Below are 56,929 nucleotides of genomic sequence, written 5' to 3' on the forward strand. Positions count from 1 at the left end.
CCTGCATGCAGGCGGCATCGCAGACATTGCAACGGCTCGCCACGCGGTTACAGGCGGCCATGTCGATCTGGTCGGCATGACGCGCGCCCAAATGGCTGATCCTTATTTGGTGGCAAAACTGGCACGCGGGGAAGAGGATCGTATCCGTACCTGTGTCGGCCTCGGGTATTGCGTGGACCGGGTCAATCAGGGCAAGCCCGCCGTGTGCGGACACAATGCCGCCACCGGGCGGGAGCAAACTTTACCCCATGTCATTCCTGCCAGCCGCACCCGAAGGAAGGTGGTTGTCGTCGGCGGCGGACCTGGCGGGCTGGAGGCAGCGCGGGTCAGTGCCTTGCGCGGTCACGATGTGGTTTTGTTCGAGGCGTCAGATCGGCTGGGGGGGCAGCTTGTTTTGGCAGCCAAGGGCGGGACACGCAGGCAGATATGGGGTGTTGCCGATTGGTTGATTTCCGAGGTTGCCACCCTTGGTGTTGATCTTCGCATGAATACCTATGTCGAGGCCGGTGACGTGCTTAGAGAAGCCCCGGAATTAGTCATTGTTGCTACCGGAGGATGGCCCGAGCCAGTATCGATTCCGGGCGGCGATCTGGCGCTCTCCAGTTGGGAGGTTCTGTCCGGAGAAGCGCGTGTCTCGGGCGAAGTTCTATTGTTCGACGAGATTGGAGACCATCCCGCGGCAGTCACTGCCGACATGTTGGCAGGCGCTGGCCACAGCGTCGAACTTGTGACCCCCGACCGGGCGATTCTGCATGACCTTGGCCCAACGACCTCTGCCGTTGCTTTGCGCGATCTGGCAGCCAACGGGGTGACCTTTACCTGCCTCCACGAACTCCGTGCTCTAAGCCAAGAGGGAAACCGGGTGTGCGCCAGCCTGCGCAATGTCTTGACCGGTGATATCACCAAGCGTCTTGTCGACCACGTGGTTGTCGAGCAAGGTCTAATCCCGACGGACGCGCTCTATCACGATCTAAAGCCAAGTTCGCGAAACCTTGGGCAGGTTGATCACAAGGCGCTGATCAATGGTTCATTCCCGTTCAGGGAAGACGAGCCAGATGGCCAGTTCTATCTGGCCCGAATTGGTGACGCGATCGCAGGCCGCAATATGCACGCCGCGATTCTCGACGCTATGCGTATTTGCTGTTCAGCCTGAGCTGCGCTTCGAGCATTTTTCATCAGTTGCGGCGAAGGCAAAGCTGTACCTCGGCCCGCATCGAAAAACTTTCAGGAAAGCAGAAGTTCGCAGCACTCGCACAGAGACCTAGTTTGCAGACGAAAAGCAGATCTTAAGTTCGAAATACGATGCTTGCTCTACGCTGGAGGAAGCGGCCGCCTCAGCAATGGGCTGCCTAAACAATGCGGCATCAAAATACGCTCCCGATACTCAAACTTGGTGCTGTAAACAGGCTTGGCGATTCAAAACCCACCGGTGCAAAAAACCAATGCTCGTTGAATTTTCTTGCAGAACCAACAGTACAGTGTTGAGATTGCTTCTGTCATTGGGAGGCTGGTCGGATGTTGATCTGGCCAACGCAATTAGATCAACTAGCGACTTAGAGCGACCGCCACTAACGACGAATTGACGAGTATCGCGCTGGGAATTTCGGCACGACACATAGGGGAGGAAAGAAATTGAAAAATCTGACGACGACGCTGGCGGGATCGCTGATAGCATTTGCGGCTTCGCTAACTGCGGCCCAAGCTGAAAAGCTGACGTTTTACTGCTCGGCACAGGAAGATTGGTGTCAACTCATGGCGCGCAGTTTCGAGGATGCCACCGGTATCGACGTCAATATGACCCGCAAGTCCTCGGGCGAGACGTTTGCACAAATTCGCGCGGAAAGTTCTAACCCTAAAGGCGATGTATGGTGGGGCGGTACCGGTGATCCCCATTTGCAAGCCGCCGAAGAAGGCTTGACGATGGAGTACGTGTCGCCGATGCGTGACCAGCTTCACGACTGGGCGATCTCGCAGGCTGAAAGTGCAGGTAACAAAACCATCGGAATTTATTCAGGCGCACTCGGCTACGGCTACAACTCCGACCTCTTGGCCGCGAACAGCTTGCCCGAGCCCGCATGTTGGAAAGACTTGCTGAAGCCCGAATATAAAGGGCACGTGCAAATGGCGAACCCGAATTCCTCGGGCACCGCTTATACGACGCTTGCCTCGATGGTTCAGATATTTGGCGAAGACGACGGCTTTGAGTTCATGAAGGGCCTGCACTCGAACATCAACCAATACACCAAGTCGGGTTCGGCCCCAATCAAGGCCGCCGGCCGGGGTGAGAACACCATCGGCATCGTCTTTATGCATGATGCGGTCAAGCAGGCCGTATCAGGTTTTCCGGTCAAGGTCGTGGCCCCATGCGAGGGCACAGGCTATGAAATCGGCTCGATGTCGATCATTGATGGCGCTCGAAATGAAGAAGAAGCCAAAAAGTTCTATGACTGGGCCCTCAGCCCCGAGGCCCAGAACCTTGCGCTTGAGGTTAACGCCTTCCAGGTTCCGTCCAACAAAAATTCGGAGACCTCTGAAAGCGCACCTGACATGAGCCAGATCAAGCTTATTGACTATGACTTCAAAAAGTACGGCTCGTCTGACGAACGCAAGCGTCTCTTGCAGAAATGGGACGAAGAGGTCTCAGTACTGCCACAGTAAGTGACTGACACCACACCAAAAACGAACCACCCGGTTCTGATCTTCTGGATTGTTGCCGGGTGGGTAGGTTTCTGCCTACTGCCATGGTTCATGGTGGAGGATGGCATTTGGTCATTCGTATGGCTGGTCGATGGATATCCGTTCGATGAAGATTATGCGCCCGCCGTTTTCCTGATCGGACAGGGCGAAAAGCTGTGGCTTACGCCGCTTTTGGTCCCGCTTACCTTGCCTTTGTTGATACTCGGCAAACCGAAGTCCGATCCACAATACGCACGTATCCTGATTTTGGCTGGTGCCTTGGGTTTTGGCTGGCTGATTGCGCAAGGGTTCTCAATTGGCATTCGCGGATTCAATTTCGACTGGATGAAGGCGCTGTTCGTAGAACCGAAGATCCGCCAGTTCGGCATGGGATACGGCGCGATGATCTGCGCCACAGCTTTCCTGTTCCTTTTAACTCAGGGTATTGCGGCGCGCGGTGCCATCAACGGCGACGTTTTCGTCGTCAGTGCAATTGGCGGCGTAATCACCATTGTTACAGTTTTCGTCTTCTTTCCAATTGCGAAAATGTTGTTTGCCGCCTTCGTTACCGAAGATGGTGCCTATTCAGTTTCCGTTTTTGCCTCGAAGTTCTTTGATGACCGACTTTGGGGCTTGGGTTGTTTTGCCGGTGCCAAATGCGGCGCCGCGTGGAACTCTCTGTTTCTTGCAGTTCTTGTGGGCTTCATCACGACGGCACTTGGACTATGTTTTGCACTTGTCGTCACACGGTCAGGTTTTCGTTTTAAACGCGGGATGCGCGCGTTGACAGTTTTGCCGATTATCACACCGCCCTTCGTGATTGGTCTTGCACTGATCCTGCTGTTTGGGCTTTCCGGTTCGGTCACCAAATTTGTTGCTGAGATATTTGGTGTGCAGCCTACGCGCTGGCTTTATGGCATGCCCGGGGTGCTGATCGCTCAGACTCTGGCATTTACGCCGATCGCCTTTCTGGTTTTGATCGGGGTGGTCGAAGGGGTGTCACCTTCGATGGAAGAGGCCGCCCAAACCCTTCGAGCCAATCGTTGGCAAACATTCAAAACCGTGTCCCTGCCTCTGATGCGTCCCGGCCTGGCCAATGCCTTCCTGCTTGGGTTCATCGAATCCATGGCCGATTTTGGCAACCCGCTTGTTTTGGGCGGGAATTTCGATGTGCTGTCGACCGAGATTTTCTTCGCCATCGTCGGAGCGCAATACGATCAGGGCCGTGCTGCTGTTCTGGCCATGGTGCTCTTGTTCTTCACACTTTCCGCCTTCTATGCGCAGCGCGCGTGGCTGGGGAAAAAGAGTTATACCACCGTTTCCGGCAAGGGCGACGCGGGTGTGCATCCCTTGATGCCGCGCGGCCTTGCCATACCGGTTCTGGGCATTGCAATTGCCTGGGCAGTTTTCACTGCCGTGGTTTACGGGATGATCATCTATGGAAGTATCGTCGAACTGTGGGGCGTCGATAACTCGCTGACGTTCAAGCACTACGTCACAGCCTTTTCGGTTCGCTTCGAAGAAGAAGGTATTCGCTGGACCGGAGCCGCCTGGGACAGTTTCTGGACCACAATCACCATTGCTGCCATTGCCGCACCGTTGACGGCCGCCGTGGGGTTGGTCACTGCCTATCTGCTGACACGGCAAAGTTTTTCGGGAAAGAATGCGTTTGAGTTTGGCACGATGCTCTCTTTCGCTATTCCCGGCACGGTTATTGGCGTCAGCTATATCCTGGCATTCAACGTGCCGCCGATCGAGATCACTGGCACGGGCGTTATCCTTGTGGTCAGCTTTATCTTCCGCAATATGCCGGTTGGGGTTCGTGCGGGTATTGCGTCTATGTCACAATTAGACAAGTCGCTTGACGAGTCTTCGCTGACGCTCGGTGCAAATTCCTGGCAGACTTTCAGGCGTGTGATCCTCCCGCTTTTGCGGCCGGCCATTCTGGCTGCGCTGGTCTACAGCTTTGTCCGGGCAATGACGGCAATTTCGGCGGTAATATTCCTCGTTTCTGCCGAGTATGACATGGCCACCAGCTACATTATCGGTCGGGTCGAGAACAACGATTACGGTCTTGCAATCGCATACTCCACAACGCTGATCTTCGTGATGTTGGCGGCAGTCGGGATGTTACAAATCCTCGTAGGCCGTGTTCAGATTGGGCGACGTACACAACTTGGAGCAGAGAAAACGACATGACCGAAACGACTATAGCAAGTAAGGCCGCGCCTGTTCGTTTCGACGGTGTTTCGAAAGTGTTCGGCAAGGATGTGGTGGCCGTCGACAGCATCGATCTGCACGTCCAAGCGGGCAAACTGGTGACGCTTTTAGGCCCCTCAGGCTGCGGTAAAACGACGACATTGCGCATGATCGCAGGTCTGGAAATGGCAACCTCGGGCCGAATTCTGATAGGCGACCGAGACGTGACCAAATTACCCGCTACCGACCGCGACGTGTCGATGGTATTCCAATCCTACGCGCTTTTTCCTCATATGAGCGTGCTAGAAAACGTCATGTATGGGTTGACCTTTTCCGGCTTCGACAAGCGCGAGTCCCGATCGCGGGCGCTGCATGGGTTAGACTTGGTTGGCCTGAAGGGCTTCGACAATCGTTTGCCAAGCGAACTTTCCGGCGGGCAGCAACAGCGTGTTGCTGTCGCTCGTGCATTGGTTTTGGAGCCACAGGTTTTGCTCTTTGACGAACCTCTCTCAAACCTCGATGCAAAACTGCGCCGCCAGGTGCGCGAAGATATCCGCGCCATTCAGCAAGATCTCGGTTTGACCGTCGTCTATGTGACTCACGATCAGGAAGAAGCCCTTGCCGTTTCAGATGAGATTGTCGTCATGCGCAACGCTGCCATCGCACAGATCGGCACGCCGCGTAAACTATATGATGCGCCGGTTGACCGGTTCGTGGCCGATTTCATTGGTGAGGCTAACCTGATCAGTTGCACTATTCTTTCCGTTAAAGGCGATTTAGCCACGATCGAAATCGAGGGCTATCAACACACGCTCCCTTCTCGTGGCCTAACGCCTGGTCCCGCAACGCTGGCCGTGCGCCCGTCACGGATATTGATTGGATCTGATACCGGCATCCCGGCCAAGGTTGCCAAGGCGACCTATGTTGGCGTGCGGATGGAGTACACTCTGGCCGGTGCCTTCGGGCAGGTATTTGCTGTGCAGGACGACGTGGACGAGCCACTGGAAATCGGCTCGGAAGTCAAAATGTCTTTTGCCGAACGTGGCCCCGTTCTGTTGCCGGAAGGGTGACGTGGGTAAACTTTTAGTCGTCTCTCAACCGGAGGTCGTCCTTGAGCCAGAGACACCGGTCACCGAATGGGGTTTGAGTGAAATTGGCCGCGCCCGAGCCGACACATTTTCACAAAGTAAGACCATGTCTAGCGTGACAGATATCTGGTCCAGTACCGAGCGAAAAGCGTCCGATACAGACGCTATCCTTGCAAAGCCTTTGGGGCTGGTCGCGAATTCCGAGCCTGGATTGAGGGAGAACGACCGAAACACTACCGGGTTCCTTCCTCCCTCGATATTCAAGGTCCGCCGCTGACACCTTTTTCAAGGCACCTATGTCCAGCTTCTGCAATTGGGAAACAGCCCATGCCGCGCAACTGCGTATCGTTCGAACAGTCTTGTCAATCGTCATAAACCAAGACGGAAAAGACTTGGCCATTGTAACCCAAGGCGCGGTCGGAACACTGCTTTGGTGCCATCTTGCAGGGCAGAAAATCGATCGTCGGATTGTTCAACCTGGTCTGGGCCACTTCTGGCGTGCGGATATTAAAACTCTTCAACCTGAATTCGGGTCGAGCCCGATTGCCTGAACGACGTCATTCGTTCCAAGCGTCGTCGCAGATCATTTTCAAGGTCTCGAACACGGCCGGTGTACCAGCGATCACGCGACCACCGTCCCGGATCATCCCGTCGGCGTCTTGATCCTCGATCTCGCCACCTGCTTCGGCAATCATCAACTGACCGGCGAGGCAATCCCAGGCGTTCATGTGCTCTTCAATGTACCCCAATAGACGTCCCGCCGCGACATAGGCCAGCGAAAGCGCACCGCTTGCATTGCGATGATAGAGAGCGCCACGTTCGATAAGGGCCGCAATCACCGGAATGACCTTTGATGCTTCGACCCGGTTCGAATAGCCAATTGAGACGGTCCCACTTGCAAGTTCCACGCTTGAGGCAACCTGCATGGCGTGTCCATTCAAAGTGGCACCTTCGCCTCGGACCGCCACGTAAGTTTCACCAACGTTTGGCTCGAAAATTACGCCGACCTGCGTCTGACTGTCTGAGACGCCCGCTAAGACAATCGTCCAGGCCGGAATGCCATTGACGAAGTTCGTTGTCCCATCAATCGGATCGATCACCCAGTCAAAACCGCTGGAGCCAGCTTTTTCCGCGTGTTCTTCGCCATAAATCCCATCATCAGGAAAGGAGTTCATAATCTTTTGACGAATGAAGGTTTCGACGTTGCGATCCGCCTCGCTGACCCAGTCTTGTGCGCCTTTTTGATCAATGACCAAGGTGTCTCTGGAAGCAAAATACTCTAGTGCAAGCGCGCCCGCCTCTTCGGCTACCGCAACGGCGAAGTTTCTTCGTGCAATGATGTTATGCATAGGTCGGCTCGCTTCCTGCTAAATGCAACACCATCCCTAGTGGATAGGGTGTCAGAACACAAAACAGTGTTTGCCAGACAGAAATCCACTTTCTTCGAGTCACCCGAGTTTCTGTCGAAAGAATATGCCAATAAAAGCACTCATTCACTTCCGTGCAGTGAAGTCGCATATTGCTCGTGACCATCGCCGGATTTTGAGAACACTGCATCGCAGCACTTGAAGTTGCGATGACGGTCCGCATCGGGCTGCCTGCGAGAGCGGCCCAGAGATATTGTATTTCAATGGCTTCAGCAATAGCCAGGACATCTTCAAGTTCAACACCAAGATACCTGACCGTGCTGTCCATCTTTGTGTGCCCCAACAGAAGCTGGAAGGCGCGAAGCCCAAAGCTCCATATGCTGCGCCCTGCATCATAGTCCGCTTTCGTTCAGTCGATCCAATGAGTCAAATCACATGATCACTATTGTTCCCTTCATATGTGGATGAAACGCACAGAAATATTTTGTTTCCATACCTTTAGTAACCTCAACTTTGGCGCTGACACCGTTTGGGATCTCCCCAGTGTCCCATCCGAACTCATCTGCCGTGGCCGTATGTGGCGCCAGATCTTCATTGGTCCATTGAATGGTATCACCAACAGACACGTTCAGAAGCTTTGGCGTGAATGCGAATGCTTTGATGCTGACTTCGTGGACTACTGGTTCTGCCGCCAGGGCCCGCGTTCGGGTTAAAGCGAGAACGGCCGCCGATGCGACCGCTCCAACCATTACGCGACGGCGTGAATGGGCTTTTCCCATCACTGCAGTGCCTCGACCATCATTTCGGCGTGGCCTTCATGGGCTTTAAAGATCTCAAGTCCCTGCTCGAACAGAGCCTTCACCTCGGCATTGTCGATATTGGGGATCATTGTGTTCTCCACCAGATCATTCACCGCCTGGTGATAGGCCAATTCATTGGCTGCATAAGCGGCATCAAACTCTGCTCCACGCAGCTTGACGAAGCCATCGATGATCTCTTCGGCATTGGCATTCAGCGTTTGGCTGAACGCATTGTCCTGCGCTGACACGCCCAGTTTTTCGAGCAGGCCCAAGGCCGCTTCGTTCACGGCAGTATGGTCGCGGATCATCGTGTTTGCGAATTCATGGATGTCGGGGTTCGACGACAAAGCCAGCGCCAGATAGGCATACCGAATGTCGATGTTATCGGCCGTATAGGCAATGTGAGCGTATTCGAGATCGCTCATCTCGGCGACGTCCTGCGCAGAGGCTTGAGCGCCAGTCATGGAAAGTGCCACAGCAAATGCGGAAATCAGTTTCTTCATTTTGGAGACTCCACTGAGTGTTACGATGGCAATAGGAGTAATCCGAACCGGGAAGTGAGATATATGCGGGAACGTTCGATTTTCTGTGCAGATCGTTCAAGCTGCTGTACAAAATCGCCAAATACTGCCATGAAAATGCATGCTTGATTTGCTTAGCGATATTCTTACGAAACTGTCTGTTCAAGGCGCGCTCTATTTTCGAACTTCGTTGACCACCCCTTGGGGGATTGAAGTTCCCAAGTTCAAAAACGTCGCCCGATTTCATTTTGCTCATAGGGGCAATTGCCTGATCGAAGTTGAAGGATATGAAAAAGTGGTGGCGCTGGAGCAGGGCGATCTGTTGATTGTTCCGCATGGCGCGTCACACAAGTTGTACTGCGCGGCTGAAACAAGAAATGCAGTTTTGCCGCTGGACACGGTCATCGAACGGTCGGGATACACTGGGACTGGGGTTCTGGTTTACGGCGGCGACGGCGATGAACGTGACACGCAACTTATCTGCGGCCATTTTTCATTCGACCCTCATGCAAAACATATACTGTTGGAACGCCTTCCACCGATCATTCACCTCAGGAATTACGGGGAATCCGCTGGAAAATGGATGGAGGCGACACTGCGCATGATCGGAGATGAGGCCGGGGGTCTTCGCCTCGGTGGCGATCTCATTGCTTTGAAGATGTCAGAAGCCATACTTGCGCAGGCCATACGTTCGTTTGTGGAAAGTGACGAATCCTCGAGGTGGGGCTTGAACGGATTCTCTGATCACCATCTGGCTCGGGCTCTTGACGCGTTTCACAAGGATCCAAGCGCATCCTGGACGATAGAAACAATGGCGCGCATTGCAGGCATGTCACGAACAAACTTTGCCGTTCAGTTTCAGAAAAAGATGGCGATGTCGCCAATGCAATACGTAACAGCTTGGCGGCTGGAGATCGCCAAACGCTGTCTTACTGACCCATCAAGTTCTGTTTCGGATGCGGCAGAACGCGCTGGATACGCATCGGATTCTGCTTTTGCACGCGTTTTCAAGAGGGAAATCGGCCTCTCACCTGCCGGCTTCCGTCGGCAAATCAGGTTATCATCGGCGCAATAAACCGGACGGGATCTGTTGCGAAGTTTTAACTTGCCACAGTGATATCTTTGCACCGGCGGACTAAGCCGACAGCTCCTTAAATTGCCGAAACGGACAGACACCGGGCGTGATTTGTCCTTTGCGGATTATGTGAACCACTTCTATTCCGTCGAGCGTTTTGCCGTGGTTGTCGACGGCTGGGTAAAGATAGACCCACGCGCCTTTCCCCTTGATGTAGGTCGTACCATTCACACTATAATAGGTATTGACAATACCTATTACCGTGCGCAGATAGTGAGGCGTATCGTTAAGGTAGATCCGATGACTCGTACCATGCCAATTCGGCCACATATGTTTGACATCACAGCGGATGAAATCGCGACTTTGGTCAACCGGTTCTATGCGCACATCAGAGTGCATCCTGATCTGGGGCCGGTATTTGACAGGGCAATCGAAGATTGGCCGGAACACGAAGAAAAGATCGCAGCCTTTTGGCGCGGCGCCATTCTACGAGAGACAGGCTATTCGGGTAACCCGATGCAGGTTCACCTGGCGAACTCTGAAATCCTGCCAGAACATTTTCGCCTGTGGCTCGACCTGTTCGAAGACACCGCAAAAAAAGCCCTTAAACCTGCAACCGCCGAAGCGTTCTCACATTTGGCCAGGAGGATCGGTAAGGGCTTGTCATTCGGAATTGAGAACTTTCGTCGAGAGGCTGACGCTCCGCCGGTGTTGTCATGACGGTCTCTGTCTATACCAAAGCTCAGGTCATCTCTGATCCTCCGGCACGCGTTGTCAAACGTTGGCTGCAGGCGGGCTGGGGCGACGTGAAACGCAACCCGGGATATTCCTTGCTTTACGGTGGTTCACTCGTAGTTCTGGGGTGGATTTGCGTTGCGGCCCTGATGCTCAACGATCTTGGTTGGGTTTTGTTGCCTTTGCTAGCTGGCGGCGTTTTGGTCGGACCACTTGCAACGATTGGTCTTTATTCCGTAGCAAGCGGTAAAACAGGGCTCAGAGCGGCCACGGGTCAGATTACGTTGGTGGGCGTCATACTGATGGTTTTTGCTCTCATCTGGATTCGCGCGGCCACAGTTATGTTCGCCATAGTCTACGGGCTGCGCCCATTCTCAAGCTTCGCAGATACGCTGCTTTTGCTGATTACTACGTCATCAGGATGGGCGCTGTTGATCGCAGGATCAATCGTTGGCGGGCTGTTTGCGGCATTAGGGTTTGCGGTGTCAGCGTTTTCATTGCCAATGCTGATCGACCGCCAGATCGATGGCTTCTCGGCTATGGGGCTCAGCTTTAACGCCACCACTCACAACTTCAAGCTTTGCTTGTGCTGGGGAGCCATCATCACTCTTTTGACTTTGGTTGGAATACTGTCCGGGCTACTGGGTTTGGTCGTGGTGTTCCCATTGCTCGGGTACGCGACCTGGCATGCTTATGTCGAGCTTTTTCATGGAGATGCATAAATGACCGAAGCGCTTCCAAAAGGCGTGGTGCACTATGCGACCTCGCGGTTTACGCATGAGACATTGCCAGAAAAGCTGCGCAAAGATCACAGCACCAAAGCGGATGTCTGGGGTCAATTGGCTGTGCAACATGGGCAGCTTCTACTGTGCCGGGATGACAAGGATGACCTAGTTCTGGGCGCAGGGGATACTGCTGTGTTCGCACCACAGGAAACTCATTCGGTGAATCCGATTGGCGAAGTCGAGTTTGAAGTACGCTTCCACCGGCAGGAGGCACCCGATGCAGCGTGAGAGTTTTCTTGAGGATGCTGCCGTCCTGTGTGCCCTTGCTTTGATCTTTGTCGGTGGCGTAGCCATACTTGGCTGGGGGGTTCCTACCGCCTACGTGCTGCATGGTTGGTTGATCGCAATAGCCGCTGGTTGGGGGTTGATGTGGATGATCAACCGTTTGAGCGAGGCCCCAAAGGACATCCCTTTAGAATACAATGACAAGGTCATTCGGTTTGGTGTCATCGCCGCGCTGATTTGGGCAATCATAGGGTTCACGGTTGGCGATATCCTCGCCTGGCAGTTGGCGTTTCCAGCACTGAACGGCGATATGTTCTGGTCGAACTTCGGCCGTTTGCGCCCGGTTCATACATCTGCCGTGATTTTTGGTTTTGGCGGCAACGCGTTAATCGCGACGTCGTTTTATGTGGTCCAACGTACCTCGCGCGCCAGATTGGCCAGTGAATCGCTGCCCTGGATGGTGTTCTGGGGGTACAATCTGTTCATGGTCCTTGCGGCGACCGGCTACCCCTTGGGGATCACCCAATCCAAGGAATATGCCGAACCGGAATGGTATATGGATCTGGTTTTGCTGATCGTCTGGGTTGGTTATCTAGGTCTGTACCTAAAGACGCTCTCTCGCCGGGCCGAACCGCATATCTATGTGGCTAACTGGTACTACCTGGCCTTTATCGTCGTCATCGCGATGCTGCATACGGTGAACAACCTCTCGGTTCCGGTTTCCATCGCTTATCCCAAAAGTTACTCGCTGTTTTCCGGCACACAGGATGCAATGACGCAATGGTGGTATGGGCACAATGCTGTTGGCTTCCTGCTGACCGCCGGGTTCCTAGGGATGCTGTATTACTTCTTGCCCAAAGCTGTGAACCGGCCAATCTACTCTTACCGAATGTCAATTGTTGGCTTCTGGGGGATCACCTTCCTGTATCTCTGGGCTGGCTCACATCACCTTCACTACACGGCACTACCGGACTGGGTTCAGTACCTTGGTATGACCATGTCGATCATCCTGCTGGTCCCCAGCTGGGCCTCTGTGTTCAACGGAATCCTTACGATCAACGGGGCTTGGGATAAGGTCCGGACGGATCCGGCGGTCCGGTTTATGATGGTCGCGATTCTGTTCTACGGACTGTCGACATTCGAAGGGTCGTTCATGGCGATCCGTCCGGTCAATTCGCTGAGCCACTACACGGATTGGACCGTCGGCCACGTACATGCCGGCGCGTTGGGCTGGGTCGCCTTCATCACCTTTGGTGCCATGTATAAAATGGTGCCCTGGATTTGGAAACGAGATGGCGTGTATTCATTGCGGCTGGAGGCATGGCACTTCTGGCTCGCCCTGAGCGGGACGCTGATTTACGTCGGCGCAATGTGGAACAGTGGCATCACACAATCGCTGATGTGGCAGACCTATGATGCGGATGGTGCGTTTCTTTATTCCTTCCTCGACAGTGTGATCGCAATGCATCCTTACTATGTCGCCCGTGCGATCGGGGGGCTGCTGTATCTGATCGGAGCGTGCATCGGTGCATACAACATCTACATGACGGTCAGTGGGCCGCGGCAAGCCGAGACCAGGCAATCCGGACCTTTGGTCCAGCCGGCGGAGTAGCAGCCCATGAGTACACAACACCAAAAGCTTGAACGCCATTCACTTGGCTTTGCGATGGCCATCCTGCTGGTTGCATCAATCGGTGGCATTGTTGAAATCGCCCCTTTGTTCACCATCGAAAACACGGTGGAAGAAGTCGACGGCATGCGGCCCTACACTCCGCTGGAACTAGCCGGGCGCGATATTTATGTGCGCGAGGGCTGCTATGCCTGCCACAGTCAAATGATCCGCACCCTACGGTCGGACATCGAACGATATGGGCACTACAGCCTGGCCGCCGAAAGCATGTATGACCACCCTTTCCAATGGGGCTCGAAACGTACAGGGCCGGACTTGGCGCGAGTTGGCGGTAAATACTCTGACGCATGGCATGTGGCGCATCTGGAAGCGCCGCGAGAGCTGGTGGAAGGCTCGATCATGCCTGGTTATGCGTTTTTGTCTGACGCGCGGCTGGAAACAGGCCACCTGCCTGCCTCTTTAAGAGCCCTTAGCCGCGCCGGGGTGCCTTACACAGATGCTCAGATCGAAAATGCGGAAAAGGATGCTGCATGGCAAGCAGATGCCGAGCAATATTATGAAGGTGAACTGCAAGAAAGTTACGGTGAAAACGTTCAGGTCAGGGATTACGACGGGCACCCGAGTGAGTTGACGGAAATGGATGCCCTTGTGGCCTATCTGCAGGTTCTTGGCACATTGGCCGATCTGGATTCGTTAAACCTTGAGGAGGTTCAACGATGACACATGATACGGTTCTCGTTTTCTCCAAGACCTGGGGTGCAATCTACCTGCTGGTCGTCTTTCTTGCCGCAGTTGTCTGGACCTACTGGCCCTCACGGCGAAAAGTCTACGATGACGCTGCGCAATCTCCGCTGGACCATCAGGAGGATCAGCCGTGGCGCTAAAGGAAAAGGATCCGATTTCCGGTACTGATCTGACCGGCCACGAGTGGGACGGTATCAAAGAGTTGGACACACCTGTTCCCTGGGCGGCCCGATGGGCTTTGTGGATCAGTATCATCATCGCAGCACTGTTTTGGGTGTTCTACCCATCCTTCCCAGGTGCGCGCGACTATGCAAAAGGGCTGTTGGGGTATTCATCCCGATCAGAGGTTGTTGCAGAACTTCAGCAAGCGAATGCTGATCGTGAAATGACATTTGCGCCTTTTGCGTCACAGGATCTCGAAGAACTGGCCGCAGACCCAACACTGGAGGCAAGGTATAGCGCGTCGATTTCCAAGCTTTACGCTGACAATTGTGCCGCTTGTCACCGGAATGATCTGAAAGGGCAGCCTGGTTTTCCCGATCTGGTAGACGGACATTGGCTGTGGTCAGGCGCACCGGAAGAGGTTGAGGCGACCATACGCTATGGGATCAATGCGCAGCATGACGATACACGGATTGCACAGATGCTGGCGTTTGGCGCAGACGGCATGATCGAAAAGCAGCAGGTTGAAGAGGTTACAGAGTTTGTCTTGGCCCTCTCTGGAAAGCAGCATGATGCGACGGCGGCTGGCGCCGGTAGATTGATCTTCGAAGAAAACTGCGCGGCCTGTCATGGCGGTGACGGGCGCGGGGGCTATGAAATCGGCGCGCCCGATCTGGGTGATGAACGCTGGATCTATGGAGGCGACCGGGATGAGATTTACCATAGCATTTATCACGGTCGGCAAGGTGTAATGCCTGCGTGGGAAGGACGTCTGAGCGACGCCCAGATTCGAATGCTCACGTTGTATCTACTGTGGAATGCAGAAGATGCACCAAGTTGAAGAAAATCCACGGTTCCGAAGGGCAATGTATCTGATGATACTGGTCCTTCTGGTCGGCTACATCGGGTTCAAGGCATGGCACCTTTCCATGGCTTTCGAGGCATGGGAAGGGCAGGCGATTGAAAAGGCTGTGCCTGGCGCGGCCAAGTAACAATCAAATTATTATAGGACTACAGTTTGCGTATTAATCGCTTGATGCCAGCGCATGACTGACTTCCAACGCTCGGATCAGGTTTTTCATGCCACGGTTTCCTTCCAATACGTCCTGTAAAGTCTTGGTGTCCAAGGCAGCAAAAAACGCCTCCTGAGCTTCGTTCAGAATTGGCAACAATCCACAAGCGGGCGTCATTACACAACAGCCGCCGTCTTCCTTCATGCATTCCACCAAAGGTGTGCCGCGTTCGGATTTTCGTAGTAGGCCGCCAATCGATATCGCATTGGGAGGTAGGGCCATACGCATGCCACCGTTGCGCCCACGCATGGATTCTACATAGCCCTCGTGTGTAAGCCACTGCGAGATCTTGGCCAGGTGATTAAAGGGCAAGTTTTGCATAGCCGCGATCTCACGCGTCGACATCAACCCTTCTTCGTGGGTGGCAAGATGGATCAGGATGCGCAGGGCATAGTCGGAGAACTTGGTAATTTGCATAGTTATTCTTCCCATAAAAAATAGGCTTTGAAAATACCTATTTTATTGACATCTTTTTCTTGCCTTTATAATGGGTATTTATAATACCTAATATGGGAGATGGCTCATGCAGCCCGTTGTGTTATTGATCTCGCTGATCCTGATGGCAGTGCTGTCACTTGTCTTCTGGTTGGCCGTGCGGGCTTCTGATGGGCCGGAACCCGGACCCAAGGCCAACTCGAAACGTTCGGGCTTGATCTGGGCAATGACGATTGTCGGCGTAATTGTTGCGGTTGGCACATTGCGACCGTGGCCGCATGCCGTAGCCAGCACAGACGACGCCTTGACCGTCTCTATCACCAGCGGGCAGTGGTGGTGGGATATCGACACCGTCGAGATCCCCGCTGGATTACCCATAAAATTTAGCGCCACGACCGAAGACGTTACCCACGGATTGGGCATTTACACCTCAGATCTTCGCCTTCTGACGCAGGTCCAGGTGATCCCGGGCTACACAACCGAAGTCACGTATACGTTCGATGATCCGGGCTCCTACCAGATCCTGTGCATGGAGTTCTGCGGAGTGGCACATCAGGACATGGTCAACGAATTCGAAGTCGTCGCGGTGGAGGAATAATTGAGCACTGCATCTGAACCTTTTGCGGGGAAATCAATCGCCGCTGAACCTCAAACCGGAGCAGTCAAGCTCACGATGATCCTTTCAGGCGTGGTTTTTGCCTTGATGATGGTCTTTGGCCTGATCATGCGCGCCGCGCAAGGTCAATGGATCGAAGTGGATCCGGCATTGTTCTATCAGCTCCTGACGGCCCATGGTGCCGGAATGGTCGGTACAGCGGCGCTGTCTGGCGCCGCGATCATGTGGTATTTTTGCAGACGTCACATTGTCCTGACAGCTGCAATTTTCTGGGCTTTCCTTGCCCTGTTCCTGTTGGGTCTAGTTCTGATCCTAGGCTCGATCTTTATTGGCGGATATGGAGGCGCATGGACATTCCTGTTTCCGTTACCGGCAATGTCCGGCGGAGCGTGGGAAGCGGGTGCAGCTGCAACGTTTATGCTGGGTTATGTTTCAATTGGCGTTGGTTTTCTGCTATATTACCTCGGGCTTGGCCGCCAGATCCATGCCCGCTATGGCAATCTTGTCCGGGCGCTAGGTTGGAATCTGATCCTCGGGCGAGAGGACGACAATCCTCCACCACCAACCATCGTTGCAGCGGCGGCGGTGACCATATTCAATTCGATCGGGATCATCCTGGGCGCAGCGGTTTTGGTGGCAAGCCTTGTCCATCTGCTGGTACCGGGATTTGAAGTTAATGCGCTGCTGGCCAAGAACCTGATCTATTTCTTTGGCCACGTTTTCATCAATGCCTCGATCTATATGGCGGTGACTGCGGTTTATGAAATCCTGCCGGAATACACCGGCAAGCCTTGGAAATCGAACCGTCTGTTTGCGATAGCCTGGAATGCGGTACTGATCTTCGTGATGGCTGTATACTGGCACCATCTGCTTCAGGATGTGGTCATGCCACCCTGGATGCTGGTGGTCGGGCAATTGGTCTCGTACTTCAGCGGCATTCCCCTCATTGCGGTCACGGCGTTTTCCACATTCCTCTACGTGCGCGGCTCAAAAATGACCTGGGATCTGACGTCCTCGCTGCTGGTTCTGTCCGTTGCAGGCTGGGCGGTTGGCTCAATCCCCGCGTCGATCGACGGAATGATCAGCGTGAACAAGGTGATGCACAACACTATGTGGGTCCCGGGGCATTTTCACACCTACCTGCTGCTGGGCGAGGTGGCGATGGCTTTTGGTTTCATGGCCTGGCTGGTCCGTGGCAAAACGATCGCCCAGATGAGCGGGTTGGACCGTGTCGCCTTTGTGACCTACCTCGTGGGTGCTGCTGGGTTTGTGACAGTGTTTCTGTTCTCTGGCGCGGCTTCGATTCCCCGCCGTTGGGCAGTGCACTATGAAGAATGGCTGATGCACGACCGTATAGGCACTTTGTTCAGCGTGCTGATCGTGTTGGCAACATTGGCTTTTGTTTTGCGCTTTGTGTTGCGTCTTGGGCGGAGTAACGGCTGATGATGGCGCGCGCTCTTCCATCGGTTCTGGTCGCAATCATGGGCCTGGGAATGCTCAGGCATGCCACAGACGGAGGGCAGGCATTCACTAGCGAAGCCGCGCGGAGACTGGATGTGGAACGCGCTCCACGTCCAGTTCCAGCCCTGCAACTGGAAGATATGTCAGGTCAGTTGCTGCCTCTGTCACCGCAAGGGAAAGAGGTGGTTCTGGTCGAGTTCATCTACACTGTCTGTGGCGACATCTGTCAGATTGCTGCAGCGGATTTTGCCGAGATCCGGGATCAACTGGAGCTGCGTGAAGTGCCCGTCCGGATGATCTCGGTCAGCTTCGATCCTGAGCGGGATACACCAGAGCAAATGGCGACTTACGGAGAGGTTCATGAAGCGGACGGCAAAATGTGGACCGTCGCGCGGCCGAAGTCAGAAGATTTACCGGCATTGTTGAAGCTGTTTGACGTGACCGTCATCCCGGATGAGTGGGGCGGGTTTCAGCACAATGCCGCGATCCATGTGATTGACAGCGACGGCAGATTTTCGGCGGTGTTTGATACCGATGCGATCGACGCTGTTCTAAACCATTTGGAGGAGCGCAACTCATGAAGTTGCTTGGTCTTGCCTTCCTCGCGGCGGCCGAAGCTGTCGCACTTCGTTATGCGGTCATTGAAAGCCCGATCCAGCATGTCTTGGTGCAGATGCCATTGCTGGTTTTGGCCGGGGTTTTGTTGGCCTGGAACAGGCAGGTTCGGCAAGAATGGGCGGTTCCATTGCTGCTTGTGGCTTTGACTGTCTTTCTGTTCTGGATGTTGCCAAGAAACGTTGATTGGGCGCTGACTCCAACAGGTGAAACGGTCAAATACCTAAGCTTGCCACTGATGTTGGGCGTTCCTCTAAGGGTGTCCTGGCCACGGCTGGGTCCGGTCCTGAAGGGGTTTTTGAAGGCGAACGCGCTGTCGATGCTGGGCGTGTTGGGATTTCTGTACACGCATGCACCTGTCAGGATCTGCAACTCCTACCTGGTCTCGGCTCAGAAGGATCTGGGCATGGCCTTTCTCTACCTCGCTGCTGGCTTGGCCTGTCTCTGGGCTATCCCGATCCTGTTTGGAATTCCAAACGGCCAAAGGTCGAACGCGACCAGCTGCGCAAGCTGTGGAGTGTAATACGAAATGACCTATGCTGACACAGTCATTGGGTTTGCAGAACTGGCGCAAAAGAAAAGCGTCAACCTGCGAGTAGATCCAATCGCCTTTCTGATCCTCGCAGTAAAGGCAGGTGCGTTTGTTGGGGCGGGCATCTTGCTGATCTTTTCTGTCGGACAGGGCGCGGATCCATCCATCCGTCCCATCGTCATGGGGGCTAGCTTCGGTATCGCCTTGACCCTTGTGGTCTTTGCAGGGGCCGAGCTGTTCACCGGTCACACCATGTACATGACGCACGGATTGCTGGCCAAAAGCACTGCGTGGTCGGATGTGCTGCGGTGCTGGTTTGTCAGTTGGGTAGGAAATCTGTTAGGGGCCATATTGTTGGCATTGCTGTTCGTCGTAGGCGGTGGCGGGCTTATCCTGGGAGCAGGAGAAGACGCTTTGCTTTACAAGGTAGCCGCCAAGAAGATGCACGGCACCGAGTTGGAGCTGTTCGCCAAAGCGATCCTGTGCAATTGGCTGGTTTGTCTCGCCTTGTGGTGTTCGGCGCGCGCAAAAGACGATGTTACCAAATGCATCGTCATCTTCTGGTGCCTGTATGCATTTATCGCCGCCGGGTTTGAACACAGTGTTGCGAACATGACTGTGTTTTCACTGGCGCTGCTCTCAGATCATCCCGACAGCATCACTCTGGCTGGAGCCGCCCACAATTTGACGTATGTCACCTTGGGCAACGCATTCGCCGGTGCCGGGATCATGGGCTACGGCTATTGGCGAGCGGCGTCGAAGCCCACGGTCAAGGGTATCGCGACGCCCGCGTCAACCAGACATCCTGTCTAGTGAGGGCGTGATCATGAGCGTGACACAACCTGTCAATATCCCCGTCTCCAAAGACCGATAAGCAAATGCCGGGCCTGTGTCTGGGGCCGAGCAACTCAAAAAGGTAGGATCACTCACAATCTCCAACTGGATGTATTCGCTGGAAATCGCATACTTTCTTGTTAGGGTGCAGCCGGTGCAGAATTCAATCTGCAGCCGTTTGCACAGCGTATATTGGAGCTGCCATTTGATCATTCCATTTCATGTGCGAGAGATGCTGCGGCGCATCAAAATGCGATATGATGTTGAACGCACGCCACAGCAGATGGCCCCAAGCGACGAAGTGTTTTCGCCTTTACGCTCCTCTCGCAAGGCTGACCGTAAGACTGTTGCGCGGTTCTGGGATCATCTAAAGCCCAAGGCAAGCGGCGCAGATCAGGCATTGATTGCGGATCCTGCAACAGTCGAGGCATCTGAAACCTACAGCGCCAATATTGAAAACTTCATTGGAACTGTGAAAGTGCCAGTTGGCATCGTTGGGCCTTTGCGCTTGAACGGTATGAACGCCAACGGGGATTTTTATGTGCCGCTGGCGACGACTGAGGCCGCGCTTGTTGCCTCTTATGCGCGGGGGGCCTTTGCAGCTGGTCGGTCTGGTGGGGTCAGCACGGCTGTTTTGTATGAAGGTGTTTTGCGCACGCCGGCCTTTGTGTTCGAAAGCCTTTTGCAGGCCGGTCAGTTCGTGGATTGGGTGGTCAGCAATGTCGATGAACTCCAGGCGGCGGCTGATGCCACAACCGGGCATGGTAAACTTGTCTCGCTGGAGCCTTTCATAGACACAAATATCGTCTTTCTGATTTGCCGCTACACCACAGGTGATGCGGCCGGTCAGAACATGGTAACCATTGCAACGGATGCGCTGTGCTGCACCATCACCAAAGACTGTCCAGTTCCAATTGAGAACTGGTATATTGAGGGAAATTTTTCAGGCGACAAAAAAGCCTCGGCGCTTGGATTGGTAACGGGTCGTGGCCGAAAGGTTAGCGCGTCGGTAACCTTGCCTGCGGACGTCGTGGAAAAGACGCTTGGCACCACCGTGGATGCCATGCTGGCTTATGGTCGGGTCGCCAATCTTGGGTCACATCTGTCGGGTCAGCTTGGAGCTCAGGCCCATTATGCCAATGGGCTTGCGGCCTTTTACATAGCAACTGGGCAGGACGCGGCCTGTGTCGCTGAAAGCGCGATGGGGGTGACGCGGATGGAGCCCAGAGGGGATGATCTTTTCTGCTCGGTGACGCTCCCGAACATCCTTGTCGGCTCCGTGGGCGGTGGTACCGGTTTGCCCAGCCAGACTGCGGCACTGAACATTCTGGGATTGAAAGGCGCCGGCCACGGCACGGCGCTGGCCGAAGTGGCTGCCGCCATATGCCTGTGCGGAGAAATATCGATTGTCGCTGCAATCGCTGCGGGGCATTTCACGCGAGCCCATGAAAGTTTGGCCCGCCAAAGATGACTTTGCTGGCTCGACTGTGGATATATCAATCCGAACGCTTCCCACTGAAGAAAACTGTTCCGCTTTTGCTGGTGTTTTCAGCAGCAAGTATCTGTGTATCGGCCCGGCTTGCTGATCGACCATTGCCCGAGTGGTCTGCCTTTGTGGTGGGGTTCGTACTGGCGATGGCGCTGTTTTTCCAGATGCGCGTTTGCGACGAATTCAAGGATGCCGAGGACGACCGCCGCTACCGGCCCGAGCGACCGATACCCCGAGGGCTGGTGTCCCCGGCTGAGGTGCTTGTCCTTGGCTTGCTGACTCTACCCATGGCCGCCGCCGCTGCATGGTTTTGGTACCTCCCGGTTCTGTGGTGCCTTTTTTTGGTTTGGGTATGGCTGGCGGCAATGACGGCCGAGTTCGGGGTGCCAACCTGGTTAAAGGCGCGCCCAGTTCTTTATCTCGTCAGTCATATGGCGATCATGCCGCTGATTGACTTGCTGCTGACCAGCATCGAATGGCTTCCGGCCGGAGGGGCCGCATCAAAGCTGTGGTTATTTCTGGCGTTGTCTTTCGTGAATGGCTGCGTTCTTGAGATCGGTCGCAAGCTATGGTCGCCCGAAAACGAAATTGACGGGGTGGACACCTATTCCGGTCTTTGGGGGTATCGCCGCGCCGCTATCATTTGGCTGTGCTGCGTTGTGCTGTCATTCGTGTTTCTGGTTGGCACGGGGTTTGCGTCTGGAGCTGGGTGGTTAACCGTATTGGTCGGGGCCGCTGCGTTCGTGCCTTGTGGTCTTGCGGCACGCAGCTATGTGAAGGCTCCAACACCCAAGGCGCAGGACAAGATGGACGCAATCGCGGGACTATGGGTGTTTTTCTGCTATGCCACTGCGGGCTTTTTGCCGTTCCTGATTGGAGGCTTTAGATGACCCTTATCATCAATCAATCCGAAGCGACTGACCCTACAGTGGTCGGAGGAAAAGCCGCTGCGCTATCAAACCTCGCTCGTCGCGGATTCAATCCACCTGCGTTTTTTGTTATAACCGATGCCGCATTCCGTGCAGGTAAGACAGGGCCTGTCGCAGCACGTGGGTTGAGTAAGGCGCTTGGCGCTGCACTGGATGCGTTGGGTCCGGGGTATTATGCAGTGCGTAGTTCCGGTCGGGCCGAAGATGGTGTAGAACACAGCCATGCAGGTCAGTTTGATACGGTTTTGAATGTCACCGGTAGCAAGGTCATACAGGCGGCAAAACAGGTTTGGCAATCGGGGTTTGCGGATACAATCGCCACTTATCGCTCGGTCAAATCCGGGGGCGAGGCAGAAGCGCCCGCGATAATCGTACAGCGCATGATTGAGGCGACGACCGCGGGTGTTGCTTTTTCGGCCGATCCAGTGACAGGGCAGCGAAACACCGTTGTCGTGTCTGCCATCAAAGGTTTAGGCGATGCGCTGGTAGCAGGTGAAGTCGATGGTGAGGATTGGATTATTGATCAAGCCAAACAGCCCGAGTGCGCACAAACCACGCCTCAGGTTTTGACACCGGATCAGGTACTGCAGGTTGCGATGCTGGCGCGCAAAGCGGAAGAGGCTTTTGGCGTCCCGCAAGACATCGAATGGGCGTTCGATGCGGATGGGCTGCACATTCTTCAGGCTCGGCCGATTACGACCGAGCTGCGACCAGTGGCGGTGCCGGATGATGTACTTACCATTTTTGACAATTCGAACATCGTCGAAAGCTATCCGGGCATGGTCAGTCCACTGACCTATTCTTTTGCACTGCACGTCTACTCACGGGTTTATCGCGCTTTTGTGCGGCTTCTGGGCGTTTCGAATAAAACCGTCGCGCAGAACTCAGCCATATTCGACAATTTTCTTGGGCGTATTGATGGGCGTGTCTACTACAATCTGGTCAACTGGTATCGGGCGCTGGCGTTGCTGCCGGGGTTCTCGCTGAATCGCGATTACATGGAAACGATGATGGGTGTGTCCGAACCCATGCCCCGCGAGATTACAGATGGCATTGGACCTGCTCCTGCCAGAGGTGTGCGCAAGATACTGGAATACGCCAAACTAGCGACGGTAGCGGGCAGTCTGATCTGGCAGGCCGTGCGTTTGCCGCGCACGCGGCGTAAATTCTATGTCAGGCTGAACGATGTTCTGGACCGTGGTCTGGACATAGAAGCTGCGAATGCGACCGAACTGGCCGCCGAGTATCGTCAGATCGAAAGCACTCTTCTAGATCGCTGGGATGCGCCGCTTATCAATGATTTCCTTTGCATGATCGCGTTTGGGGCATCGCGCAACTTGCTGCTCAAGTGGTTGGGTGAAGACGGGCTGTTGCTGCATAACGACGTCATGATTGGTCAGGGTGATATCGTCTCAGCCGAACCGGCGCAGCGTATTGCCCGCATGGCCGGCTTGGTCCGCGAGGTCGGGATTGCTGATCAGCTAGGCGCGGAATGCCGGTTGGAAACCCTTGCTCCTTACCCTGAGATCGAAGCCGAGGTTAGATCTTATCTCGATAAATTCGGGGATCGATGCACTGAGGAGTTGAAGCTGGAGAGCATTCCGCTGCGCGATGATCCCACCAGCCTGTTGATGGCCGTCGCAGCCAGTGCCGCCCGTCCCGAGGGTAAGCGACACATCGGCACCGAGCCGGATTGGAAAACCCTGTTTCCCGGCAATCCGCTGAAACGCTACCTATCCAAATGGTTCGTAGGCTGGGCCAAGGGCCGCGTACGTGACCGTGAAAACCTGCGCTTTGAACGCACCCGTATTTTTGGCCATGCCAGACGTGTTTTTCTGGGAATTGGTCGAGAGTTTTCGGCAAGGGGGCTGCTTGCGGAACCCCGCGACGTATTTCATCTGACGACGTATGAAGTCTTGGGAGCCGTCGAAGGGTTCAGCCTATCGCCTGATCTGAAAACCATAGTCGCGCAGCGTCAGCGCGAAGAATCCGCTGCGTCCCAGCGTCCGGATCCGCCAGAACGTATAGAAATTCGAGGTCCCGCCATTGCTCCGATTTGGGCGGAAATAGAAGAGGTAGACAGTGATCCGGAGCGGATAAAATCCGGTACCGGCTGTTCAGCTGGACAAGTTATCGCAAAGGCCCGTGTGATCCGTGACCCGCGGACTGAGGCGCTGCAACCTGGTGACATCCTCGTGGCGCGTCACACCGATCCGGGCTGGATCGCAGTATTTTCGAACGCCTCGGCCATTGTTGTGGAACGGGGGTCACTTTTGTCGCATTCCGCAATAGTGGCGCGAGAGTTGGGAATCCCATGTGTGGTCGGTCTGAAAGGGGCCACTCATTGGATCAAGGATGGCGAAACCCTGTCGGTCGACGGGGCAAGTGGCAAGGTGGAACGGTGCGATGGGGCATAGTGAAATCGAAGGCAAGGCTGATTTTGATCACATCCGCTATGCACAGCTGTGGGAAGATGCAGACGTTTTGACCGGCGCGCTGGGCGATTGTGCGGGGGGGACGCTGGTATCCATCTGCTCGGCCGGGGATAATGCGCTGGCTATGTTGATACTCGATCCAGCGAAAGTTGTGGTTGTCGATTTGTCGCCAGCACAAATCGCCTGCCTAAAGCTACGAATTGGCGCTTTCCAGACCCTGACACATCCCGAGTTTCTGGAGCTGACGGGATCGCAGCCCAGCAAGAGGAGAGCAGCCCTGCTGGAGCGAGCTTTGCAGGATACCGACCCTGAAACCCGAACCTTCTGGAGTGGTTTTGTCCCTGACGTGGAACGTTACGGGGCAGGCGGGGTTGGCAAGTTCGAGCGGTATTTTCGCATCTTCCGCACCCGGCTTTTGCCGTTTGTGCATTCACGACGTACGATTGATGACGTTTTTACGCCCCGGTCACCTGAGGCGCGCGAGGTTTTTTTCGATACGCGCTTTGACACCTTCAGATGGCGGCTGTTGTTGAATGTGTTCTTTTCCCGCTTTGTGATGGGGCGCATGGGCCGCGATAAGGCGTTTTTCGATCACGTAGAGGGCAGCCCCGCCCAGCATGTGGCTCGTCGCATTCGCCACGCGGGCGTTGATACCGACCCGTCACAGAATCCCTATTTGCACTGGATTCTGAAAGGCACGCATGGAGACGCGTTGCCGATGGCATGGCGGCCCGAGCATTTTGATACGATCCGCACCCGCCTGGATCGTCTCGATATCCGTCCGGGATCATTAGAGGCTTTTGTCTCGACCGGTGAAAAAGCCGACGGGTTCAACCTGTCTGACATTTTCGAATACATGTCGCCCGATGTATTTGAGCAAGTCTATGGCTCGATCCTGTCAGCTGCCGCGCCCAAGGCACGTCTCGTGTATTGGAACATGATGGCACCGCGCCGCGTGCCTGCGCGATACAGGAGCGAAGTTGAAACACATCGCACGACTGAGGATCGACTGAAGTCACGCGACATGGCGTTTTTCTACTCGGATTTCGTCGTGGAAGAGGTGCTTTCGTGAGCATCCAGGCCCAGATTTTACTGGCCTTGGCGTCTGTTGCGGTCCTGTTGGGATTGATGGCCGTTGTCCGATGGCTGGCGCAAAAGGTCGGCTTGAGCGCAGAAGTGCAACGTAAACTGATGCATGTTGGAACCGGACTCTTTACACTGGTTCTGCCGTGGATTTTTCCGGAACGCTGGCCAATATACATGCTAATCGGGGTAACGCTGATCGTCATGCTGATCTTGCGCCTGCCCCGGTTCTCACAAGGTCTGGGCGCAACCCTACACAGCGTCGAGCGCACGTCATACGGCGATTTCCTGTTGGCGCTATCCGTTGGGCTTTGCTTGTTGCTGGCCGGGGAAAACACCCTGTATTACGTGCTTCCGATCGCCGTTTTAACACTGGCTGATGCCGCAGCCGCGCTTGCCGGGACCACGTACGGGACCAAACGCTATGTGGTCGAAGATGGCGAAAAAAGCCTAGAAGGGTCAGTGGTGTTTTTTGTCGTAACTCTATTGGTTGCGATCATCTGCTTCTTGTTTTCGTCGAAACTCCCACCGTCCAACATCATGATGCTGTGCCTTATGGTTGCGGCCTTTGGCACATTGGTCGAGGCACAAAGCTGGCGGGGGTTTGACAATTTGTTCCTGCCGCTTGGCTTGCTGATTTTTTTGAAAGTTCACTACTTCAGCTCCTTGGCAGAGCTGGCGTTGCTGGCCATTTTGTTCTTTGCCGCACTTGCCAGTTTTGGGGTGGTGGGAACCAAGCTGGGCCTGACCAAACATACGACCCGTGTGTATGTTGTTGCGGTTTTTCTGCTGCTAGCGACCGCGAAACTGCAGAACACAGTACTGCCGATCATGGTTCTCGCGGCACACGGCTGGGCGCGTACTGCTTCTCCTTGCGACAGTAAGTTCCCCGATTTGGATATCGTAGCCGCCTTGGGGCTAATAGGGTTCGGCTGGCTTGCAGCGGGAAATGCAACGGGATGGGATGCAATATCCTTTTTTGGACTGAGTGCAATGGGGTTGGCCATGGGGCTCACAGCTGTGGCGCTGCGTGCCATTCCTATTGCGATACCGCTTGCTGCCGCTGTCCTGTTTCTAATCCGTACCTGGGCGGTTTCCCTGAATTCTGACCAGTCAAACTGGGCCGAGCCATTGACCGCGCTCTCACTTGTATCACTCGCATTTATGGCGATTGTGCCCTTGGTGCTTCCGCATTTGCTCCAAAAGAACCGCGTTTCGAGGCTCACGCTTTTGGCGCTGTTACCTCCGCTTGCCTATTACTTCTGGTCCATAGCAGGGTCTATTGACGGCGGGATTGTTGCTGGAGTTGTATCATGACGAAAGAAAACATTCAGACCAAAGGCGCCAAACTATCTGTTTATCTGCAGGGCCCTGATTGGGATGGTGCCCCAGCTGCAACAATAGGCGACTTCTCGTGCGAGACCCCAGAGGCCGGTCTGGAGGTACTGCAAACGGCTATTGGACGGGTCCGGTACGCCGGGGTTGATCGGATAATTGGACCTATGTCCGGTGATACATGGCACAGTTATCGGTTTGTATCGGACAGTGATGGATCAGCACCCTTTTTAATGGAGCCGACGCACAAATCACATGAGCCCGATGTGTTTAGGGCGGCAGGATTTGCCGCCATCAGTAAGTATTTCTCGGCGCGAGTATCATTGGCGCAAACGGCCAATTCGTCTCTAGCTGCAGTTGATGGGTTCGACGTAGAACCCTGGGACGGAACCAACCCTGAGGAGTTGTTCCGGCAGGTGTATCAACTATCTGTCGAGGCTTTTTCCCGAAACGCTTTTTATAAACCTATTTCTGAGCGCGATTTTCTTGCAATGTATATGCCTGTCGTTCCGATGTTGAAGCGCGAGCTTATCTTTTTTGCCCGCCGTCCCGACAGCTCATTAGCGGGCTTTCTGTTTGGTATTCCGAACTATGCTGAAGGCCCAAACCCAACAGCCGCGATCCTGAAAACTTATGCAAGCCTTGAGCGTGGTGCGGGTCGCCATTTGGCCAGTCATTTCCACAAGTCTGCTCTGAAGCTAGGCTTTGATTCCGCTATCCACGCGCTGATCCATGATGACAACCAATCCGCGGATCGCAGTGTTGTTGAAGGGGCCACGGTATTTCGACGGTACAACCTGTTGGGACTGCGCCTGGATGACTAACTTGTTGGATCAATTTGCCGTAGCGGTTGATAGACACCCGGACCGGACGGCCATTGTTGAAGGCAGCGGTCGCGAGGTCACCTTTCGTGATGTGCAGATACGCGCGCAGCAAATGGCTAGGAAGTGGAGACGTAAGGGGATTGGGCGCGGCGACCGCGTTCTTCTGGCGATGCCGGTCAACGCTAATCTCTACGCTAGTCTTGCGGCCTTGTGGTCGTTGGGCGCAACGGTGGTTTTGCCTGAACCCACGATGGGACTCGCGGGGCTGCGTCATGCAGCGAGAACGACCCGACCCAAGGCTTTTTGCGCGTCGGGTTATTTTGCGTTGCTCAGGTTTGTTGTGCCGGAACTCTTCAGGCTGCGCCTTTTGCTACCAGGTACCGCCCGGGGTGATCTGAGCGTCGCGCCCGTTCAAGACGGTGACACGGCGCTCATTTCCTTTACATCCGGCACTACAGGTCAGGCCAAGGCCATCCCCCGCAGCCACGCGTTTCTGATGGCACAACATGATGCCATTGCGCCGCTTCTGGACAGTGATGCAGTTGAACGGGATCTGGTAGCGTTTCCGGTGTTTACCCTGATCAACCTGGCGGCTGGGCGCACGACAGTTCTGCCGAATTGGAGAATGAGCAATCTGGATCGACTATCCTCCGAACAGTTTGCGGGCTGGATATCGAAGCAGAAAGTGACCCGTCTTTTGATCCCTCCGTCGTTGTGCGAAAAACTTGCACAGCGTAAAGATACGGGCCGGCTGCACACAGTCTTCACCGGCGGCGGTCCGGTATTCCCTGACCTGATTGAAAGGCTTCTCGCCAATTCCGGTCTGGACGTGGTCTGTGTCTATGGGTCAACCGAAGCTGAACCGATTGCGCATCTTGATGCGCGGGAAATCACCGAAGTTGATCAACTTGAAATGGCGGCGGGCAAGGGGCTTCTTGTTGGGCATCCGGTTTCGAAAATCAAACTCCGAATTCAGGACGATGAAGTTCAGGTGGCGGGCGATCATGTAAATGATGGCTATCTTGATCTCGCACACTCCAAGGAAAACAAAATCAAAGACGGTATTACGATTTGGCATCGAACCGGTGACGCGGGTCGGTTAGATGATCAGGGGCGATTGTGGCTGTGGGGCAGACTGGGGAGCGATGTGACAACCCCGGCTGGTCAAACCTTTCCTTTTGCGATCGAAGTAGCTGCCCGGCAATGGCCGAGCGTGACGAACAGCGCGCTCATGAGCTTCGATGGGCGTCCGATTTTATGCATTGAAGGCGACGCGGATCAGCTTTCAAACTGGAATAGCCTGGCGCAGGAATTCGGTGTTGCCAATGTGACCCATGTGAAAAAAATGCCTATGGACAAACGGCACAGGTCCAAAGTTGATCGGAAAAAACTCACCCAATTATTGGGTTATTAGATCACAGAATTTTCACCTTAAGAGCTCCAACGGAAAACCGTGGTCGAGCACACTTTTTGCCTTCCAACCGAAAGGCAGGAAAGTCCGGGTGCTTATGAAAAACCAGTGCCAGTATAGCTGCTCGCCGCATGAATGACTATTTCTCCCACTGCAAGTTGGCTGTGAGAAAGCGCAAGGGACAGGATGGGCTCATTTGAGACATTTATCGCAGCGTCGATGAGGTGTCGTTGTTCGTTCTGGGTTAGAAATGCTTGATGTTTGGGTCAGAATTGAATGAACCAGACCCAACCGTCACAGTTGGACTAGAAATGTGATGAACGTTCGACGTCAGAAGGCGGCTCAATGTAGGGCATCAGCCGAATTTGATCTTTGGGTGGCTTTGTTGATGGCTTAAACAAACATCACATTAGCACATTGCGATGTCGTCAGGAGGAGGCACCCACGTCATCAGCAAAGCCTATCCCAACCTTGGCTGGTCTCGCTCTAGGCATTTCCGTTCAAATATCGCGTCATATCCGGAGCGGCCATAAGCGTCTGAATGAAAGTCCCGAAGTGTTCAAACGACCCTGCGCGCGGGTCGCTGTCGCGCCATGCCAGTCTGATAGAACGGCCAAAGATCCCATCAGCAATGGGATGTGTCGTTGCCAAGCCGCCGAAACGATCAGGGCCACTCACAGACAATGCCGGAAACAGCGCACAACCCTCTCCGAGTGCGACCATTTGCCGGAGCATTTCAAGGCTGCTCGCCACCCTCTGTCTAGGTCGGTCAATCCGGTCGCAAAATGCTACGGTCTGATCCCTTAGGCAGTGCTCTTGAGAAAGCAGAACGAGCTGAGAGGACAGAACCTTGGACCAGCGAACTTTCTCATTGGGTCTGAAGTTCAGATCCTTGGGGCAGGCAAAAACAAATGGTTCGTGAAACAACGGAAGCGCTCTCAGTACAAGCTGTTTCAGGGCTGTCGCAATCAGTGCAGCGTCCAGCGTCCTCCTGACGAGCATCTCTTCAAGAACGTGAGTGGGTTCTTCGAACAATGACAACTGGAGATTGGGGTACGCATTTTTGAGAGACTTGAGGATAAGCGGCAGCAAGTAAGGCCCAAGTGTTGGAAGTACCCCAAATTTCAACTCTCCCTCCAGATTGTCACTTAGGCTCAGCGACAATTCCAGCAGTTCACGGGCCTCTGTCAGAAGGATTTCTGCTTTTTGCAGAACTATCTGGCCATTTTGCGTCAACGAAATATGCCGTCCGTGGCGTTCGAATATCGAAAAGCCAAGACGCGCCTCCAGCTTGGATACCTGTTGGCTGATTGCAGGTTGTGAAACCCCACAGATATCAGCCGCCCGGCCAAAATGACCTTCTTCGGCAATGCTTTGAATGTACTCAAGATCTCTGAGTGAAAGGCCGGCGACTGAGGTTCTTCTAACCATGCATCACCTCTGATTATCGATCGGATAATTTATATAAGTTGGAGTAACTTGGCGGATTTCGGTTTTGTCCTTTTCATACCAACACAGGAGATTGACATGACGAGCAAATCGAAGCTGACCACCGCATTTGGCGCGCCAGTGCCTGACAACCAACACACACTGACGGCGGGGCCGCGTGGACCAGCGCTGCTTCAAGATGTTTGGTTTCTCGAGAAGATGGCCCACTTTGATCGCGAGGTGATCCCCGAACGTCGGATGCATGCCAAAGGATCCGGCGCTTACGGCACATTCAAAGTGACCCATGACATCACCCAGTATACGCGTGCCAAAATGTTCTCTGATGTTGGCAAGAAGACGGATCTCTTCCTGCGGTTCTCGACCGTTGCAGGGGAACGCGGCGCAGCGGATGCAGAACGGGATATCCGCGGCTTCGCTATCAAGTTTTATACGGAAGAGGGCAACTGGGATCTTGTGGGCAACAACACCCCTGTGTTCTTCCTTCGCGATCCGCTGAAGTTTCCCGATCTCAACCATGCCGTCAAACGCGATCCGCGGACGAACATGCGCAGTGCGGATAACAATTGGGATTTCTGGACCAGCCTTCCCGAAGCCTTGCTTCAGGTGACGATTGTTATGTCTGATCGGGGGATTCCGGCCACCTACAGACACATGCACGGCTTTGGCAGCCACACGTTCAATTTTATCAACTCGGACAACGAGCGGTTCTGGGTCAAATTCCATTTCAAAACGCAACAGGGGATAAAAAACCTCACCGACGAGGAAGCAGCACAGATCATCTCCGGTGACCGTGAAAGCCACCAGCGTGATCTTTTTGACGCAATTGAAAACGGCGATTTTCCTAAATGGATGCTTTATGTCCAAGTCATGCCAGAGAAGGATGCGGGTACATATCACCTCAACCCGTTTGATCTGACCAAGGTTTGGCCACATGGGGATTATCCGTTGATTGAGGTTGGCGAGCTGGAATTGAACCGGAATCCCGAGAACTACTTTGCCGAGGTTGAACAAGCAGCCTTCGCCCCCTCTACAATCGTGCCTGGTATCAGCTTTTCGCCGGACAAGATGTTGCAAGGACGTCTGTTTTCTTATGGTGACACTCAGCGGTATCGGTTGGGTGTCAACCATTCCCAGATCCCTGTGAATGCGCCTCGTTGCCCGTATCATTCCTACCATCGTGATGGCGCGATGAGGGTCGACGGCAATGCCGGATCTCGGATTGGTTATGAGCCCAACATGCATGGCGAATGGTCCGAGCAACCGGATTTCTCTGAACCACCTTTGTCCATCGAAGGTGCTGCGGATCATTGGAACCACCGCGAGGATGATGACTACTTCTCGCAGCCCGGTGAGTTGTTCCTCCTGATGACGCCAGAGCAGCAAGAAGTACTGTTCGAAAACACTGCCCGCGCAATCTGGGCTGCACAAAGAGAAATTCAGATCCGCCACATATCGAACTGTTTCAAGGCAGATCCTGCATATGGTGCCGGTGTAGCAAGGGCTCTTGGTTTGACCGATGAAAGTGGGTTCCCCGCGTAAAGACAATTGGCAAGCCCCCGATCTTCGGGGGCTTCCCTGATACTGCGGGGTAGTCGACGGCGGGCACCGTTTGGTGTGATCGGGTATTCCGTCGCTGCGTGTGGCTAAACTGCCTTTTGGCGATGACCTTGGGGAAAAACGGTTTCCATACGCGGGCGCATTGGCCGGCTCACACATTGCAGCTACCTGATGCGCCTTCGTTTTGATTGACGGTGGCGGGATTGCTTGTGACCGATGCGGCCCGTCGTGTCAGAAGACTGCCAATCTCAGACCCCAACTGCAGTTCTGAGACCTGTCCAAGGTGATGCACAACGATCCGTCCCGACTGATCCAACAAGACAAGGCTTGGTGTACCGCGCATGCCAAAGCGGGACATCGTGTTTGGCAATTGCCCCACCCCCTGCCTGTCCACGCCGACAGGGAAGGTGATGCGATATTCATGCAGGAAGGCTTTCAGAGACACCGGTGTCATGGCGTCGTGATGCTCGAACACAGTGTGCAAGCCAATCACGGCTACCTTTTCTTCAGGAAACGTCTTCTGAATCGATTGCGCCAAGGGAATACCATGCAGGACGCATCCCGGGCACAACATTTGAAATGCCTCAATAACAACAACCCGTCCCCTTAGACCGCCTAAGGTTAGGGGTGTGTCTGTGTTAAACCATTCCGAAACGTCTAGTTCTGGTGTTTGCATTTTCATTGCCCTCAATAACACGCAGCCGCCTTGGGTTCGGCGGCTGCGTGGTCGAATGTCAGTGAAGCTTCCCCGGCAGGCTCAGGTCGCCGGATGCGACGTCGAAGACATCTGTGACGCACAGCAAGGGCGCATGGATGTTAGCGTTCACTCGCAATGCAGAAGTGACACCATCGTAAGCGACACCATCCAGTTCTACGTCGCTGGCAAAGCCTGCGTTCACCACAATTTCGGGCCCATCAAACAGCGGTGTAAACCCTGGGCTGTCCAGAAAGATCGGGAACCCAGGCCATGTTGCAGGTAGCTTCGGCGTGGAACCTTCGGGGATGTCCCGTACGGCAAGCGCGTCGGGCCCGCACGCTTCGGTCGGGGTCAACACAACCCAGTGGCTGTGCCATTCGATACCGTCATTCGCCGGATCTCCGTCGCCGTTCTCGTCAAAAAGCGGTGTGTCATCAAAATCTGGATGACTGGTTGCGGCCATTGCAAGGATGCCTGTGCCGCCTTCGAACCCAACGGCCGAAGGGTCCAAAGAAGTAGGCCAGACATATGACCAGACGTCTGATCCACCGACCTCTCCGGTTGCCACCGGAACCGAGGCGCCAGCCGTCCCATTCGTTGTCATGTGAAAAGTGACCGTGTTTCCATTGCGATGCGCATGCGCTGCCAGAATGTCAAAGTCCGCGACTTTACTGGCGTCCGGCGAAGATATGATGGCGCCATCTTGAAGGATGGCATGGTTCCCATCAGCAAGAACCGTGCTTCCGATGACCAGCGCCAAAGTAGAAGTGAGCGTTGAGAGTTTCATGAGTGTCTCCAATCAAATAATATCGAGTCGCTACTATAGTGAGAAATGCATTGCAACTATAATTTCGACTCGCTACTAAAAGTGTTATGAACACAAACCACTGCATACGCACGCTAATCAACCGTTTGGCCCGTATTGATGCTTCCGAAGGATGGGCGGGAGATTTGAACCCGACTCAGAGGATGGCGCTGGAATACCTCGCAGAGGCGAACATGTTTTCGCGCTCGCCGTCGCAAGTTGCAGAGTATATCGGAACAACCCGTGGAACGATGTCACAAACGCTCAAGGCTTTGGCGCGCAAGGGCTATGTAGAAGAGCAACGCAAAGAGCTTGATCAACGGTCGATCTCTTATGACCTGACCAAGGAGGGGGTCAAAATTGTACGTCAGCCGAACCCTGTTGCACAGGCAATTGGAGATATGCCCGTAGAAAACCAAGCCATGCTTGAGCAGGGGTTGATGCAAAGCCTCAGTCTGGCTTTGGCCGCAAATGGAGGTCGGTCATTCGGCCAATGCAAATCCTGCACATACCATGATGCCACGACGGAAAACGGTTTCTGCAAACTGTTGGGTGTATCATTGGACGTCGGTGAAAAAGACAAGATCTGTATCGAGCACGAGGAAGCCAGATGAACCATTTTGATTTATCGGCGAACATCGACGGCATATTTGTCGGAGCGGTCAAAGATTGTTGGGAAGGCAAACCGCCATCGGCCATTCAAAAAGACAGGGTGGACGGGCGGCAGTTGATTACCTCGCTCGGATTTTCCGAGGATGCACAGGCAGATTTGACCGTGCATGGAAGCGAAGACAAAGCCATCCATCATTATGCTTTTGATCACTATTCGGCTTGGCAAGCAGAGGGCCTAATGGCACCCGGCACACTGCCAGCGGCGTTCGGTGAGAACATTTCAACAACGGGGCTGACCGAGGAAAACCTCTGCATTGGCGACATCCTGTCTCTGGGTACGGCGGTTGTTCAAATCAGTCAGGGGCGGCAACCGTGCTGGAAACTCGGGCTACATACGGGGCGCAAGGAAATGCCTTACCAGTTTCAGAAGACGGGCCGAACCGGATGGTACTATCGTGTGCTCGAACCTGGCGAAGTTGGCGCCGGTGATCGGATCACCTTGGTTGAAAGGTTAAATCCAAATTGGTCTGTATTGGCCGTCACACGTGCAAGGTTGACTCGTCGCATTCTGCCAGTAGATGCCGAGGTGTTGTCTCAGATGAAAGAACTGGCTCAAGGTTGGCGACAAGCTTTCTGCCGAATGGCGGAAGGCAACACCATAGAGGATACATCGGTGAGGCTAGGTGCCTGAGGCATTGTATGAAACATTTAAGCCGTGGTTGGCGATAACGCACCTTCCTCGAACCGAAAACATCGAGATCACGAAAGCAGCCAACCGCCAAGTATCAATCCTTTGGCAAACCGAACTCATTTGAGACATAAGCCTCAGCCTAGATGAAAGTTAGTAGCCTTGGGGCAGAAATACTTGACGTTAGGGTCAGAATTGAATGACGCAAACTGCTTATTGCTTGAGGACACCCTCTGATGGGCATGTTTTCATATCACGTCGCCGCGAAGTCACCCGCCGCTTGCGCAAGAATCCAGTCAACCCCACGCAGAAAATCGTTTATTGTCAGGGGATTGTCTTCTCCGCTCGAGGCTGAGAGCACAAACCCATGTGCATAGTCGATCAGCACGTGAACAAGAACATCACCGCCATCGCTGTTTTCGAGTTGGTCCGTGCTGACCTTTAATTCCTCGGCCACGTTCATGAGGTCCGCGCTCATGAGCGTTACATCGTCTAGGATTGCACGGAGTAGATTGGCGTTCTTCAAAGCGCAACCATAGTAAGTCGCCATAATGCACCGTGCGCGTTTGACTGGGTTGCCACCATTCACTCCATCCAAGACGCCTGCAAAGGCAAGTTCCACCAGATCGGACAATAGTTGCTTCTTGCTACCTGCGTGATAGGTCACGGCCATCGGAGTGACGTCAAGCTGATCGGCAAGTATGCGAAACGAAAGCGCATCAACACCTTTGCTTTGGGCGATCGGCAATGCGGCCTGCAGGATCACTTGCTTCGAAAGGCGCTGTGCAGCCTTTGACGGTCGCCCTGGTGGAGAAGCTTTCGTCACCTGGTTTTCAGTCTGTAATCGAGATCTACCAGACCGGAGGAAAAGCTGCTAACCGAAACCAATTCCAGATCAACGTCACCTTCTGTTTCACCAAAGATCCGAATGCCTTCACCGATCAGAATGGGAACCAAGGTAATCCGCATGTCCTCAATCAGCCCGGCTTTGAGGAAGGATTGGATGATTGCACCGCCATCCACATAAACTCGATTGTAACCACGCGCGCCAAAATCCTCCATCAAATCAGTGGGTGTTTTGTCTGAAACTTCAACTCTATCGCGCAGTTCATCTGGAATGCCTGAGGGTTTCATTGAGCGACTGAGAACCACCACTGGTTTCTTGTAAGGCCACTCCCCGAATCCCAGAACTGTCCGGTACGATCCGGACCCCATCACGATCACGTCGACGCTACTCTGAAACGCGGCAAACCCGTGATCTTCGTCTGCAGTGGGTTGCTTTTCCAACCAGTCCAGCCTGTGATCTGGCCTTGCGACAAAACCGTCTAGGCTCATTGCCATCATGATATGTCCTGTGGGCATCCTCTGGGTCCCTGTAATTAATTTATATGCCGTATAATAACGGCTCTGAGGATACTCAAGGGGAATGACTGCTACGATTGACCCAGAATCCATTCCGAGAAGGACTGTACTGCGCCGGTTGGAGCGGAGCTATGCGGTTGAACCAAAAAATACCCATAGTCGGGCAGATCGGTTTCCGACAACCGAAACAGTCTTTCAGCATTTAGATCGTCCCGAACCAGATCATCCATCAAAGCTATTCCCTGTCCGTCGATGACTGCTTGCGCCCGGACATTTGGGTCAGGAACGATTAGCGCATCTCTCCTTGATTGTCGGGGAAGCTTTGCGACGTTCAGCCAATCAGACCAGGCGTTGCTGTCATCACGATCTCTCAGCAGCGTAAGATGCGATATTGCCTCTTTCATTCCTAATTCTATCACTAGGTCAGCTGCCGCCCGGTCACCCACAGGATAGGGCGGCATGGGCATGAACGGAGTAACCGTGCCGCCGATCCAATTCCCGCTACCCCACCTGATTGCAAGATCCACATCCTGCATCTCAGCTTCTGAAAACTCGATCATCGGTTGAATGCGAATCTGCACGTCCGGGTGGCTTTGCATGAATGACATCAGGCGTGGCGACAGCCAGCGCGCAGCGAAATAGGTCGAGACGCCAACGGTTAGAGAACGTGTTGAAATCCCCTTTAATGCATGAATTTCAGCTTCGATTTCTTCGTATCGGGTCTGGCAGATCGCGAGCAGTTTTAATCCTTCACCAGTGAGTGTGACACCACGCGATGTGCGCTGGAACAGGATCATCCCAAGATCGGCTTCAAGCGTTTTGATCTGATAGCTGATGGCGCCCTTTGTCATGTTGAGCGCCGATGCTGCCGTCGAGAAGCTGGAATTACGAGCAATCTCGGCAAATAGCCTGAGTAAGTCATGGTGATGAAATCGGGTACTCATATCTTTAGTGTACAAAATTTCTAAACGCTAAGAGTAGTTTTTTTCGATTTTCAAATATGTTTTTAAGGTCGAAAACCGCATTCAAGCTCGTGGAGCGATGAAATGAAGTTGGACTTGTTGAACGCAAAAGCAAAAACACCGACACCGGCGGGGCACCGCGGCCGCGCGCGCAGGCGCCGCTTGGCCCGTAGTATTGCCCCTTCTGAGAGCACACCGTTCACGGGTCGCAGGATACCTGCATACAATCTACTAAGTGAAACGGTATTGGCCCGGATCGAAGATCAAGCCGACTGGATTCTAAGCAATATTGGCGTCGAGTTTCGGGGGGATCGAACGGCACTGGATCACTTCGCCCAAACGGGTGCCCGCATCGATGGCGAACGTGTGCGGTTTGAACCGGGTCATGTCCGTGCGCTTTGTGCTACGGCCCCAGGTGAATTTCAGTTGCATGGCCGAGACCCGGTCAGAACGGTGACACTTGGCGGTGAAAACGTTGTGCTGATGCCGGGATACGGCTCTCCCTTTGTCAGCGATCTGGTGAAGGGCCGACGATATTCGACGCTGAAGGATTTCCGCAATTTCGTCAAACTGGCCTACAGTGCGGCTGCCTTGCATCATTCCGGCGGCACGGTTGTCGAGCCGACAGATGTGCCGGTGAATAAACGGCATTTGGACATGATGCTGGCGCATCTGACACTCTCAACCAAGCCCTTTATGGGCTCTGTTACGGCACCCGAGCGCGTGCGTGACAGTATCGAGATGGCACGCCTCGTCTTTGGACGCGACTTCATGGAGCACCACGCGGTGATGCAGGCAAATATCAACGTCAATTCGCCGCTGGTTTATGATGATACCATGTCGTCGGCTCTGCGTATCTATGCGGAGGCAGGCCAATGTGTCTGCGTCTCCCCTGCGATTTTCGCGGGTGCCATGGGGCCGCTTTCGCCGGCGGCGGTGGCGGCGCAAACTCTGGCAGAAGCGATGGTTGGCATTGCGCTTGCGCAACTGGTGCGCCCCGGTTGTCCGGTGGTGTTCGGCTCGTTCCACTCCACAATGAACTTGCGCACGGGCGCTCTGACCTTTGGATCGCCCGAGGCGAACATGACCACGATGGCGCTGACACAATTGGGACGAAGGCTTGGCGTACCTGTGCGCTCTGGCGGTGGGCAGATCACCGCCTCCAATGCGCCAGACGGGCACGCTATGCAGGACAGCACAGGTGCCATGTGGTCCACGCTTTTGTCCGGAGCCCATCAGGTCTGGCATGCGGCAGGCTGGCTCGAAGGTGGGCTTGTGATGTCCTACGAGAAATTCATCATGGATCTAGACCACTGTGGCGCGATGCTGAAACTGTTGCAGGGCTTCGAAACGGATGAAGAGGCCTTTGGCAGTGATGCCTATTTTGAAACGGGCCCGGGCGAAAATTTCCTGTCGACCAAACACACGCTGCGCCACTATGCGGCAGCAAATTATGAACCACAAATTTCTGATGCAGGGCCATTCGAGACCTGGTCTGAAAATGGTGCTCTCACGTCAGATCAACGCGCCACCGCGCGGTGGCATCAGATGTTGAACGATTACCAGCGTCCTGAAATGAAACCCGGCATACAAGCCGTGCTTGAAGACTTCGTGTCAGAACGCAAAGCGCGAATGCCGGATGAATGGTACTAGAACGGAATACCCAATACCTAAGAACTCTGCCGGGATTGCCAACTTGCTTGAGCAAGATTGAAGAACGTCGGCGCCTATGTCGTCAGGAGGACATTTCGCGGGCATAGCTGATCCAAAACTGGAAGGCATCTGATCGGGCATGGTGGTATAAAGCTGAAGTAAGTTGATAGCGGGGAGACGGGAGCTGATGGTGATCTGGTCATGGGCAACCAGAAATCTCTGAGCCTGCCAGAGTGACTTGTTCGGACCGATGATCTTTTCGCGTTTTCGGGTTGATTGGTGGGATCCTTCAATCCGGTTACTTCGACCCTTGTGCATTGCGCAGTGCTGGGCTCAGGTTTTAGAAGACACTGAACAATTTCAAAATTTGATTTCGAGAACGAACTCACTTCGGTGTTGTCAGTCGCCTTTGTTCTCGCTCTTTTCTTGTCTTCGCATTGAGACCGGCTCGGGCCTATTCAGCAATTTCGTTGATCAATCGTGTCTCGAGAAGTTGACCGTTCTGGTAAAGGACCGGGTAAGCAATCGATGCAATATGACTGTTGAACTCCCGGAAAGCCCGCAATGTCTCTAGATGAATATCACTGGTTTCGAAGCTTTCCGTTGTTCCATGCTGCAACCGGCGCAGGTGACGCTTGCGGCTTTCACGTTCCACGCGTTTGATTTCGGTTTTTTCAAGGCTGAGAAGCCGGGCGCTTTCCAGATCGTCTGAAACAAGTACATTTGATGCCAGTTTCATGTTTGCAAGAATACCTTCATGCATCTGAACAAGTTCAGACCAGCCATCTTGCGAAAAGCTAGAGCCTTTGGCCCGCATTTCACCGGCCAATACAGTCAGGCGTTTGGCGACAACGTCACCCGCCGTTTCAAGCCTGATCGCAAACTCCATAAGGTCGCGCGCGGTTTTAGCATCGTGTTTTTCATATAGCTCAGGGGGTATCGCGGCGACGAAGGCTCGAATACCCGAGAGGCACCGGTTTACGTCCTCGTCAATGGCCTGAACTGACCGGATCTGCTCTTTGTCTCCGCTGCGGTAAAGTTCAAGAGCAGGACGGAACATGGTTTCGAGAAGATCGCTCATCCGTAGCAGCTCACGCTTGAGGCTCGGCAAGGCCTGATTGGGATTTGCCACGTCTTTCATGTCCAATGCGCTGACCGGTTGTGCGGGTTGCGACTTCTGTACTTTCTGCTGGTCTGGCAAGAGCCTTTCGAGCAAGTTCTGCCAGTGTCCACAAAACGGAAGGGCTAAAACCAAAAGCGACAGGTTGAAAGCAAGATGCACGTTGACTAGCATTTGCCCCCCTTGCGGGTCGCCCAAAAGCCCGGTTCGTAGGGCAAAATTTGCTGCAAACAAACTGGCCAACGCCCAACTGCCTCGCAGCGCCAAATTTGCATAGGGTATTCGTCGGGCAGTCACTGGCATTCCTCGGGTTAGCCATACCGGAATGAAGGCCGAGCCAAAGTTCGCGCCAAAAACCAAAGACATTCCGGCGGCAAATGGGATCGCTCCAATTTGCACAAGTGTCACACACATAAGGATGGCCGCTACCGAGGAATGCATGACGAAGGCTAAGGCACTCCCGACAAGAAATGCAGTGATATAGTCGCGCGACAAGTAATCCGCCACTGCGGGTAAAAATGCACTGTCCCGAATTGGGTCCATCGCCTCACGAAGGAACCGAAGTGAGATCAGGATAAAGGCAACGCCCATCAGAATGCGCCCTAGTTGTCGGGCTTTTTTGGCTTCGGTCTTGACGAATAGATAGCCTCCAATCGCCAGCAGCATTGGAATAAGCCAGTCCAACCGGAACGTAAGAATCTGGATGATCAGTGCTGAACCTAGATCGCCTCCGAGCACAATCGCCAGACCGGCAGGAAAACTCAACATTCCACTGGCAGCAAACCCAGAGGTCAACAGCGCCACTGCCGCCGAACTTTGCAGTACAACCGCCATCATCAGACCCACAAGTGAGGCCTGCAGGTAACTGTGCTGTCGCGTCAAAATGCGCTGGAACGACGCTCCATAGCTGCGCTCAATTCCAGTGCGTACCATTCGAACTGCAAAAAGCAGCAACATCGTCGCGCCAGCAAGGCTGACTAAAAAGCTGACTATCGCCATGCTCTACCTCACTCCCACGGTTTGCTTGGAATAACAGGGTGCGCTGCAATCCTGCCAACCAACGACCGGAGACCGACCCGGTGATTTTGCGGCCGAGTAATTTCGATAAAACGCTCAGCGCCCGAGTTTGCTGAAATAAATCGGACGCGCCTGTTCCACCCGGAAAACGCATTCACTTTCTTGGCGGTAGGCAATGGCCCTTGGCGCCATAATTGAGAATTGATCTCCACGTCCATTGACCACTGTTTTCCTGGAAGCAGAGAGAGCAACGGCGTGTTTTGCTCTAAAGGTATGGCCATAAAGATCAACATTCGTCCTTAATCGCGTTGACAACAATGTCGATTGCACAGTCGAGATCCTTGCGCGTGATCGTTAGCGGCGGTGATAATGTAAGCACACATCCCTGACTGATTTTGTAGCTTAGGCCAGCTTCCAAACAAGCATAATAGATCCGCTCGGCTCGTGCATTTCCAGGTGTCTTGTCGGCACGGTCATCGACAATTTCGACACCAAACATCAGACCACGGCCGCGAATGTCACCGACGATCGGGATATTCTGAAGCTCGCCCATCAGACGATCCATAGCGTGCTCGCCCAACTCAGCCGCCCGGTCAACCAACCCCTCATCTTCGATGATTTGTATTGTGGTAAGCGCGGCGCGTGCAGTCACCGGGTTTTTTTCGTGTGTATAATGTCCAATGGCAAAGTCTCCGCAGACGTCTAGTTTGGATCGCGCGATACAAGCTGCAATCGGCAGGATGCCTCCGCCAAGTGCCTTACCCAAGGTGACGATGTCAGGGATAATCTCGTCATGCTCAAAGGCAAACATCTTGCCGGTCTTTCCAAGCCCCGTGGGAATCTCGTCCATGATCAAGAGAGCCCCGTGACGATTACATGCCTCCCGCACAGCTTTCCAGAAGCCCGGTGGCGGCACATAAGGCACCGCGCGCATAGGCTCAGCGATGACCGCAGCTACGTCTCCCTCGCGTTCTAGAACGAACTCGACCATTTTTGCACAAGCCAACCCACAGGTATCTGGGCCGGCGTGATTGTACGGGCATCGGTAACAGGCAAAAGGTGCCACGTGCTCTGCACCCGGCAGAAGCGGGCCGGCTATATGGCTGCGAAATGTCGCCTCGCCGCCGACGCTTGCGGCGCCAAAACCGGCACCGTGGAAGGCATCCCAGAAGCTAATTGTTTTGAACCGACCGGTGGCAGCGCGCGCTATCTTGAGAGCGACCTCGTTTGCATCAGAGCCGCCGGTCGTAAACAGCATCTTCCCAAGGTCGTCTGGCGCGATTTCGGCGAGCTTTTCGGCCAATTCAACCGCGGGATCATTGGTGAAGCGACGGGGTGCGAAAGACAGGTCATCCAGTTGCGCCTTGATCGCGGTGATCAAACGGGGATGTCCGTAACCGATATGATGCACCGAATTGCCATGGAAATCCATGTAACGGCGGCCGTCCAGGTCTTCGACCCAAATCCCCTCAGCTTTGGCAATGGTGCTAACGCATGGCGAGGACAGTGACTGGTGGAGAAACGCGTTAGCGTCGCGTTTCAGCAAGGGTGAAGATTTAGGCCCTATAGATTCCTTCATCCATGCTTTTCGCGCGCTGGAAGTATTGGATTCGCCTTCCGTGTGGACGATTTGTGACATGCTTTTTCCTCAACGCCGCTTGTGAAAAAATGCGGACCTCGCAAAGTCCGCCAGTACCAGGGAGGAACTTGTGGTGCCCCGACCCGGGTCGGGACGGGGCACAAAAACTAGCGTGGCCAGGGCAGCGAGTAAGTTTTTACGTTAGTAAAAAACTTCATTGCCTCGATGACACCTTCTTTAACCCCATTACCGCTGTCCTTGATGCCTCCGAAGGGGGACATTTCGATACGGTATCCGGGTTGTTCCCAAATGTTGCAGGTGCCCACGTTCAGACCGTTGATAAAGGCAATCGCACGGTTCAAGTCGTTCGTACAGACGCCTGAGCTGAGGCCGAATTCGGTACCGTTCGAAATACGCATCACCTCGTCGTCATTGTCCGGAACCCGAACGATGGGCACAATGGGGCCAAAGGTTTCTTCCATCACCAGCTCGCTGTCATGGGGGACCTTATCGACCACGATGGGCGGCAGTAGTGCACCCTGACGGCCCGGATGATAGAGGATTTCTGCGCCGTCGGCCTCGGCCATGTAAACGCGTTTTTCGAACAGTTCAGCTGCCTTGTCATGGATGACACAGCCCAGTTCGGTCTCGGGGTCTTGTGGGTCGCCGAACTTGATCTTCTTCGCCTTTTCCAGAACCAATGGCACAAACTTGTCGGCCACGCTTTCTTGCACCAGAATACGTTTGATCGCAGTGCAGCGCTGACCCGAATTGCCGGTGGCGCCTGCCACAGCAATGGTCGCGGCCTTCTCAAGGTCCGCGTCAGAAAGATCGTTCAAAACGATCAGAGGGTCATTGCCCCCCAGTTCCAGAGCTTGCCGCTTGTAAACGCCTTTTTCGGCGATCATCTTACCCACCGGCACGCCGCCGGTGAATGTGATGATGTCGATGTTTTCATTGGTGATCATCTCGTCGCCAATGTCACCTGGCCAGCCGGTAACCACTTGGAACATCTCGGGTGGTAGACCCGCGTCGTAGAGGATGTCAGCTAATGTCAGCGCCGTCAGCGGCGTCAGTTCCGTCGGCTTACACACCATGCAGTTGTTGGTCGCGATTGATGGCGCGATCTTGTGGCTGACCATGTTAAGTGGATGATTGAATGGTGTGATTGCCGAAATCGCATTCACCGGCTCGCGCATGGTGAATATTTTTCGATCTTTGCCATTATGGGTCAGGTCGCATGAAAAGATCTCGCCATCATCCTTCATCGCCTCAGCGGCGGCGAACTGATAGACATCTTGTGCACGCTTGGTCTCATAAATCGCATGCTGGTGACAGATACCCAGTTCCAACGTCAGCCATTTGGCAAGGTATTCACGACGTTCACCAATCAACTCGCCCGCACGCTGCAGGATCTGGCTGCGCTCATACCGTGTGAGCTTTGGAGTGTAATTTGCCGCGATTTCGAACGCTTTGCGCGCATGTTCCGCCTTGCCGGCGGGTACATGCCCGACAATCTCGTTTGTGTATGGGTACAGAACCGGCACCGTTTCGTCGGTAAAGACGATCTCGCCCCCGATGCGCATTCCTTCATTGCGGATTTCGATTTTCGACATGGTTTGATCTTTCATGGATTACTGCGCCGCCGCTGTGGTTGCATAGAAAAACGCATCAAAATTGCGCAACTCGGGCGCAGTCCCCAAGTCGATAACCCGGTTTACGATGAAAGGAACTTCCTGCTCGGTCAGTCCACCGTGGCTGCGCAGCGGCTCGTTGAGAGCGGCCAGATCGTGGCGGTCTTCAGAGGTACCGATACAGATGTTCTCACCCGAGACCATCACAATATCGCCAATGCGGTCACCGGGCAGTTCAAAGCGCTTGATCGCCTCTTCTTTGGTCAAAACATGAGTGATGCCGGGTGTAGCTTTCAGTTTGCCGATGATGTCGTTGCGATCCGCGTCTTCGGGTAGATAGCAGGTGGCAAACGACCCGAGTGCGCCGTGGTGCACCACATAGGGGTCCGTGATCGGCAAGATGACACGGGCCGCGTCCTTGCCCAGCCATTCATCCACCAGATCCTGCACATATACCACGCTGGGCGAGCCATCGGCGTGGTGCTTGGGCTTCATGCCGTGGTCGGCGGTGACCACGATGGCAGCGCCCATGGCGTCCAGTTCGGTCAGATATTTGTCAAACATCTCATAGAATGCCTTGGCCTCGGCCTGATCGGGTGCGTATTTGTGCTGCACGTAGTCGGTGGTGGTCAGATACATCACATCTGGTTTCCACTCTTTCAGCAATTTGACACCCGCAGCAAAGACAAACTCGGACAACTCTGCCGAATAGACCTCGGGTTGGGCCATGCCCAACCATGCGCTTGCTTTCTCCTGACCATGCTCAGCCTGTGTCGACGTGTCGGACTTTTCCGCAGAGAAGCATTTGGCCCGGTCGTCGTCGAACTTCAGACCCGCCCCCAACAACGCGCGCAGCTTGTCCTTCGCGGTGACTATGGCCACCTTGGCGCCAGCGTCATAGAACTGCTTGAACACGGTCGGTGCACGCAAAAAGCGCACATCGTTCATCATCACTTCTTCACCACTGTCCGGATCAATCAGATAGTTTCCACAGATGCCGTGCACGATAGGCGGACGGCCAGTCGCAATGCTGAGGTTGTTAGGGTTAGTAAACGACGGGATCACCGAATGGGCCAGCCGGTCAGTGCCGGTTTCGCGCATTCGCTTGAGAGTCGGCATCAGACCGTCAGCAATAGCTTTGTCCAGGTATTCTGGCTCACAGCCGTCAAGGCAGATGGCAATGGCGGGAACTTTGGGCATCGGGTAGACACGCTCGTTGGCTTCAACAGGGGTGTGGATGGTCATTTGGTTTGTTCCTTGATCCTTAAGCGGCCAGTTTGGCGCGTTCTTCTAAAGCTTGGAGAGGAGGTGTGGCACTCGACACACCCATTTTTTCCAAAGTTTCCTTGGCGGCAATTACAACTTTCCGCATAACCTTGTCGTCCATCTGACCGATGCACCCAACGCGGAAGCTGTCGACGACGGTCAACTTGCCGGGGTAAATGATGAACCCTTTTTCTTTCATCAGATTGTAGAACTGATCAAAGACAAAGTTATCATCGGCCGGGCAGAAGAATGTTACGATGATTGGGCTCAGCCAGCGATTGTCGAGCAGAGTTTCGAAACCCAGCTCACGCATGCCGGCGACCACAACATCCCTGTTGCTGGTGTATCGGGCTCCGCGACCGGAAACGCCGCCCTCAGCCGCATGTGCCCTGAGGGCTTCGATGAAAGCGGCAACCACATGGGTGGGCGGCGTAAATCGCCATTGACCGGTTTTGTTCATATGCGCCCACTGCGCGTGAACGTCCAGAGACAGCGAATGACTGTTACCCTTGGCATCCTCTAGCTCGTTCTTGCGCGCGATTATGAACCCAAACCCCGGAACACCCTCAATACACTTGTTGGCGGACGAAACCATTGCCTCATAGCGGACTTCCGTAGGCTTCAACTCGATCGCACCAAAGGCTGACATTGAGTCGACAAGAAGTTTGCGACCAGCGGCGTAAACCGCCTCCGATATTTCCTCTACCGGATTCAGAATGCCCGAGCTTGTTTCGCAGTGGATAGCAACGACATGGGTGATCGCGGAATCATTCGCCAGAATCTCGGCAACTTCTGAACCACGCGGCGGCAGATAGTCGCCCTTGTCCAGGACAACATGATCGCGTTCCAGATACTTGAGCGTTTGCGCCGAGCGTTGACCGTAAGCACCATTGGCCAGCACCAATGCCTTGCCATCGCGCGGAATGAACGAAGCCAGCATCGCCTCTACTGAAAACGATCCGCTCCCCTGCATCGGTACGCAGTCAAACTCATCGGCGCCCTCGCCAAGCAATGCCAAAAGACTGGAGCGCAACTCCTGGGTCATACCCCGAAAGTCATCATCCCAGCTTCCCCAATCCCTCAACATGGCTTCTTTCACGGCGTATGACGTGGTCAAGGGGCCAGGAGTTAGTAGATAGGGCTCGCCGAGACGCGGTTGTTCAATTTGAGGAAAAGAAGACGTCATAACCAAGCTCCAGATCAACGTTTCAAAGACACAGTTGCAGCAACCGCAGCTATATGTGAAATTGCAAATATCAATCTAATTATAAGCTCAGCCTATGCTCGAACCTTCAGGAGTTTGAAATGCGACATAGCCAGCTCAAAGCCTTTCATTTCGTGGCCAAATATGGTGGGTTTTCGCGTGCTGCAGAGGCGCTTTTTTTGACGCAGCCAGCAATTTCAGAGCAGGTTCGCAAACTTGAGCAGGATCATGATTTGTTGTTGTTCAAGCGTGAGCGAAAAAGAGTGAACCTAACCCCGGAGGGGACGCAGCTTTACCGGTACACCAAGCAGTATTTTGAGATCGAGGATCAGATCGAGGACTATCTGTCTGAAACGAGGGCTGCGATCGACGGCGAGCTGCGGATCCTTGCCGATTCCGCGCACCACTTGACCGACTTTCTGGGGCCATTCCGAGAAAAATATTCAAACATTACGATTACCGTCCGCGCTGGCAACACCGAGGACATTTTGGAGGAACTCAGATCTTACAACGCAGAAATTGGTGTTGTTGGCAGCGTGTCTCCCGGCAAGGACATGAGCGTTCTTAGCCTCGGTTCGACCGAGATCGTGGCATTCACGGCCCGCAGTTTGCTTCTCGCCTCAAAACCTACATTGTCCCTCGCAGAGCTGGCGGAGTTGCCTCTCATCTTCAGGGAACAGGGATCAAAAACACGTCAAAAGCTCGAAGATGAAGCCAGTAAACGGGGGGTGCCGCTGAAACCGGCAATTGTGGCCGAAGGAAGAGAGGCCGTCAGAGAGTTGGTGGCATCAGGTGCAGGTATCGGGTTCGTGTCCCAGGCAGAATACGGTCACGACGACCGTCTCAGACAAATCAAGCTGCAAGACGTCGACCTGCAAATGGGAGAAAGTATGATCTATCTTTCCCAACGGCGTGAGGTGAAGACCATTCGCGCCTTCATGAAATTCGCCAATTCTGTTCTAGAAGAAAAACAAAACCCCACCAATCAGTGATCGGTGGGGAGATGCCTAAATGGGTTTTCTTGTTAGCGGATTCGCCAGGCTTGCGTGCGACCGAGGACGCCTTTGGAAGCAATCAGGTGGATGATCCGTGCCGCGGCGTTTGTGTAGAAGATCATCATCCCCATTGCGGCAGCTGGCGCAATATCGCCCGCATCGTCCATGTTTAGCACTGCAATAGATGCCAACGTGGTTTTGGGCGAGTATAGGAACACAACCGCAGATACCGTCGTCATTGCGTTTACGAACAGATAGATTGATATGTCCAGCACGGCAGGCAGGCAAACAGGGACCGTGACACGGGCAAACAACTTCATCGTCGGTTGCTTGAGCGAGGCTGATACCGACTCAAATTCTCTGTCCATCTGCTTTAACGCGGTCACAGCCGTTAGGTGTGACACCGTATAAAAGTGAGTCACCGTGCAGATCACCAAAATCGCCATCGTTCCGTAGATCCCGTTCAGGGGATTGGACGGGCTGTTAAAAAAGAAGATGTAGGAAAGGCCCAGCACCATGCCCGGGATTGCCATAGGTAGCATCGCGAACATCTGAAAAATCGACCGGCCTGTTCTAAACCCGTTCGATTTTTCGACCAGATAGGCACCAAAAAAGACGACTGAGGTACCAATCACAGCCGTCAAAAGCGCCAGCTTGATCGAATTTATGTAAGAGCCCCAGCCGCCTCCATCCATCTTGTTGAAATCGTAGTTCTTCAGGCTCAGGCTCAGGTCGTAGGGCCAAAACTTGATCAATGCCGCGAATTGGCATACAGCCAGCAGCCCGACGATGAACAAACCGATCAAACAGCAATAGGCTAGAAAGATTCGATCTGCCTTTCGGTTTGGGGTTGGCTGGTACGGGACCGACCGAGCCGACAGCAATGCAACCTGTTTTGATTGCACCATACGGTCAATCGCGAAGGCCAGGATTGCCGGGATCACCAGAACGACCGAGACAACGGCACCCATTTCAAAGTTTTGCTGACCGATCACCTGCTTGTAGATATCCACTGCCAGAACATTGAACTGGCCGCCAATCACTTTTGGCAGACCAAAATCAGTTATGACCAGATTAAATACAACGAAAGCGGCCGAGATCAGACCATAACGCGCGCCGGGGATGGTGACTGTCCAAAAAGTGCGCCACGGTGTCGAGCGCAGGCTGACCGCAGCTTCGTATAGTCGTGCATCTGAGATCGCCAGCGCCGTTGAAATGATCAGGAAGGCGTGCGGGAAGGTGAAGAACACCGAACCTATCACGATGCCTATCGGACCATAAATACTGGCGCCGAACAGCAACTCTTTTATCATGCCCTGGTTGCCAAAAAGATAGACCAACGCAATGCCGGGCAGTAGTGAAGGCACCAGGATCGGAGCCATCGCAATCAGACGAAACACACCCTTGAACCGCATGCAACTCCGGTTCAGCGCATAAGCAAACCAGAACGCCAGAGTTACTGTGACAATGGTGCTAATCACAGAAATCCAAAGGGAGTTCTTGATAGAATTGAACAGTGCCGGGGTTGAGAAGTAGTTGACGAAATTTTCCAAGCCTCGCGATTGAACTGGCCTCAGCTGAACCCGCCGGAACTGATTGGAATCGAGCGTGACCCAATCCGTATTGTCTTGCAGCGTAGAACCGACAAGAAACCGCCCGGTGTCGCTTGTGTTACGGATTTGGTACATGACCGGACTGCGAAAGCTGAAATCGGGAAAAAGCTCGGTTACCGATAGCCGCCCGTCTGAGCCGGTAGACAGATCGGTGCCTGAAAAAGCCCCGATTTGTTCGTTCAGTGTGTCGGCTGACAGGATGGTTCCGTCAAATTGCCCCGCTTCGTCACTGACCTGAAACTCGTATTGTGACAACTCCATCCGATAGGTCGAGAATGACTTGGAAAGCATCGTGTAAAGCGGCAGGACCAACGTCGCGACCAGATAGAGTGCGATCACGAACATGCTGCCGCGCATCAGGATGTCATCCCTGCTGAGCTTGGGTTTGATGTCAGGCCCGGCTGGAAGAGTCCCCGGGTTGGTTGAAATCTCGCTCATGCTGCCGTCTCCGGAACATCAAAGGCCATTAGCCGGTTTTCGGGCAGTTCAATCACCATGGTCCTACCCTCTTCCAGTTCTAGGCGGCGCACGGCATTGATCGAAAAATCTGCGATCAGTTCCGAAGATCCAAATCGCTCGTTGCTCAAGCGGCATCGCCAGAATGAACCGAGGAATTCCATTTCATCGAGAGTGACGTCGATGCAATTCCTGTTGCCGCCGGTATCGAGATAACCAGCCTCATGCGGGATGATATCCTCCGGTCGGATCGCCGCAATCGCTCGCATTCCGTCGTTGAACGTGTGGCTGAGGCACGCAAAGGTCTTTTCGCCGACACTCAGTCGACCACCCTTGGTGACCTGAGACTGGATCTGGTTCATTTCCCCGATGAAGTCTGCCACGAACAAGTTTGCGGGTTCTCGGTAAATTTCTGTAGGTGACCCCACCTGCTCGATAACCCCATGATTCATGACCACGATCCGGTCCGCCATCGCCAGCGCTTCTTCCTGATCATGCGTAACCATCACAGTAGTCACACCCAGTTTGCGCTGCAGCTCTTTGATTTCGTGACGTAGATGGACGCGCACCTTTGCGTCCAATGCCGAAAGCGGCTCATCCAGCAACAAGAGACCGGGGTTGGTCGCAATGGCGCGGGCCAACGCAATCCGCTGCTGCTGGCCACCGGACAATTGCGCAGGATACTTTTTACCCTGTTCAGGCAGCCCGACCAAATGAAGCAGTTCGCTGACACGAACGGCAATATCCGATTTGCTGCGACCAGTGTTTTCCAGGCCGAAAGCAATGTTCTTTTCGATCGTCAGGTTCGGGAACAAGGCGTAAGACTGAAACACAATCCCGAAATCACGCTCTGACGGCGGCAGATTTGACACATCCTTGCCGTCTTGCATGACAGTGCCCTTGGTTTGCAGATCGAGACCCGCAATCGCCCGGAGCAAGGTTGTTTTGCCGCAACCCGAAGGCCCCAGAAAGCAGACAAATTCGCCTTCGTTGATTTCCAGGGATATGTCCTTGAGTGCAAGAAAGCTGCCGAACGCTTTCCACAAATTCTGGATGCTTAGATACAGTTCACCGGGTGGGGTTTTCTGAAGCACGGGAGCGGTCCTCATATCTGCACCTCGGGAACGGCCGATCTGGGCCGGTTGAAGCCGGGCGCGCTGGTCGCGTTGTTTGGAAAAATAGAGTGGTGTGCAGAAGAGGTGCTTACACCTCTTCTGCAGGTTGGTTTACTTCGCTTCAGACTTCCCGTCATAGCGAGACTGCCATTCTTTCAGTATCGCCGCGCGGTTGTTGGCGGCAAATTCAAAGTCGTTGTCGATCATCGCATCCAGAAGACCTTCAGGGAAGTGCTCGACCGGTTTTGCGACGCCAGGATAGGCGACAACGGCGTACCCTGTGTTGTACATCTCGTTGGCTTCCTTGGTGACGGTGAAATCAACCAGTTTCTGCGCGGCTTCGAGATTTGCAGTACCGGCAACAATAGCGGTCGCTTCCATGTCCCAGCCGACACCTTCTGACGGGACAATGATCTCAAGCGGCGCACCATCAGCTTTCGACTTAGCACCACGGAAAGCAAAAGAGATGCCAATCGGGATCTCACCTGCAGCAGCCAGTTTGCACGGCTTTGAACCAGAGTGGGTATATCGCGCGATGTTCTCGTGCAATCCGTCCATGTACTCCCAGCCGCCTTCTTCGCCGAACATCTGCAGCCAACTTGAAACATCAAGGAAACCAGTGCCCGACGAGTTCGGATTTGGCATGATCACCTGATCCTTATACATGGGGTCTGTAAGATCCTTCCACGATGTCGGCGGCGTCAATCCCGCTTTCTCGGCCTCGACGGTATTGTAGCAAACTGCGGCAACCCAAGCGTCCATGCCAACCCACGCCGGAGGATTGTCGCCATCGACAAATTTCGCGTCTAGGTCGCCAACACCCGCAGGCGCGTAAGGCTCCAGCATACCTTCGGACTTGAGCAACAAAAGCGAAGTGGCTGCGAGACCCCACACGACGTCTGCCTGAGGGTTGTCCCTCTCGGCCAACAGTTTGGCGGTGATGATCCCGGTCGAATCCCGCACCCAGTTGATTTTGATGTCCGGATTGCTCGCATTGAACGTCTCAGCGTAGCGCGCCAGGTCTTCAGCTTCGACGGCTGTGTAAACTGTCAATTCGGTTTCAGATAACGCAACTGTAGCAGTCAAGGAGCTTACGGCCAGGGCTGCAAGAAATTTGGTCTTATGTTTCATCGTGATCCTCTGTCGGTTGATTATTCTCGGGAACGCCATTCTTGAGCAGCGCTTATTTGCAGTTCCATGCCCTGGCAGTGTGACAGATAAATAGATCAAGAAAAATCGATTATACCTTCCACATCATAAGCAAAACCTATGTAAGGCAATCCGCCCTAGCGCTCGGAATTGAGTGTCATACCCCATTGATATGAGATAGGAACTCTCCCTGCGCCAGTCACCCAAGAGTTCCGTTCAAATCAGTGCGCTTCGGCATTGGCCCGTCGAACGGGCGGTGGGCTACGAAATCCGAGGCTACATACTGCTACCTGTCGACTGACCAGCCGCCAATCGAACATGACTGTCATAGTGCTCGCAAATACCTTTGCAAATGTCTGACGTCAGCACTTGCGGGACAGTACAGGTCGATTTGATAAGAGAGATTTTCTGGCACATCGTACCCGCCAAGGAGTGGAGGTGAGATAGAAACCCAGAACACGTAAGAGCCACGGCTAAAAGATCGTCAAGGATATCCGTCGTGCTACCCGCAAGCACTATTCAGCGGAAGAGAAGATCTGGATCGTTCTGGACAAGCGCAAGGGCGAAGGCAGCATTGTGGAGCTGTGCTGCCGGGCAGGCATTGCTCAGAGTCTGTACTATAGCTGGTCCAAAGAACTCCCTGAAACTGGCAAGAAGCGCCTCGCGGGCTATAAGATACGTGCGGCGACCTTATCCGAAGTTAAAGACCTGCGCCTTGGACTCGTTATCCCGCAACTTCCTTCTCCTTAGTCCAACTTGTACGTCATCTTGTTAGGGCCAGAACCACAATTCCAACTGCCACGATTATCGCCGCCAGGAGTCTGTTGGATTTTGGACCCTCTCCAAACCACATCACACCAATTATTGAAGCGAAGATGACCGAACTTTCTCGGAGCGCTGATACAACACCCAACGGCGCGAAACTCTTAACATAGAGCACCAGACCATAGGCTAAGCCGGAAATGATTCCTCCTGCTAAACCTGACCAGACATATCTCTTTGGAAGTGCGATGAGGCGGTCCCATCGAGTCGAGAAGATGAACCCCGCCACGAAGATCTCAGCCACGAACAATACCGTGATATATCCAAGCGTATTCCCTGAGAGTCTCACGCCAATACCGTCAACCAGAGAGTAGGAAGCAATCATCAAACCAGTTCCGAATGCCGCCGCGATGCCTACCCAGTTCGTGCCCTTTCCAAGTCCGCCAAAAGACAGGCAACCGATGCCGGCCGAAATGCAGACAATACCGATCCACGCGCCCGGAGGAAGGAATTCACCGGCAAGAAAGACCGCTCCCAACGCCACTAATATGGGCGTTATCCCGCGCGAGATGGGGTACACCACCGATAAATCGCCGTAACGGTAGGCCGTGTTGAGAAACCAGTAGTATCCCCAATGAATCAAGGTGGAACCAATAATGTATGGAATTGCAGCCATTACTGGAAAGCCCGTAAAAGGAAGCACGGCAAGCGCAGGTATGGCATGCCCGATCGAGATTAATCCCAACATAATGGCCTTGTCAGGCGCGCCCTTTACGACCGCATTCCAAAGCGCATGAAGGAAAGCCGCAAACAGTACGATGAGGATCGCATGTACTGTCATTGCTCGTCGCAATCAGCGAAAACGCCTTGTAGACACATATGATTTTGCACCTCTATGCGCTCTGCTTCATGCGCTGATCGACTGGCGTTCTACCAAATCTTTGCTTGTATCGCTGCGAAAGCGTCGTACAGGAAACAAATCCACAGGCCAATGCAATTTCTGTCATATACAGTTCAGTGAATTCGGCGATGGCATGAGCCTTCTCCAACCGCTCTGCCATATAGTTTGGCTTTGAGTTCGTCATGGTTCGTAACGAGGTTAGGCATTGATTGGCGGTCAAAACTGTCAGGCTTCCGTGTCTTGAGAGAATTCAATCAGAATTGAAGAAAACGTATTATATGCGAAATGAACGCCGCAGGGCCCTATACCCGCCTCAAGGCCAAATCCGTTAACAACATTCAACACGCCAGCAGGCAGGATATCCGCGATCAGTTCACAGATCACCATGATTGTCGCTGGCGTTGCTTGGCCGGATTCAGAACCACGCAATAGCTAGCAGCTCCAGATTGTCTGCCAGCTTTTGCACTATCCGCGTGAGAACATTCGCACGCTCGGTCACGCTGGTCGAACCTCAGGTATCGGCAACCGAATGCGCTGGGTCCAGCGCGGCCTCAACGACTGAAGCATCAGACCGTGCGATCTGGCCAATGGGCTGGACGGGAATCGGGCTTAGATTGTCAAAATACCGGCCTGCCTTTGGCTTGCAAAAGCCGCCTCCGATCAAATTGTCATAACGGGATGCAGGGGGCGAGATACTCGTTACCGCCTGCAGATTGGTCATCTCATTTATTGATTTTCTCCATAAGTTCACGGTCGGGGCTTTTGATATCCCGCGCATCGGCTGATGCAGCGGTGTGGAACCCGGCCTACCGTTCTTGTTGTACGGCGACTTGGCTAACACGATGAATTTTCAGAATGTATCCGACCATAATAGTATTACTTTGGTCGCTGCTTGGGGTCTTCCTGTCCGCAATCGCCGAGAGCGCCAAAAAATGCGCCTCAATGTAAGCGCTTGCACGAATCGAATGTAAGCGCTTACAGTGTCGCTCAGAACTGCAACCTTTTCGGATCCTGTTTTATGTTCCTTACCGCCTCGCTGATCGTCTTTGTCATCTACTTCGCCAACGTCGCTCTGGGGGCCTTTGCAGCAAGCGCATTCCTTGGGGACGTGGGCGAAATGCTGGTTCTGTTTGCCGCGTCGATATTGTTTGTCGTCGCCATTCTTCAAAAAGAGGCTGACCGAAACAAAAAGAACGGCAGCTAAGGATTTCTGGGAGGAAACATAATGGACAAAGATCGCAAGGACCTTGCGTCGGCAGCACGCCGAAATTTTCTGAAATTGACGGCAACAGGCGGCTTCACAGCGGCCATGGTAGCTGGTGCTGCGGGGACGTTGTGGTCAACTGAAGCTGCAGCGCAAAGTGCCAGCGAAGAGCGCGACCGCGAGGCTGCAGCGGACCATATCATGGTTCTGGCAACTGCCTATCCGGTCGGTGCGTCGCGTGGTTATCCAATCATGCAGCTGGACCTGAAGGAAAACATCCAGAACGCGACCAACGGCAAGGTCTATGTCAAACTCGCGCCTGGCGGGCAGCTGGGTGCAGGCGGCGCGCTGGTGCAGGCGGTGCAGGGTGGCACAATTCAGGCAGCACAGCATTCGCTTTCGAATTTCGCGCCGTTTGCGTCGACCGTTGACCTGATCAACATGCCGTATCTGTGCGGGTCAAACCAGCGTTTCACAAACCTCGTCAACTCGCAGTTCTGGAAGGACACGGTCGAGCCGAAGGTTGAGGAGAACGGCTTCAAGGCGCTGTTTTATATCAACATCGACCCCCGTGTCGTTGCCATCCGCAAGGGTGGCCCCGGACCGGTCTTGACACCTGGCGACCTGTCCGGCGTCAAGTTCCGCGTTCCCGGCTCGAAGATGCTGCAGCAATACTACCGCATGGTTGGTGCAAATCCGACGCCTGTGGCCTGGGGAGAAACCCCGTCTGCGATCAAACAGGGCGTCGCTGACGCGCTTGACCCGTCCGTGGGTGCGCTCGAAGTCTTTGGTTTCAAAGATATCCTGAGCCATGTGACTTTCACCCAGGCCGTGCCAGACAGCCAAGTTTATTCGTGCAACCTGGAATGGTTTAACTCAATGCCCTCCGACGTGCAGGAAGGGATCATGTGGGGGTCCGAGATGACCTCGCACCAGAACCTTGCCAAAGTGCCATCGGCCCGCGCCTACGCTATGGCCGAACTGATCAAAGCAGGTGTCGAATTCCACTCGCTCAGCGAAGAGCAACTGGCCGAATGGAAAGCCGCTGGTGGCTACCAACGGTCCGAATGGGACGAGTTCAAGATCGATCTGGCCGGGTCCATGGACAACTTCGCCAAGATGGAAGAAGCCGCAGGTACCCAAGGCAAGTACTACGTGCATGACGCTTAACTGTCGGGTCGGGCGTGCCTCTACGCGCGCCCGATCACCAATCTTTCCCGCCTCAGTAAAATCCAAACGCGTCAGCGCGGTGCGTTTTGCTAGGCAAATCAGCAGGTTCTCACATGAGCTTTTTGCGCCGAATTGATAGAGACGCCGAGCGCTGGTTGCTTCTGGTCTTCTACGTGATGCTTGTCATCACCATGGCGATCGAGGTGCTGCGCCGGGAAATATTCTCTTTTTCCTCGATCTGGGGCGAAGAAATTGTGCGGTACTCCTTCATCTATCTCGCATGGATTGGTGCTGCGGCTGCAGTGAAAGAGCGCGCGCATATCCGCATTGACGTGCTGATGCACTACCTTGGGCCGCGTCCGAAGGCTTTGCTGTATATCTTTGGCGACCTGGTGATGTTCGGTGTTGCTGTGATTGCCCTCTATTGGTCCTACGAAGCCGTGCATGTGTCTGCCAAATTCGGATCGGTCACGGACGGGCTGCGCATTTCCAAAGTATGGTTCTTGATGGCGGTTCCATTGGGGTTCGGCCTGATCATATTGCGGCTGATTCAATCCCTACTGCGCGACATCCATTCTCTCAGAACGGGCAAACCCGTTTTTGAGGGCGACACACTCTTTGATTGAGGGATGATTTGAATGCTTTGGCAAACCTTTGATCAAACCGTCGAGCTGGGTTGGGATTTCTATCTGCCCGTTATCATATTCGTCTCGCTGATTGCACTGGCGGTTCCGGTTTGGGCCGCCATCGGGACCTCGGCGATCCTGATGTTGGTCATGTCCGGCGACCTTCCCCTGAGCCTTGTTGGTGAAAAGCTGTTCACCGGCATTGATGCCTTTGCGCTGACCGCGGTGCCGCTGTTTATCCTGACAGGGGACGT

56 protein-coding genes and 2 pseudogenes (2 of these 58 cut by a window edge) are annotated in these 56,929 nt (G+C 54.1%); 36 read left to right on the forward strand and 22 right to left on the reverse strand.

Annotated elements, in window-relative coordinates; genetic code table 11:
* The 5 genes from AC2FJ5_RS07255 to AC2FJ5_RS07275 all read left to right on the forward strand — a co-directional run.
* A protein-coding gene (locus tag AC2FJ5_RS07255; protein WP_496792919.1) for an oxidoreductase crosses the window boundary here: on the forward strand, positions 1–1,153 show its 3' portion. It extends 875 nt beyond the left edge of the window; 1,153 of the gene's 2,028 nt are visible here — the last part of the coding sequence; the start codon falls outside the window, past its left edge; the stop codon is at positions 1,151–1,153.
* 479 nt (positions 1,154–1,632) lie between these two features.
* Positions 1,633–2,658: an ABC transporter substrate-binding protein gene (locus AC2FJ5_RS07260; RefSeq protein WP_142637631.1), complete on the forward strand. Its 1,026-nt coding sequence runs from the start codon at positions 1,633–1,635 to the stop codon at positions 2,656–2,658.
* A complete protein-coding gene (locus tag AC2FJ5_RS07265) occupies positions 2,659–4,875 on the forward strand; it encodes an ABC transporter permease (protein WP_496792920.1) in 2,217 nt (738 codons plus the stop codon).
* Positions 4,872–5,945, forward strand: coding sequence for an ABC transporter ATP-binding protein (locus AC2FJ5_RS07270; protein WP_281973922.1), 1,074 nt, complete (start codon positions 4,872–4,874; stop codon positions 5,943–5,945). The genes AC2FJ5_RS07265 and AC2FJ5_RS07270 overlap by 4 nt, the downstream gene beginning before the upstream one ends.
* Before the next feature lie 124 nt (positions 5,946–6,069).
* Positions 6,070–6,240, forward strand: coding sequence for a hypothetical protein (locus AC2FJ5_RS07275; RefSeq protein WP_496792921.1), 171 nt, complete (start codon positions 6,070–6,072; stop codon positions 6,238–6,240).
* 280 nt (positions 6,241–6,520) lie between these two features.
* Here AC2FJ5_RS07275 and AC2FJ5_RS07280 read toward each other — a convergent pair whose 3' ends face one another.
* The 4 genes and pseudogenes from AC2FJ5_RS07280 to AC2FJ5_RS07295 all read right to left on the reverse strand — a co-directional run bounded on the left by AC2FJ5_RS07280 (position 6,521) and on the right by AC2FJ5_RS07295 (position 8,633).
* Positions 6,521–7,312 (reverse strand): inositol monophosphatase family protein, encoded by a 792-nt coding sequence (locus AC2FJ5_RS07280; protein ID WP_496701367.1) that lies wholly within the window; start codon positions 7,310–7,312, stop codon positions 6,521–6,523.
* Positions 7,313–7,586: 274 nt separating this feature from the next.
* Positions 7,587–7,694 (reverse strand): annotated as a pseudogene (locus tag AC2FJ5_RS07285) (integrase); the annotation flags it as partial.
* A gap of 67 nt (positions 7,695–7,761) precedes the next feature.
* Entirely contained in the window at positions 7,762–8,079 is a 318-nt protein-coding gene (locus AC2FJ5_RS07290) for a cupredoxin domain-containing protein (RefSeq protein WP_496692019.1), read from the reverse strand.
* A 29-nt stretch (positions 8,080–8,108) separates the two neighbouring features.
* Positions 8,109–8,633, reverse strand: coding sequence for a DUF4142 domain-containing protein (locus AC2FJ5_RS07295; protein ID WP_142637641.1), 525 nt, complete (start codon positions 8,631–8,633; stop codon positions 8,109–8,111).
* Between the two features lie 139 nt (positions 8,634–8,772).
* On the opposite strand from AC2FJ5_RS07295, the gene AC2FJ5_RS07300 reads away from it, so the two are divergent.
* From AC2FJ5_RS07300 to AC2FJ5_RS07340, 9 genes are all read left to right on the forward strand, one after another.
* Complete coding sequence (locus tag AC2FJ5_RS07300) at positions 8,773–9,726, forward strand: AraC family transcriptional regulator (protein ID WP_496792923.1); 954 nt, start codon at positions 8,773–8,775, stop codon at positions 9,724–9,726.
* Positions 9,727–9,807: 81 nt separating this feature from the next.
* A complete protein-coding gene (locus tag AC2FJ5_RS07305) occupies positions 9,808–10,446 on the forward strand; it encodes a group III truncated hemoglobin (RefSeq protein WP_496792924.1) in 639 nt (212 codons plus the stop codon).
* Entirely contained in the window at positions 10,443–11,183 is a 741-nt protein-coding gene (locus AC2FJ5_RS07310) for a DUF2189 domain-containing protein (protein WP_496752082.1), read from the forward strand. The genes AC2FJ5_RS07305 and AC2FJ5_RS07310 overlap by 4 nt, the downstream gene beginning before the upstream one ends.
* A complete protein-coding gene (locus AC2FJ5_RS07315; RefSeq protein ID WP_496705629.1) occupies positions 11,184–11,474 on the forward strand; it encodes a TehB-like domain-containing protein in 291 nt (96 codons plus the stop codon). It abuts the gene before it with no gap.
* Positions 11,464–13,083, forward strand: a complete 1,620-nt coding sequence (gene ccoN / locus AC2FJ5_RS07320; protein ID WP_496789131.1) for a cytochrome-c oxidase, cbb3-type subunit I — start codon at positions 11,464–11,466, stop codon at positions 13,081–13,083. Before AC2FJ5_RS07315 ends, ccoN begins: the two co-directional genes overlap by 11 nt.
* Positions 13,084–13,089: 6 nt before the next feature.
* A complete protein-coding gene (gene ccoO, locus AC2FJ5_RS07325; protein WP_271949886.1) occupies positions 13,090–13,821 on the forward strand; it encodes a cytochrome-c oxidase, cbb3-type subunit II in 732 nt (243 codons plus the stop codon).
* Positions 13,818–13,985 carry a cbb3-type cytochrome c oxidase subunit 3 gene (locus tag AC2FJ5_RS07330; protein WP_281973918.1) on the forward strand — a complete coding sequence of 56 codons (168 nt, stop codon included), beginning with the start codon at positions 13,818–13,820 and terminating at the stop codon, positions 13,983–13,985. The genes ccoO and AC2FJ5_RS07330 overlap by 4 nt, the downstream gene beginning before the upstream one ends.
* Entirely contained in the window at positions 13,976–14,848 is an 873-nt protein-coding gene (gene ccoP, locus AC2FJ5_RS07335; protein WP_496792925.1) for a cytochrome-c oxidase, cbb3-type subunit III, read from the forward strand. The genes AC2FJ5_RS07330 and ccoP overlap by 10 nt, the downstream gene beginning before the upstream one ends.
* 25 nt (positions 14,849–14,873) lie before the next feature.
* The gene (locus tag AC2FJ5_RS07340) at positions 14,874–14,999 is read left to right on the forward strand and encodes a hypothetical protein (protein WP_271949891.1); all 126 of its coding nucleotides are present in this window, start codon (positions 14,874–14,876) and stop codon (positions 14,997–14,999) included.
* Between the two features lie 33 nt (positions 15,000–15,032).
* Here the strand turns inward: AC2FJ5_RS07340 and AC2FJ5_RS07345 are convergent, their stop codons facing one another.
* The gene (locus tag AC2FJ5_RS07345; protein WP_281973916.1) at positions 15,033–15,497 is read right to left on the reverse strand and encodes an RrF2 family transcriptional regulator; all 465 of its coding nucleotides are present in this window, start codon (positions 15,495–15,497) and stop codon (positions 15,033–15,035) included.
* A gap of 106 nt (positions 15,498–15,603) precedes the next feature.
* Between AC2FJ5_RS07345 and AC2FJ5_RS07350 the strand changes: the two genes are divergently transcribed.
* From AC2FJ5_RS07350 to AC2FJ5_RS07405, 12 genes are all read left to right on the forward strand, one after another.
* A complete protein-coding gene (locus tag AC2FJ5_RS07350) occupies positions 15,604–16,113 on the forward strand; it encodes a cupredoxin domain-containing protein (protein WP_496792926.1) in 510 nt (169 codons plus the stop codon).
* Entirely contained in the window at positions 16,114–17,574 is a 1,461-nt protein-coding gene (locus AC2FJ5_RS07355) for a cbb3-type cytochrome c oxidase subunit I (protein ID WP_496792928.1), read from the forward strand.
* Between the two features lie 2 nt (positions 17,575–17,576).
* Positions 17,577–18,173 carry an SCO family protein gene (locus AC2FJ5_RS07360; RefSeq protein ID WP_496792929.1) on the forward strand — a complete coding sequence of 199 codons (597 nt, stop codon included), beginning with the start codon at positions 17,577–17,579 and terminating at the stop codon, positions 18,171–18,173.
* Entirely contained in the window at positions 18,170–18,730 is a 561-nt protein-coding gene (locus AC2FJ5_RS07365) for a hypothetical protein (protein ID WP_496705621.1), read from the forward strand. The genes AC2FJ5_RS07360 and AC2FJ5_RS07365 overlap by 4 nt, the downstream gene beginning before the upstream one ends.
* A 6-nt stretch (positions 18,731–18,736) precedes the next feature.
* Positions 18,737–19,552, forward strand: a complete 816-nt coding sequence (locus AC2FJ5_RS07370; RefSeq protein ID WP_496792930.1) for a formate/nitrite transporter family protein — start codon at positions 18,737–18,739, stop codon at positions 19,550–19,552.
* A 226-nt stretch (positions 19,553–19,778) separates the two neighbouring features.
* Entirely contained in the window at positions 19,779–21,044 is a 1,266-nt protein-coding gene (locus tag AC2FJ5_RS07375) for a hydroxymethylglutaryl-CoA reductase (RefSeq protein WP_496792931.1), read from the forward strand.
* On the forward strand, positions 21,041–21,952 hold the full coding sequence (locus AC2FJ5_RS07380) for a UbiA family prenyltransferase (protein ID WP_496792933.1): 912 nt from the start codon (positions 21,041–21,043) through the stop codon (positions 21,950–21,952). Before AC2FJ5_RS07375 ends, AC2FJ5_RS07380 begins: the two co-directional genes overlap by 4 nt.
* Positions 21,949–24,408: a PEP/pyruvate-binding domain-containing protein gene (locus AC2FJ5_RS07385; protein WP_496701337.1), complete on the forward strand. Its 2,460-nt coding sequence runs from the start codon at positions 21,949–21,951 to the stop codon at positions 24,406–24,408. Before AC2FJ5_RS07380 ends, AC2FJ5_RS07385 begins: the two co-directional genes overlap by 4 nt.
* Complete coding sequence (locus AC2FJ5_RS07390) at positions 24,377–25,498, forward strand: BtaA family protein (RefSeq protein WP_496792934.1); 1,122 nt, start codon at positions 24,377–24,379, stop codon at positions 25,496–25,498. Before AC2FJ5_RS07385 ends, AC2FJ5_RS07390 begins: the two co-directional genes overlap by 32 nt.
* Positions 25,495–26,826, forward strand: coding sequence for a hypothetical protein (locus AC2FJ5_RS07395; RefSeq protein WP_496792935.1), 1,332 nt, complete (start codon positions 25,495–25,497; stop codon positions 26,824–26,826). The genes AC2FJ5_RS07390 and AC2FJ5_RS07395 overlap by 4 nt, the downstream gene beginning before the upstream one ends.
* Positions 26,823–27,668, forward strand: a complete 846-nt coding sequence (locus AC2FJ5_RS07400) for a hypothetical protein (protein WP_496692038.1) — start codon at positions 26,823–26,825, stop codon at positions 27,666–27,668. The genes AC2FJ5_RS07395 and AC2FJ5_RS07400 overlap by 4 nt, the downstream gene beginning before the upstream one ends.
* Positions 27,661–29,082, forward strand: coding sequence for an AMP-binding protein (locus tag AC2FJ5_RS07405; protein WP_496792936.1), 1,422 nt, complete (start codon positions 27,661–27,663; stop codon positions 29,080–29,082). Before AC2FJ5_RS07400 ends, AC2FJ5_RS07405 begins: the two co-directional genes overlap by 8 nt.
* Before the next feature lie 483 nt (positions 29,083–29,565).
* On the opposite strand, the gene AC2FJ5_RS07410 is transcribed toward AC2FJ5_RS07405, so the two are convergent.
* Positions 29,566–30,510 carry a hydrogen peroxide-inducible genes activator gene (locus AC2FJ5_RS07410; RefSeq protein WP_496792938.1) on the reverse strand — a complete coding sequence of 315 codons (945 nt, stop codon included), beginning with the start codon at positions 30,508–30,510 and terminating at the stop codon, positions 29,566–29,568.
* Positions 30,511–30,606: 96 nt separating this feature from the next.
* Here AC2FJ5_RS07410 and AC2FJ5_RS07415 point away from each other — a divergent pair, with 96 nt between their 5' ends.
* On the forward strand, positions 30,607–32,067 hold the full coding sequence (locus AC2FJ5_RS07415; protein WP_496792939.1) for a catalase: 1,461 nt from the start codon (positions 30,607–30,609) through the stop codon (positions 32,065–32,067).
* A gap of 169 nt (positions 32,068–32,236) precedes the next feature.
* Here the strand turns inward: AC2FJ5_RS07415 and AC2FJ5_RS07420 are convergent, their stop codons facing one another.
* Positions 32,237–32,767: a redoxin domain-containing protein gene (locus AC2FJ5_RS07420; RefSeq protein WP_496792940.1), complete on the reverse strand. Its 531-nt coding sequence runs from the start codon at positions 32,765–32,767 to the stop codon at positions 32,237–32,239.
* Positions 32,768–32,819: 52 nt separating this feature from the next.
* The gene (locus AC2FJ5_RS07425) at positions 32,820–33,569 is read right to left on the reverse strand and encodes a hypothetical protein (RefSeq protein ID WP_496792941.1); all 750 of its coding nucleotides are present in this window, start codon (positions 33,567–33,569) and stop codon (positions 32,820–32,822) included.
* A gap of 86 nt (positions 33,570–33,655) precedes the next feature.
* Here AC2FJ5_RS07425 and AC2FJ5_RS07430 point away from each other — a divergent pair, with 86 nt between their 5' ends.
* Together AC2FJ5_RS07430 and AC2FJ5_RS07435 are read left to right on the forward strand one after the other, a co-directional pair.
* Positions 33,656–34,201 carry a MarR family winged helix-turn-helix transcriptional regulator gene (locus AC2FJ5_RS07430; protein ID WP_496792943.1) on the forward strand — a complete coding sequence of 182 codons (546 nt, stop codon included), beginning with the start codon at positions 33,656–33,658 and terminating at the stop codon, positions 34,199–34,201.
* Complete coding sequence (locus AC2FJ5_RS07435; RefSeq protein WP_496792944.1) at positions 34,198–34,890, forward strand: MOSC domain-containing protein; 693 nt, start codon at positions 34,198–34,200, stop codon at positions 34,888–34,890. The genes AC2FJ5_RS07430 and AC2FJ5_RS07435 overlap by 4 nt, the downstream gene beginning before the upstream one ends.
* A gap of 250 nt (positions 34,891–35,140) precedes the next feature.
* Here AC2FJ5_RS07435 and AC2FJ5_RS07440 read toward each other — a convergent pair whose 3' ends face one another.
* The 3 genes from AC2FJ5_RS07440 to AC2FJ5_RS07450 form a co-directional block, all read right to left on the reverse strand.
* Positions 35,141–35,713, reverse strand: coding sequence for a TetR/AcrR family transcriptional regulator (locus tag AC2FJ5_RS07440; RefSeq protein ID WP_496792945.1), 573 nt, complete (start codon positions 35,711–35,713; stop codon positions 35,141–35,143).
* A complete protein-coding gene (locus AC2FJ5_RS07445; RefSeq protein WP_496792946.1) occupies positions 35,710–36,228 on the reverse strand; it encodes a dihydrofolate reductase family protein in 519 nt (172 codons plus the stop codon). Before AC2FJ5_RS07445 ends, AC2FJ5_RS07440 begins: the two co-directional genes overlap by 4 nt.
* 92 nt (positions 36,229–36,320) lie before the next feature.
* Positions 36,321–37,193, reverse strand: coding sequence for a LysR substrate-binding domain-containing protein (locus AC2FJ5_RS07450; protein WP_496792947.1), 873 nt, complete (start codon positions 37,191–37,193; stop codon positions 36,321–36,323).
* Positions 37,194–37,295: 102 nt separating this feature from the next.
* Here AC2FJ5_RS07450 and AC2FJ5_RS07455 point away from each other — a divergent pair, with 102 nt between their 5' ends.
* Positions 37,296–38,864: a trimethylamine methyltransferase family protein gene (locus AC2FJ5_RS07455; RefSeq protein ID WP_496792949.1), complete on the forward strand. Its 1,569-nt coding sequence runs from the start codon at positions 37,296–37,298 to the stop codon at positions 38,862–38,864.
* Positions 38,865–39,318: 454 nt separating this feature from the next.
* On the opposite strand, the gene AC2FJ5_RS07460 is transcribed toward AC2FJ5_RS07455, so the two are convergent.
* From AC2FJ5_RS07460 to AC2FJ5_RS07480, 5 genes are all read right to left on the reverse strand, one after another.
* The gene (locus AC2FJ5_RS07460; protein WP_496792950.1) at positions 39,319–40,983 is read right to left on the reverse strand and encodes a Na/Pi cotransporter family protein; all 1,665 of its coding nucleotides are present in this window, start codon (positions 40,981–40,983) and stop codon (positions 39,319–39,321) included.
* A 304-nt stretch (positions 40,984–41,287) separates the two neighbouring features.
* Positions 41,288–42,640, reverse strand: coding sequence for a (R)-1-hydroxy-2-aminoethylphosphonate ammonia-lyase (gene pbfA / locus AC2FJ5_RS07465; RefSeq protein ID WP_496696665.1), 1,353 nt, complete (start codon positions 42,638–42,640; stop codon positions 41,288–41,290).
* Positions 42,641–42,747: 107 nt separating this feature from the next.
* The gene (gene phnY / locus AC2FJ5_RS07470) at positions 42,748–44,211 is read right to left on the reverse strand and encodes a phosphonoacetaldehyde dehydrogenase (RefSeq protein WP_496792952.1); all 1,464 of its coding nucleotides are present in this window, start codon (positions 44,209–44,211) and stop codon (positions 42,748–42,750) included.
* A 3-nt stretch (positions 44,212–44,214) separates the two neighbouring features.
* Positions 44,215–45,459: a phosphonoacetate hydrolase gene (gene phnA / locus AC2FJ5_RS07475; protein ID WP_271949911.1), complete on the reverse strand. Its 1,245-nt coding sequence runs from the start codon at positions 45,457–45,459 to the stop codon at positions 44,215–44,217.
* Between the two features lie 19 nt (positions 45,460–45,478).
* Positions 45,479–46,666 (reverse strand): 2-aminoethylphosphonate--pyruvate transaminase, encoded by a 1,188-nt coding sequence (locus tag AC2FJ5_RS07480; RefSeq protein ID WP_496792953.1) that lies wholly within the window; start codon positions 46,664–46,666, stop codon positions 45,479–45,481.
* A 119-nt stretch (positions 46,667–46,785) separates the two neighbouring features.
* Here AC2FJ5_RS07480 and AC2FJ5_RS07485 point away from each other — a divergent pair, with 119 nt between their 5' ends.
* A complete protein-coding gene (locus tag AC2FJ5_RS07485) occupies positions 46,786–47,676 on the forward strand; it encodes a LysR substrate-binding domain-containing protein (RefSeq protein ID WP_142637687.1) in 891 nt (296 codons plus the stop codon).
* A 32-nt stretch (positions 47,677–47,708) separates the two neighbouring features.
* Here AC2FJ5_RS07485 and AC2FJ5_RS07490 read toward each other — a convergent pair whose 3' ends face one another.
* The 3 genes from AC2FJ5_RS07490 to AC2FJ5_RS07500 all read right to left on the reverse strand — a co-directional run bounded on the left by AC2FJ5_RS07490 (position 47,709) and on the right by AC2FJ5_RS07500 (position 51,994).
* Complete coding sequence (locus tag AC2FJ5_RS07490; RefSeq protein ID WP_496792955.1) at positions 47,709–49,730, reverse strand: putative 2-aminoethylphosphonate ABC transporter permease subunit; 2,022 nt, start codon at positions 49,728–49,730, stop codon at positions 47,709–47,711.
* The gene (locus AC2FJ5_RS07495; RefSeq protein WP_496792956.1) at positions 49,727–50,842 is read right to left on the reverse strand and encodes a putative 2-aminoethylphosphonate ABC transporter ATP-binding protein; all 1,116 of its coding nucleotides are present in this window, start codon (positions 50,840–50,842) and stop codon (positions 49,727–49,729) included. Before AC2FJ5_RS07495 ends, AC2FJ5_RS07490 begins: the two co-directional genes overlap by 4 nt.
* A 132-nt stretch (positions 50,843–50,974) precedes the next feature.
* Positions 50,975–51,994: a putative 2-aminoethylphosphonate ABC transporter substrate-binding protein gene (locus AC2FJ5_RS07500; RefSeq protein ID WP_281973206.1), complete on the reverse strand. Its 1,020-nt coding sequence runs from the start codon at positions 51,992–51,994 to the stop codon at positions 50,975–50,977.
* Between the two features lie 498 nt (positions 51,995–52,492).
* Between AC2FJ5_RS07500 and AC2FJ5_RS07505 the strand changes: the two are divergent.
* Positions 52,493–52,726: pseudogene (locus tag AC2FJ5_RS07505) on the forward strand (transposase); the annotation flags it as partial.
* A gap of 49 nt (positions 52,727–52,775) precedes the next feature.
* On the opposite strand, the gene AC2FJ5_RS07510 reads toward AC2FJ5_RS07505, so the two are convergent.
* From AC2FJ5_RS07510 to AC2FJ5_RS07520, 3 genes are all read right to left on the reverse strand, one after another.
* Positions 52,776–53,615: an EamA family transporter gene (locus tag AC2FJ5_RS07510; RefSeq protein ID WP_496701306.1), complete on the reverse strand. Its 840-nt coding sequence runs from the start codon at positions 53,613–53,615 to the stop codon at positions 52,776–52,778.
* A gap of 52 nt (positions 53,616–53,667) precedes the next feature.
* On the reverse strand, positions 53,668–53,859 hold the full coding sequence (locus AC2FJ5_RS07515; protein WP_496749315.1) for a helix-turn-helix domain-containing protein: 192 nt from the start codon (positions 53,857–53,859) through the stop codon (positions 53,668–53,670).
* Positions 53,860–54,186: 327 nt separating this feature from the next.
* A complete protein-coding gene (locus AC2FJ5_RS07520) occupies positions 54,187–54,396 on the reverse strand; it encodes a hypothetical protein (protein ID WP_496749314.1) in 210 nt (69 codons plus the stop codon).
* 297 nt (positions 54,397–54,693) lie between these two features.
* Here AC2FJ5_RS07520 and AC2FJ5_RS07525 point away from each other — a divergent pair, with 297 nt between their 5' ends.
* The 4 genes from AC2FJ5_RS07525 to AC2FJ5_RS07540 all read left to right on the forward strand — a co-directional run.
* Positions 54,694–54,879, forward strand: coding sequence for a hypothetical protein (locus tag AC2FJ5_RS07525; protein ID WP_142637697.1), 186 nt, complete (start codon positions 54,694–54,696; stop codon positions 54,877–54,879).
* Between the two features lie 21 nt (positions 54,880–54,900).
* Entirely contained in the window at positions 54,901–56,049 is a 1,149-nt protein-coding gene (locus AC2FJ5_RS07530) for a TRAP transporter substrate-binding protein (RefSeq protein WP_496792958.1), read from the forward strand.
* A 113-nt stretch (positions 56,050–56,162) separates the two neighbouring features.
* Positions 56,163–56,675: a TRAP transporter small permease gene (locus AC2FJ5_RS07535; protein WP_281973202.1), complete on the forward strand. Its 513-nt coding sequence runs from the start codon at positions 56,163–56,165 to the stop codon at positions 56,673–56,675.
* 12 nt (positions 56,676–56,687) lie between these two features.
* Positions 56,688–56,929, forward strand: the beginning of a protein-coding gene (locus AC2FJ5_RS07540; protein WP_142637703.1) for a TRAP transporter large permease. It continues 1,087 nt past the right edge of the window; the window shows 242 of its 1,329 coding nt (coding positions 1–242); its start codon is at positions 56,688–56,690; its stop codon lies beyond the right edge, outside the window.

The sequence above is a fragment of the Ruegeria sp. CDSA221 genome (assembly GCF_059611825.1).

Bases quoted from the DNA above. Each gene is read 5' to 3' on its own strand.
- AC2FJ5_RS07270 (WP_281973922.1), top strand. From the start codon at position 4,872: ATGACCGAAACGACTATAGCAAGTAAGGCCGCGCCTGTTCGTTTCGAC.
- AC2FJ5_RS07275 (WP_496792921.1), top strand. From the start codon at position 6,070: ATGTCTAGCGTGACAGATATCTGGTCCAGTACCGAGCGAAAAGCGTCC.
- AC2FJ5_RS07280 (WP_496701367.1), bottom strand. From the start codon at position 7,312: ATGCATAACATCATTGCACGAAGAAACTTCGCCGTTGCGGTAGCCGAA.
- AC2FJ5_RS07290 (WP_496692019.1), bottom strand. From the start codon at position 8,079: ATGGTTGGAGCGGTCGCATCGGCGGCCGTTCTCGCTTTAACCCGAACG.
- AC2FJ5_RS07295 (WP_142637641.1), bottom strand. From the start codon at position 8,633: ATGAAGAAACTGATTTCCGCATTTGCTGTGGCACTTTCCATGACTGGC.
- AC2FJ5_RS07300 (WP_496792923.1), top strand. From the start codon at position 8,773: ATGCTTGATTTGCTTAGCGATATTCTTACGAAACTGTCTGTTCAAGGC.
- AC2FJ5_RS07310 (WP_496752082.1), top strand. From the start codon at position 10,443: ATGACGGTCTCTGTCTATACCAAAGCTCAGGTCATCTCTGATCCTCCG.
- AC2FJ5_RS07315 (WP_496705629.1), top strand. From the start codon at position 11,184: ATGACCGAAGCGCTTCCAAAAGGCGTGGTGCACTATGCGACCTCGCGG.
- ccoN (WP_496789131.1), top strand. From the start codon at position 11,464: ATGCAGCGTGAGAGTTTTCTTGAGGATGCTGCCGTCCTGTGTGCCCTT.
- ccoO (WP_271949886.1), top strand. From the start codon at position 13,090: ATGAGTACACAACACCAAAAGCTTGAACGCCATTCACTTGGCTTTGCG.
- AC2FJ5_RS07330 (WP_281973918.1), top strand. From the start codon at position 13,818: ATGACACATGATACGGTTCTCGTTTTCTCCAAGACCTGGGGTGCAATC.
- AC2FJ5_RS07340 (WP_271949891.1), top strand. From the start codon at position 14,874: ATGTATCTGATGATACTGGTCCTTCTGGTCGGCTACATCGGGTTCAAG.
- AC2FJ5_RS07345 (WP_281973916.1), bottom strand. From the start codon at position 15,497: ATGCAAATTACCAAGTTCTCCGACTATGCCCTGCGCATCCTGATCCAT.
- AC2FJ5_RS07350 (WP_496792926.1), top strand. From the start codon at position 15,604: ATGCAGCCCGTTGTGTTATTGATCTCGCTGATCCTGATGGCAGTGCTG.
- AC2FJ5_RS07360 (WP_496792929.1), top strand. From the start codon at position 17,577: ATGGCGCGCGCTCTTCCATCGGTTCTGGTCGCAATCATGGGCCTGGGA.
- AC2FJ5_RS07365 (WP_496705621.1), top strand. From the start codon at position 18,170: ATGAAGTTGCTTGGTCTTGCCTTCCTCGCGGCGGCCGAAGCTGTCGCA.
- AC2FJ5_RS07370 (WP_496792930.1), top strand. From the start codon at position 18,737: ATGACCTATGCTGACACAGTCATTGGGTTTGCAGAACTGGCGCAAAAG.
- AC2FJ5_RS07380 (WP_496792933.1), top strand. From the start codon at position 21,041: ATGACTTTGCTGGCTCGACTGTGGATATATCAATCCGAACGCTTCCCA.
- AC2FJ5_RS07385 (WP_496701337.1), top strand. From the start codon at position 21,949: ATGACCCTTATCATCAATCAATCCGAAGCGACTGACCCTACAGTGGTC.
- AC2FJ5_RS07400 (WP_496692038.1), top strand. From the start codon at position 26,823: ATGACGAAAGAAAACATTCAGACCAAAGGCGCCAAACTATCTGTTTAT.
- AC2FJ5_RS07405 (WP_496792936.1), top strand. From the start codon at position 27,661: ATGACTAACTTGTTGGATCAATTTGCCGTAGCGGTTGATAGACACCCG.
- AC2FJ5_RS07410 (WP_496792938.1), bottom strand. From the start codon at position 30,510: ATGGTTAGAAGAACCTCAGTCGCCGGCCTTTCACTCAGAGATCTTGAG.
- AC2FJ5_RS07415 (WP_496792939.1), top strand. From the start codon at position 30,607: ATGACGAGCAAATCGAAGCTGACCACCGCATTTGGCGCGCCAGTGCCT.
- AC2FJ5_RS07420 (WP_496792940.1), bottom strand. From the start codon at position 32,767: ATGAAAATGCAAACACCAGAACTAGACGTTTCGGAATGGTTTAACACA.
- AC2FJ5_RS07425 (WP_496792941.1), bottom strand. From the start codon at position 33,569: ATGAAACTCTCAACGCTCACTTCTACTTTGGCGCTGGTCATCGGAAGC.
- AC2FJ5_RS07430 (WP_496792943.1), top strand. From the start codon at position 33,656: ATGAACACAAACCACTGCATACGCACGCTAATCAACCGTTTGGCCCGT.
- AC2FJ5_RS07435 (WP_496792944.1), top strand. From the start codon at position 34,198: ATGAACCATTTTGATTTATCGGCGAACATCGACGGCATATTTGTCGGA.
- AC2FJ5_RS07445 (WP_496792946.1), bottom strand. From the start codon at position 36,228: ATGGCAATGAGCCTAGACGGTTTTGTCGCAAGGCCAGATCACAGGCTG.
- AC2FJ5_RS07450 (WP_496792947.1), bottom strand. From the start codon at position 37,193: ATGAGTACCCGATTTCATCACCATGACTTACTCAGGCTATTTGCCGAG.
- AC2FJ5_RS07455 (WP_496792949.1), top strand. From the start codon at position 37,296: ATGAAGTTGGACTTGTTGAACGCAAAAGCAAAAACACCGACACCGGCG.
- AC2FJ5_RS07460 (WP_496792950.1), bottom strand. From the start codon at position 40,983: ATGGCGATAGTCAGCTTTTTAGTCAGCCTTGCTGGCGCGACGATGTTG.
- pbfA (WP_496696665.1), bottom strand. From the start codon at position 42,640: ATGTCACAAATCGTCCACACGGAAGGCGAATCCAATACTTCCAGCGCG.
- phnY (WP_496792952.1), bottom strand. From the start codon at position 44,211: ATGAAAGATCAAACCATGTCGAAAATCGAAATCCGCAATGAAGGAATG.
- phnA (WP_271949911.1), bottom strand. From the start codon at position 45,459: ATGACCATCCACACCCCTGTTGAAGCCAACGAGCGTGTCTACCCGATG.
- AC2FJ5_RS07480 (WP_496792953.1), bottom strand. From the start codon at position 46,666: ATGACGTCTTCTTTTCCTCAAATTGAACAACCGCGTCTCGGCGAGCCC.
- AC2FJ5_RS07485 (WP_142637687.1), top strand. From the start codon at position 46,786: ATGCGACATAGCCAGCTCAAAGCCTTTCATTTCGTGGCCAAATATGGT.
- AC2FJ5_RS07490 (WP_496792955.1), bottom strand. From the start codon at position 49,730: ATGAGCGAGATTTCAACCAACCCGGGGACTCTTCCAGCCGGGCCTGAC.
- AC2FJ5_RS07500 (WP_281973206.1), bottom strand. From the start codon at position 51,994: ATGAAACATAAGACCAAATTTCTTGCAGCCCTGGCCGTAAGCTCCTTG.
- AC2FJ5_RS07510 (WP_496701306.1), bottom strand. From the start codon at position 53,615: ATGACAGTACATGCGATCCTCATCGTACTGTTTGCGGCTTTCCTTCAT.
- AC2FJ5_RS07515 (WP_496749315.1), bottom strand. From the start codon at position 53,859: ATGACGAACTCAAAGCCAAACTATATGGCAGAGCGGTTGGAGAAGGCT.
- AC2FJ5_RS07520 (WP_496749314.1), bottom strand. From the start codon at position 54,396: ATGACCAATCTGCAGGCGGTAACGAGTATCTCGCCCCCTGCATCCCGT.
- AC2FJ5_RS07525 (WP_142637697.1), top strand. From the start codon at position 54,694: ATGTTCCTTACCGCCTCGCTGATCGTCTTTGTCATCTACTTCGCCAAC.
- AC2FJ5_RS07530 (WP_496792958.1), top strand. From the start codon at position 54,901: ATGGACAAAGATCGCAAGGACCTTGCGTCGGCAGCACGCCGAAATTTT.
- AC2FJ5_RS07535 (WP_281973202.1), top strand. From the start codon at position 56,163: ATGAGCTTTTTGCGCCGAATTGATAGAGACGCCGAGCGCTGGTTGCTT.